Origin of the sequence: Halomonas sp. MS1, from assembly GCF_024182575.1 — a bacterium.
Lineage (GTDB): Bacteria > Pseudomonadota > Gammaproteobacteria > Pseudomonadales > Halomonadaceae > Vreelandella.
In genome coordinates this window covers 3,742,522-3,798,931 of record NZ_CP098926.1, presented here as the reverse complement: position 1 = coordinate 3,798,931, position 56,410 = coordinate 3,742,522, and the positions used below count along the sequence as shown (strand labels likewise).

Below are 56,410 nucleotides of genomic sequence, written 5' to 3'. Positions count from 1 at the left end.
GCCGAAGCGGCCGACGCCTTCCTGGATAACGAATCGGTCATCAAGAAGCTGAACACGCGCCGCATCGATCTCGGCATGATTCGCCCGGAAGAGTTGCCGGACGGCGTGACTTACCTGGGTTATCTCAACGACCCCGGCCTGGATCTCTACTCCTACGAAGAGTGGTACCTAGACCCGGCGGGCGATGAAAAGCCGATGATTCCCGCCGGTGGGCTGGTCATGGGCCCTACCACCAGCCGTTGCGGCATGCTGTACGGCGCAATTCAAGACATGGAAGCCATCGAAGGCGGCATGTTCGATGTAGCCCGCTACCCGAAAAGCTGGATTGAGAAAGACCCCAGCGTGCGCTGGCTGATGATGCAAGCTGCACCGCTGCCCGGCTTCCATGAGCCGGACGCTTTCGTTTACGCCAAGGTGGTGTAATCCGCGCTAACCGATAAACCCCGCCGTGGCGCGGGGCTTGTTCTAAAAGCAAAGGGGGGTATTCGCAATGTCCCAGCAATTTGTAGTGGTGTGCGGTCAAATCGAGGAAGGGAAAAAGGTGCTCGCCAAGCAGGGCTCACCCTTCACGCCTCGCAATAAGGAAGAGCAAGAGCGCCTGCTGGCCTCTGGCGTGATTGCACCGGTGATCGCGGCAGAGGAAGAGCTGTTTGATGATGACGGCGACGACGATCAAGGTGGCGATGATGAACAGCAGCAAACGCTCGCTCAGCCGGATGGCGATGCCTCGCCAGCTAAGCCCGCGCCCACAAAGCGGCCAAGAAAGTAATGAGCGCGTTTGATGAGGAAGTGATGGGCGATATGCCAGACATTTTCGCAGACGCCGGTGTCGCAGTTGACTACCAGGGGGCAGGGTTTGCAGCGAATGGTGTGCAAGCGATCAAAGATGATAGCCATGAGGTGTACGACCAAGATCAAGTGGCCATGCGCGTGACAACGATCAGCGTCCAGTGTGCCGACGTTCCCAGCTCCAAACAAGGTGACCAGATTGTGACGCCATCACGAACCTGGACAGTTCAACAGACCCTTGAAGATGACGGACACGTAAGGCGCCTCTGGGTGTCGTGAGGGGAGAGCGCTATGCCCAACGTACAGTTTGATGTGCGCGATCTGCAGGAATTGAAAAAGCAGTTCGACCCGAAAGACGTAGAAAAGGCACTGAAATGGGCGGTTAACGCCACGGCTCGCAAAACGGCCACCCGCATTAGCAAAGAGACCCGTCAACGCTACACCGTGAGCGCTGGCGATATTCGCAAGCGGATGTCCATTGAGCGTTATCGAGACAACATTGACCGCACGGTGCTGTATACAGGCCGCCGCTTACCGCTGGCGCAGTTCAAGCCGCGTGAGCGCTGGGTCTCGGTCAACCCGAAGCGCCGTGTAAAAAGCGGGCCGCGAAAGGGCAGCATGGTCCGCCGCCGTGGCGTTACGGTTCAGGTGCGTAAAGGCGAAGGCCGCAAGCTAGTTAAAGGCGGCTGGTTAGCAAAGAACCACATCTTTCGCCGCAAAACGCGCAGCGATAACCAAAGTATCCCAGAAATGCGCTTTGGCCCCTCAATCCCTGAAATGGTCGACAATCAGCAGGTAATGGACGCCGCGCAAAACCTAGTGCGCGAGGACCTACCCCAGCAGTTTAACGACCGCCTGAACTACATCCTCAATAAGAAGGCAGGGCTGGTATGACAGACCCCGACATCATTGCAGCGCTGATTCAGCGCATCACGGACGAATGCCCAGGGCTGGCGCTGGTCGATGAAGCCTGGTTCGCCGAACCGCTGGACAACTTCGACACACAAACGCCCGCCGTGCTGGTGTATCTCGCCAAGGATGACGCCAAGGCCGATTCCGATACGTTGCGCCCGGTGCAGCCGTTGCGCGTTACATATGGCCTCTGGCTGGTGTGTAAGCGCGACCAGTTCCGCCCGCAGCGTCAGGCCCTGCGTGAAGCGCTCATGGGGGCAATGTTCAATGAAGAGCACAACCCCATGCAGTACAGGGGCGGCGAAACCAACGACATTCGCGGCGAGCTGATCTGGTGGCGAGAGTTCTGGACGATCGACACCTGGCTGCGCTAACCACCCCAAACCCCACCACCCGCCTTGAGCGGGTTTTTTATTCCTGGAGGAAAGAAGCCATGGCCCGACAAGGCGGCAGTTACGTCATGCGTAACGGCAAAGCAGAGCTGGTTCATCGGACAAAACCCGGCGCGGCTGCCGAGAAACCAGCGGCAGCACCGGCATCTGAGTCTACCCAAGCCCCGGCTACGCCGGAGAAACCCCAGAAAACCGGCAAAGTGAAGGAGGCCGACAATGGCTAAGAAATGGCGGAAACGCTATGTCGTCGCGCAGATTGAAGACGTGTATGGCGTAGCACCGGTGGATATGTCCGGTGCCATCATTCTTGAAGTGGTGATGCTCGATGGAGGCAACCCCTACGCGGGCAACACCGTTGATCGTGAACGCATGCGCGATGGTCTCGGCTCGTTTGAACAGGTCAACACTGGCCCCTACGTGGAACGGCAGGTCCGTGTACCACTGGCAGGTCAGGGCACGGCAGGCACGGCACCGGCATACGGCATGCTGTTGCGCGCGTGCGGGCTTTCCGAAACCACGGACCCCACCTCGGTGACCTATCAGCCGGTGTCTGACGGCCATGAATCCGCCACTCTCTGGTGGGTAGAGGACGGTCAGACCCAGCGCATCACCGGCTCCCGTGGCACCCTGACAATCTCGAAGGATTCTGGTGCGCTACCGTACATCCAGTTCAATCTCACTGGCCTTTACGAAAAAACCGCTGCAGGCGCTGATGCATCGCTGGCCACTCAGGCAGTGCAGGCCAAAGAACTGCCGATCAACAAGCAGAACACCGTGGCCACCATCGACAGTCACGCTGCCTGTATGTCTTCACTCTCAATGGACCTCGGTAACCAGGTGGAACACCGCAACCTGATCAACTGCGAATCGGTACACATCACCGACCGCGCGGTAACAGGCTCCACCAACATCGAAGCGCCGGACATCGCCACAGTGGATTACTTCGCCAAGGTAGAAAGCCATAACGGCGTCACCCTGGTACCGATCAGCCTTACCCACGGTGCCACGCCGGGCAACATCGTCAAGATCGCCTCCCAGCGGTGCCAGCTCGCCAGCATTTCGCCCACGGACAACCAGGGCATCATGCACTACGACCTGAGCTTGCGCTTCGTGCCCACTGATGGCCAGGACGACGACTTCACGCTGACGTTCGAATAACTCTCAGCGTTCACCATCCACGCCTGCACCGATCACCGGTGCGGGCGTTTTATTAACTACCCATTAGCTTAGTAGCACCCATCACACAGGGATACCACCATGTTCGTACTCGCTAAAACCCCGACCGTTACCGTTGATGTACCCGTTCAAGTGCCAGGTGCCGACAAGCCCAGCACCATCAAAGCCACCTGGAAGCTTCATTCGTGGGACGACTACAGAGAAATCATGGAGCAGCAACAGAAGGGCGACAAAGGCGATGAAGATCTACTGGGCGATCTGGTCAAGCTGGACGGCATCAAAGACGAAGATGGTAATCTGGTCGAACACACCAAAGAGCTGGTCGAGCAGCTGATGCAGATCACCTATGTTCGACGCCCGCTGGTTCTCTCGTGGTTCGCTGCGCAAGAAGGTCGCACGCAGGCCGCCGCAAAAAACTAACCGGCGCGGGCCGGTTCTGGGCTGGTGACCGGGTAGAAGATGCCCGGGCGGCGGATGCGGCAGTGCTCGGCATTGCCGCCCCCGTAGATGACACGCCGACCACCTATGCCATCTGGCGCGAGCACTGGCCCGCGCTCGAACTGTTTCTGGCGCTACGCACCCAATGGCGCATCATCGCGGGCATAGCTGGGGCCCAACACCAAGGGCTGGATTACGCCGCCCTCTATGGACACCCGAAATATGCCCGGCTGGATTATGACGAGCAGGAGAAATTGCTGGCTCAGATTCAGCACATCGAAGCTGGCGCGGTATCTGCGTTGAACGAGCAAAACAATCACGCTAACCAAGAGGATGAAGAGCGCAAGCAGGCCACACAGTACATAGAGCAATGTGTAGAGCAGCAATACCAGTTGGTGCACCAACAGCGTATTAACGTGCAAGAGCTAATGAACGTGCAAGGCCTGCCCGCTGGATATGGGGATGGGGCGTTTGTGGCGTAGCAAGGGTGATTTTTACAAGGTTTAATCTGCTCAAGGGTAAACGCGGCTGTAGGTTAAATGACTATTCCTAAAGTGCTTTATACCCAACGCGGGCGATGGGTTGGCTAAAGTGCTGCAGGTAATGGATTTGGTTTATGGGGTGGCTTTGCTCATCCCGCTAAGATAGAGAAAAAAACAAACCCCCGCTCGAGGGGCAACTCGGCGAGGGTTCTGATCAATTCCCCATGAAACAGCATGGAGACGATGTATGGCTAATTATAGGCGCAGTGGCGGAAAAACGCGACTGCGCGTAGGAGGTCGCATGTCTGAGAAAGGCGCAGATCGAGCTGGAATGTTATTGGCTGTAGGCGGTCTATTATTGGGAGTAGCGGCGGTAATAGCTGCAGGTGCTGCGTTGGCACACGCTCTGTTGGAATTCGCCGTGAAGCTGCGGAGGAGCGTAAAGACTATTGCGGCTATTTGGGGCTATCAACCGCAGGTAGAAGTTCTACAGTTCAACAAACAGTTGATTAATTGGCACCTGACGCGTACGCTTAATAAATCATCTGAATGTCCTTGGCGAGCTCGTCAGGGTTTTTTATTGTCAGATAGATAAGAAATTTGGAGGTCACCATGTCTGCACTGTTGAAACAAGAACGCCTGATCATTCCTGCACGCAAGGAAGGTGAGCGCGTGAAGGCGCGCCCGTGCATTGGTGATCATGAAGAGCAGCTAGCCAAAGTGCGTGAAATGTCATTCTCTCGTTATGAGCAGGCTTATCGCAAACTCGCTAAGGTCTAATTTTGATGGAGGGATGTGGAGACACTAAGCACCTTGGCATTCGATACCTTCCAGTTTGCGACATCATAAGCATGAACAAGAGGATGCTTGAGCTTACGCCAGATGAGCATTTTGGCATCCTCAACCCTTCGGGCCTTGAAAGCGCCCAATGCAGACCCGCCCAGCACAGTTTTTACAGCCAAGATGATGACGTTTTCACGCTAGCGGCTGTTCTGGGCGAAGCTTTAGTTCAAAATCATTGTTTTAATAATGCAAATAAGCGCACTGCTGCTGGTTGTGTATATGATTTTCTTGCTTTGAATGGCTGGGAGCTTACTGCTCCAGAAGATGATTCGGTCACCATGTACCTAGGCATTGCCACAAAAGAATATTCGATGGAAGAGTTTTCGGACTGGCTCTATTATTGGGCAAGAGAGTTTGACACTTCTACATTGAACAACTAACCCCGCCACCGCGGGGTTTTTTGTGCCTACTGCACCGCATGCGGTGCATTTATACTTAGGAAATTAATTCACCAATAGTCACCGAGAGTGCTCTTAAAGGGGTTCTAGCGACCCGGGCGATCTGCCACGGGCATGCGAATCTTCTCCTACCGCACTACGCGGCACTCAAAATAGGAGAGGCAAACCATGCACTGTAAATGCAAACAGGCCAATCGGGCGGGATGTAACCGCCATAAAAACGGGTATCCTATATACCGTAGCTTGACGCCTGCGCCGAGTTGGGCCACCATTCCCTTGCCGCTGCAAAATCAGTGGCTCGGGTTTGGTCGCCCGAATAGAGTAAGGCGCAGCAAAGAGCGCTTATATCAGCGCTTTTTTTATGCCTGTTATGGCGGGCTGCGTGGGGACACCTTCGGGTGTGCCGGGCTCCTTGCTCTCCGGTCGACCAACCCTGCGCAGTCCGCCTCCATCTTTTTGGTCGGAGTGGTGGCGGATTCTCAATTAAGAGCGAGGGTCTAAGTCATGACAGCTACTACCACTACCCAGATTACTACCCATCCTGAAGACTTCATCAAGTCTGTTCAGGGTGCTTTGCGTACCACTTCGCTAAAGGTTGCATCCGCTTTTGGAAAGAACCATCGCGACGTGCTTCGCAAGATCGATAACCTTGATTGCAGCCTAGAATTTGCGTCAGCGCATTTTTGCGCTCACGAAGAAACCATTCAGGCAGGAGCCGTTAAGCGCCGATCCAAGGTGGTCGAAATGGATAAAGATGGCTTTATGTTTTTAGTGATGGGCTTCACTGGCCAGAAAGCCGCGCAAATTAAAGAAGCCTATATTAATGCCTTTAACTGGATGGCGCAGAAGCTAAGTCGCACCGCCACACCTGACGAGCGTGCAGGCCTACGCGCTGCAGTGACCATGCTCACTACAAAGCGTGGCTTAATGCACAGCGCTGCCTACTGCCTGGTGCACCACCGATTCAACGTCGACCACATCGACGAGCTAAGCCCCGAGCAATTACCCGAAGCGGTCGAGTACGTTCACCGCATGGCGCTAGAAGGCGACTACCTAGGCAAGCAAACACTGCCCGCGCCCGTAGCGGAAACCATCGACTACCCGCTAGCGCGGAAGTGGCAAGATTGGCAAGAACATCAACTAGTGGGCATGGATGCGGAGTATCACTCGGATATTCGTCGCCTGCTAAAGCAACTGGCTGAAGCCTCCCGCACTGGTACCACCATTCGGGTGAACAGCATCGCCAATGTGCAGGAAGAGCTTAAAGCGCTTACGCACCTCTGCTCTATGAACGGCATCAACAAACGCGGTGCTCAAGAAAAGCTGGCGCACTTAGAAAGCTTGGTAGCATCGCTGGCGAAAACGACCAACTGCATGCAGAGCACGCTGGCGCGGTAACCATCAAGTAACCTACAAGGCCCGCCACGCGGGCCGTTAAATGACTGGGCCAATGCTGCCCAGGCATAGCCCGTGGGTGGTAATAAAAATTAGAAAACATTCTGCTGCTCGTTTATGGTTTCTTGAGGGAACTATAAAAAGGGGAAGGAGATGGATTGGTCACTCTATGAGGATGAAGCGGGGTGTTTTAAGCCCAAAAGGCTATCGATAACCAAGGGGCCTATCAAGGTTAAAGATGAAACAGACCTTCAGGATATGCGGGCAGATCTGAAAGGTTTGCCCATGGAAAAGGCCAAGCAACATTTTGAGAAGTTTTTTAACGATGAATACACTTATGAGCTTGAGGTCGAACCGGTAGAAAGCGCGTTTAACCGAGCGCCAAAGGCGGTGCTTCGTGAGCTTTACTGTTTCAAAGGCCAATTTTCTGCGTTAGAAGAGCTGCTAGATATGCAGCCAGGTATCGACTCTATTCCGTTGCCGTTGTCTGAAGCTCAGACACACCAGGCATTAAAAGCGGATCTTATTAAGCGTTGTCTTCCCAGTAATCAGGAGGAATGGGAGTCCCTGCTTTTTCATAGCCATAAGGTCACTGAGCTAAAAGCATTGATGGCAGAAAATGGGCTAGAGCCAAAAGGCAGAAAGGCGGAACTAGCGAAAGACTTAGCCGCCTTTGCAGTTGAGCATCCTGAAAAGTTGCCACCCGGCTATGAGTTCGTACCAAGCGAAAAACTATTGCCCGCCTTAAAAACAGTTGTTTCTGGGATGATTTCTGAGTTAGCTGTCGCCATCCAAGGCCACCCTTATTACTACCAATACAACGCATGGCAAGAGCTAATGAGGGAATGGCCTGCTTATGAATGGCCTTGGCTAGCGGACATAGTAAAGAGTAACGGCGGTGCACCTGGTGCGGCGGCGATCAAAGAGATAAAACAGTCAGAAAAAGTAAGCAGTCATAGTTCGTATGACGACGATGAGTGGTCGGGGTACGGCAAATCAACTCCAACCCTAAAGGTTGAAATTACACCGCCGCCAATTAAGCCGACTGACACCCCTAAACCAGAAAAGCCAGTGCCCCTAGTCAATGCCCAGAGCCCTTCAAAAGGCGAGTCTGAATGGGCTTCAAGCGATTTTGAAAAGCCTGTTGAGGTGCGATTTAAGTACCAAGGGGAGAGAGACCAAAAGCCCAAAGATCGGCATGTTCAAATAGAGCGAGTATCGTCCAAAGGTGGCAGGATCGTCCTTAAAGGGATGTGCCTAGAGAGCATGGGCATGAAAATGTTTATGGTAGACCGCATGGTGGGCGAGATCGTCAGCCCCGTTACAGGTGAGCTACTTAACCCGCATGAATACATGAGATTAGACGATCTACGAAAAGCGATTGCCTTGTTAGCCCGTAAGCCAGAGAGCAAGCCCGTTGAGCCATCCGCTGATGAAGGAGGCGTAGAAACGACACGCTTGGTGAAGGAGGAGGAAGCCACAAGCAATATCGTTCCAGAAAAGCAAGGTATCATGCGTCGCATTCTCGACATGCTAGGTGTTAAGTGACAAACCTTAAATTGAGAATTTTTGGCTTAAGTAAAAGGATGATGGGATGAATAAAATGCCTGATAGAGAGCGCTGGATTGGCTGGGTTGCGCTGGCTTGGATACTGGCAGCGGTTGCCATTATTGGGGGAATAGCAGCCATTAGCATGGCGGGCTTTATTGAAGTGGCTCGCCCAAACAGCTTTGGCCGGATGGAAACGGCTAGAGAGCCAAACGTATTCATTTGGGCAATTGCGATTGGTCAGGCGGTGAGCGCCGCAATGCTCGCCGCGATCTTCAGCATGATCAATAGCATCTACCAAAACTCGTGCGATCAGATGGCGGGTGTTGATTTTGGTGAGCCCAAACCAGATCTGGGTCAATACTCTGACGCAGTTGAAGGAGAAGTCGAGCCCTCCAATACTGAAAGCGGTTATAAAGGGCTGAAGGTTATAAGTGTACATAGGGCCTCACCACTTTCGGGCTTGATAAAAGAAGGGTTTGTTCTAATCAGCATCAATAAAAAGCCAGTGCTGACAGAATTGAGTGCCGCAAAATCTGTAGTGAAGGGCAAGAACATCATAGAATTCTTGAATTCTGAAAGTGTTAGGCAAGCTTACGCTATCCAAATGGAGCCAGGTCCTTTGCATATAAAATTTGAAACGTAATAACTAAAGATCATAAAACCCGCTATGGCGGGTTTTTTAATGCCTGATAGTTAACCAGCCCGCCGCGAGCGGGCTTTTTTGTGCCCGTAATTTGAGGCGTACCACCCATGGCTAAGCAATACAAAACCGGCTTGATCATTACTGGCGATGCTAGTGGTGGTATTCGGGCCATTAAGGCTACGGATAACGAACTAGGTAAGTTAAACCAGGGGTTCGACCAGGGCTCGCGCCGTAGCCGACAGTTTAATCAGGATGTGAACGCCACTAGCCAAGGGCTAACCGTTCTCAAGCGCGCAGCGGCGCCGATTGCTGGCGCTATTGCTGGCATGTTTGCGGCCAATACCCTCCAAAATCAAATCGATTGGGGCGACCAATTACAGAAAACCAACCTGCGCATTGGGGCGAGTACCGAAGCCCTTAGCCAGTACAACTATGTGGCCAAGCTTTCCGGCGTTGAGTTTGGGCAGCTAACAACGGCATGGCAGCGCCAAACCCGTCGCATCGCGGAGGCAGCGACAGGCACGGGCGTCGCTTCGAAAGCGTTAGACCGCCTCGGGCTTAGCGCTAAAGACCTCAACCAGTTAGCGCCTGAAGAGCAGTTCGAGCGTATCGCTGCCGCCATGCAGAACGTGGAAAGCAGCAGTGAACGTGTGGCGCTGGCGCAAAAGCTGTGGGATAGCGAAGGCGTTAAGCTGGTGCAGATCGTCAACCAGGGCACCGATGCTATTGCCGCTATGCGCGCTGAAGCGGATGCGCTGGGCCTAACGATCTCTCAAGATACCGCCAATGCGATGGCCACCTATAACGACGAGGTGGATCGTCTCAAGTTTGCGGCGCAAGGGTTAAGCCAAACGCTGGCGGGTGAGCTAGTGCCGACGATGACGTCGGGGCTGCAAGCAACCAGTGCGTTTATTCAAGAAATTGGTGGCGCAGAGGTGATTCTAAACGCGCTAACAGATGTTGTAGGTATAACTGCCGCATTGCTGGCGGGGCGCTATACCGCCGCAGTTGCCGCTTCTACGCAGAAGATGATAGCGCGCGAGCTTTCGTTACGCGCCCAAATAAAAGCAGAAGTGGCAGCAACCGCCGCATCAACCCGCCGAACGGCAGCAGAGCGTCAGTCTGCAATGGCGCTGCTGAGTACGGCGCGAATTGAAGAGCAAGCCACCCGAGGCACGGCCGCACATGCCTTTGCATTACAGCAGCTATCTATCGCTCGTGTTCGTGCCGCCGAGGCAGCAGGTGCCCATACGGCGGCCACCAACATAGCCACGGCTGCAACGCAGCGTGGTACGGTTGCCGCGAGAGGGCTGGCGTCAGCATATGCGCTAGTGGGTGGGCCACTCGGATTGCTGGTAGGTGGTGCGGGCCTGCTCTACGTCTTCCGCGACGAGCTAAACCTTACCGGCCAGCGTGCTGGTTTAACTGAGGATCAAATACACGACCTTCGCGACGAAATGAAAGGCATGTCGCAAGATGATCTAAGCGGCTCGCTGTCGTCTCTGAATGCAGAGCTGGACACAGCCACTATCAAAGCCGCAACCGCACGCGAGGAACTGGCTAAGCTGCGTAGCGAGAGCCGTGGTAGTGGCGCGCTAGGCTTTGGTGGTGGTGAGCTGGGATCTGAAATATCAGGCATGCAGGCAGTAGCTGAGGCTCAAGAGCGCATCGCTGAGCTGAACGACAGGATCAACGTGGCTCGTGGCGAAACTGCTAGCCGTATTGAGCAGAATGCCAACGCTTTTGTCGTCTACGCGGATCGAATCGAGGAGGCTAACGAAGAGACACGACGCGCCGAAGAGTTAAATAAAACGCTGTCTACGTCAGCCGCCGACGCAGCCGACAAAACCACCACCCTAGCCAATGGCTACGAAGATCTACTCGACCGCATCCAGCCTAACCGCCGTGCAGCGCGCCAATATGCTAAAGATGTGGGCGTGCTTAACCTGGCGTTGGCAACTGGCCGCATGACCACCGTGCAGTACATGCGGGCTATGGGCATGCTGCAAGAGTCGTTTCAGGCTGCGCAGCGGGAGAGCGACGATCTAACCGTGGCCGTTACTGATGGCTCCGATGAAATGACGCGCGAGATGGAGCGCTTCGGTAATGCCGTGGATGACGTGTTCGTTGATGCGTTCAAGGGCGCGTTTGACAGCTTTGAAGACTTCGCTGATGGCCTAAAGAACGCCTTTGAAACGCTGATGGCTGAGCTGGCCTATGCGGCGGTTAAGAACGAGATCAAAATCCAGCTCGGCATGGGCACTAGCGGCATGATGCAGGGCGGCATTAGCCAGTTGTTGGGCGGTGGTTCCGGCGGCTTTGGCGGTATCGGCAACCTAATCAGCGGCGGCAAATCCCTGCTTGGCATGGGCGGCTCTAGCGCTGGCGGTTTGTATGCGGGCGCGGCAACACAATCAGCAGGCACCCTTTACGGCAGCGCGGCTACTGGCTCCGCTATTGGCACCGGTGCGGCTGGCGGAGGCTTCCTCTCAAGCGCCGCAAGCATGGCTGGCCCGATTGCTGCGATGTACGGGCTGGCGTCGATGGGCAACAGTCTATTCGAGGGTGCAGGCCTATACGACGCACTGGGCATTAAAACCGGTGGTCGCAGCTCTGAATTCTTGGGGCAGATTGCGCCTATTGGCGGAACGATCATCGGCTCGGCGCTGGATGCGCTGGGCATTGGTGGACGTTCGCGCGGGCCTAGCTTCGATTTAATGACGACCGACCGCGACCCCAACACCATTTTTGAAGACGTTCAGCACGGCGTCACTGCGACCGGCGCTTTCGGGAATGTTGGGTTTCACGGCGGCAACACCAACCGGCTCGAAGAGACTTTCGGCAGCTTCGATAACGCTACCCAATTCTTGGAAACGATTGCGGCCACCGATGACATGATCGCTGCTTTGGCTCCAGGCGACATTGAGGCGATGACGCATGCTATTCAGCAAATGCGGCTCAAATCGTCGGATGCTGCGGGCATTGCCGACCAGCTAGGTGATCGCACAAAAGCCGCATTCGGCGCGATGAGCGGCGACTTTGGCGCATTCGCTCGCACGCTAACAGGCAGCACCGAAGAGATTATTGCCCAGGCGCAGGCCACGCAGCAGGCGCACGCCCTTCTTACTGGTGCCTCCGAGCGCCTGGGGCTGCAATTTAATGTTACGGGCGGTTATGCGTACGAAGCAGCTCAAGATATAGCCCAGCTCGCAGGCGGCGTTGAAAATCTGGCAGCACTGCAGCAGTCGTACTACCAAAACTTCTTTAGTGAAGCAGAGCGTGCGGCGCATCTAACCGCCGACCTGACGAGCGCCCTGGGCAGCATGGGCTTGCAACTGCCAGAGACCCGCGAGGGCTTCCGCCAGCTTGTTGAAGCACAGGACCTAAGCACCGAGTCTGGACGCCAGGCATACGCTCAGCTACTCCAGCTTTCCGCCTCATTCTCTGAGCTAACGCCCGCTGTCGAAGCGGCTGGCGATGCTGCCAGCGGCACAGCCGACGCATTGCGCGAACGTGAGCAGTTAGAACGTCAACTGCTGACACTCCAAGGCAATACCGCTGAACTACGCCGCCGTGATCTTGATGCTCTCGACTCAAGTAACCGCAGTCTACAACAACGCATCTGGGCGCTTGAAGATGAGCAGGAGGCTCAACGGGAGGCGGAGCGTGCCCAGCAAGAGCGCATTCGAGCTATCGAGCAGGAAGCCAGCGCTTGGCAGCGCGCCCAGCAGCAACTTGCCAGCTTTGGCGTCAGCATCGACAGTTGGATCGATAACCTGCGTGGTACTGATGCGGGTCTTGGCACCCCAGGCGATCAGCTTGCGGCGGCATCAGCGGCATTCGATGAGCAATACGCTAAAGCCCTGAGCGGCGATCAGGCGGCGCTAGGCAGCATCACGCAGTATGCAGACAGATTTATCGAAGCCCAGAAAGGCTGGTCAGCCAGCGGCGAGCAGACGGTCAGCACCATCGACCGCGTGACTGGAATGCTCGAAAAACTGCCCGATCAACTCAGCCCTGAGCAATTCCTTGCTGAGGAGTTCCGGGGAATTATTGCCGAACAAACAGACGTGCTAGGCAATATATTTGAAAATGGTCTGAGCGATACAGTAGCGCAGCTTTCGAAGAATTTTGGCGAGATCGATGGCAATTTGGATGGTCTTCTGACATTCCGCGAGCTAAAAAACGCGCTGGGTGATAAGGCGACGGATGCGCAAATATCGCTATTGATTGCGGCGGTCGACACTAACGGCGACGGAATGATTAGCCAGCAAGAATTAACCAACTCGCGCATCAATAGCTTGTCGAGCGATATTGCAGCGGTGCTTGTTAATGAGTTCGACAGGGTCGACATTAGTGCTGATGGGTTGATTGATTACGACGAGTTCCGTAACGCGTTTGCTGGCATGGCAACTGACGAAGAGCTTAAGCGAATTTTCTCAAAGCTAGATGCGGATGGCAGCAGTTCTATCAGCATCGCCGAGGCTCAGCGTCAGCTGCTTAGCGCAATCCGTAGCGCTGACGCAAATACCGAGGGGAGCATTAAAAACGTCGAGGACTTCCTGTATAGGGCGGGCAGTCCTTCTTGGGGTCTGCGTGTATCAATGTCCCATCACCAGGATACTGATGCTGTTAAATCGTTTGGCTATCACACTGCTAAAGAAATGCGGAAAGAGTTTAGTCCAAGCGGCACAGGCATTGGTGTGTCTCTGGCAGCCCCCCAAAATGGCGACGGCGCACGCTCGATTGCGAATGCCTTTAAGCAGGTTCTGGGCGCAAATTCGGTCAACGGATCGCACGCAGATGGCTTGGCGCGCGTCCCGTTTGACGGCTACATAGCAGAGTTGCACAAAGATGAGACCGTGTTGACCGCCGATCAATCCGACGCGCTCCGTGGATTAGCAATCGGCCCATCAATGTCGACGGCTAGCATGTCCGCGCCTGCAATTAGCATGTCAGCTCCTCCCCTTCCTCAGTTCCCGCTACTTAATCAGAGCGATCAGGCTCAAGTAAATCAGGACTTACTGAATGAGGTTAAAAAGCTACGTGAAGAGCTTAACCGAGCGCTGAACGACGTTAAAACCAACACCGGCAACACTGCGGATGCGGTGGCTACGGCGGCAGTGCGCGCTGAGCAGCAACGGTCAGAGCAGACGGACGAGCTGAGAGACGTAGCGCGTAACAGTCGCGTTAAGGGGCGCTACCCATGACAGACGCGCAGTATGAAAACTGGCTGGCAAACCTGTCAGCCAATCGCATTTTGCTTGCCGAGCTGCACCACGCGGGAGGCATTGAGTACGTGGCCACCGGCGGCTTTGTCTCACGTCCGACTGATGCAAACCCTAATCGCCCTTATATCGACATACTCAGCAAAGCGATTGATATATCGACGCGCATTGATGGGTTGGCGGGTTTCGGTCGTCTAGAGCTGTTCGACAACGGCGAGATAACAGATTGGGCAAACCGTGCCTGGCATGGCCACCCAATTATTTTGCGCTTGGGCGCCCCTGACTGGCCGCTTGATGATTTTCGTGTGCTTGCCAGAGGTAGAAATGCTGGGCTAAAGGAAGGTCGTCGCGGCGTGATCGTGTTCGATATGGAGGACGAAAGCAGCATTTTCGATCAGCAGATTGATACGGGCGAGCTACCCGATGCAGGTGGTCCTGTGCCACTTGCGCTGGGCAGCGTGTACAACGCCCATGCGTATCTGCTGAGCACCGCCCCTTATGCCTTTAAAGCCTCTTATCTGCCCGTAGCAGCGCTAAACCCTAAGGATAACGGCAACCCGATAGCGCACGTTAACGACCTCGCCAACGGTGCGTTTGAGCTATCAAACGGTCTGATTGGCACGCTAACTGTAGACATTGAGGAGCAACACAACACTCCGGCAGAGGTTTGCCAATGGGTCGCAGACTACTACAGCGTGCCGCTGGGGGATGTGGATCTACCGAGCTACACCGTCGGGCTGTATTACAACGGCGATGTGACCGGGCGGCAAATCCTTGATGAGCTGTGTGAGGGCTTGGGCGCGTACTGGTATCGCAACGCGCTGGGCGAGCTAGTGGTGCAGCAGCATCAAGAAGCGGTGACGGCTGATTTGATGCTAGTCAGTGACGAAATCGAGTACGACAAAATACGCCTGACCGAAACACAGCCACCTTGGCGGGCGTTAACGCTTCGCTACCGCCGCAACTACTCAACGCTAAGCACCGTTGCGGGTGCGATTGAAGAAAACGACCCCAGCGAAGCCGCGCGCCTGCGTAACGAGTGGCGGGAAAGCCGTGCGTCGCAGAGCGTGAGCTACTACCCGCTAGCAGAGCAAGCAGAACGCGCCGAGCGTAACAGCGTGATTCAGAACGAGACTGACGCCAACACCGAACGTGACCGGCTGTTAGCGCTACGTGGCGTGCGTCGGGATGTGTGGAGCATTGAAGCACTCACCCCGCCAGTCCAGGCGGGCATGGCCATTGCCGTTGATCACCCCAGGCTAATGGGCCGCATCGGCCGCGTCACAAACGTTAGCCGATCACCGACGCGGGGCACAACTAACCTGGAGCTTTGGCTATGAATGAAAACCTGCGCATTATTTTTGACAATGTGCATGACGCCGCAACTCTCACCGCAACATCCGAAGCCTCGCCCCTCCTCCCGATTGAAAACACGCAACGCTCAGGCCGTAGTTATGTCTGGCGTTCGCTTGATACTACTCAGCAGGTGATAACAGGGAGCCTGGACGGACCGCTTTCAATTAACGGCGCGGTTATTTATCAACACAACCTAACCAACTTGGCAAAAGTGCGTGTTGAGTATTTGCGGCGCGGCGATGTTGTTTATGACTCAGGTGAGCTGATAGCTGCAGAGTTGATCCCGCTCGGCGAATGGGTAGCAGGTATCGACCCTTGGGGAGGCAGTCAGGTTAACAGTCTGCCAAACGTGCAGTTGTCGGTCTGGTCGCCAAGCTTCTTTGTTGACAGCTACCGCATAACGATTGATGACCCTGCAAATCCTGATGGATTTATACAAGTACAGCGCATTGCGGTTGGCGACTATTTCTCGCCCAAGTTTAACGCTGCTTATGAGCCAGTTCTTGATTGGGTGGATACATCTGAACATCGAAAAACTGAAGGTGGGTCATTAAACACTGTCGGGGGAAGTTTAAGCCGACGATTAACAATTGACCTTAACTTTTTAGACTCCTCTGATCGTTCGAAGTTAACGCTAAAAGCTCTAAAAAGCGGAAAAACCTCAGATGTATTTATCAGCCTTTACCCAGCTAAAGGCGGGATAGATGAAGCTGAGCATGAGTTTTTAGCGCGTCGCGAAAACAACTATTCCCATCGCCACAAATTTTTCAATAACTGGAAAAACCAACTCGTCTTTATAGAGGTGTAACAATGCCAACGCCAAGCATACCTGATTGGGAATCAATGAATTTCGCCGAGGGTGACACCGTAGAGGCGATTGAAAAGCAGAATGCTCAGAATGAGGCCTTGCAAACATTCAGCACTCAGCTAGTCAATTATGTTGAGGAAAGCGCCGAAGCACTGCTGACGTCTGGCGGCAAGATTTTTCCGACAGTTGCTGAAGGGTTGGTGGCGGCTGAGAATGACGGTTATTTTTACGCCGAAAACCCAGACCCCAATATTTCAAAAACGCTTTATCAGCGAATCTCTGCAAGCGAAAGCCGCAAGGTGGCCGACGACCCCAGTGCAGAATTCGTTGAATCCATTGCATTAAATGATGCTATTAGCATTAACAGCGGTAAAAACTACCCACTGAAGGCGATTATCAGGGATGGCGTTTTATCGGAAGCGGGCAGCAGAAACTATAATGAGTTCCTGATAGATGCGAAAGTGTACGGCCCTTCAAAGAGTATCGAAGGATACTATTTTAGAATAGGTTACTTTCAAAACGATGTATCTGTTGGTGTAACTCAAGATAAAGGCGTAATGATTCAAAGGCTGCCAATAGCTACTTACTCTACGAACTCCGATCCAGAAATAATACACCACTACGCTGACTCCCCTATTGATTTTGTCAGAGGGTCAGGCGTCCAAACAGTTGTTATTCGCCCCGATAGAACGCTAGAGCCTATTGAGATTTATCTAACTATCGATACTGATAAAGTTTATCCGGCTGGGCAGTTTATAGACTCAAGAGAGCCTGGAAGTCCATCAGGTTCATGGATTATTGACACGTCGTGCTATGTATCTAATGACGCTGTTGCTTATGACTCGCTCACAGTTAATCGCGGAAAACCCTACCCGCTTGCGAAGCGCAATATCGGCGGCGTCGTTTCGGGTGAAAATAGCGATTGGTCAAAATTAATCCTTGACGCTTATGTTGTTGGTGCAGAGCGTGGGAAGCTATACCAAATCAGCTATTACCAGAACGGCGGTGTAATTGGGTCTGCAGGTTACGGGTGGGTGATCCGAGAGCGAGATGCCGCAGATCTTGATACCGATACCGGTGATGGTATTCGAATCGAAAATCGGGATAACCCGGATGAGGTCATTGATAGAAATGGCGGCATACAAACGATAAGTATTGTTCCTGCGCTACGCCCTGGCATTGAAATAAAAATCACGGTTGATGCCGACCAGCTCCCGCCTGATGGCGTCGCAATAACATCAAACGATAATACGCGAGACGGCTGGAGCTGGGTGATAGACCCTAGTCGCTATGCGTATAGAAACGATATAGTTTTGCCGTCACTTAGCAATTCGAATGTGACGTGGAACAAAGCTGGAAGCGATCTAGCTGTATCGTATTTTTCAAATGGTCATTACTACAGGATCACATTCGGCCTCAACGGGTTTAACAATCTGCCTAATTTTAAAAAGGTCGAAATTTCTACAGATGCATTTAACTGGACAAACCTCGTTGACTCACCAACAGACTGGTTACCACCCATACAGGTGCAAGCCGTTAATAATGGCGATGGCGGCAGCAAGATCTATACGGGCGGCAACCATGGCTCTTCCGGCAGCGCGGGCGGGAGTCAAACGGCAAGAAACGTGCACTATTCAATTTCGCCGGACAACTACCTGCTGACTAGTGATGGTTCCGGCTATGCTAATGCGATCATTGTAACTGTTGTAAATGAGGTGATGGCGTACAACACGATTACTACAGAACGCTATGTAATGAGGGAGTCGTACAAATTAGTATTCAGCGTCGGCGGAGTCAGTGTTACGGCAAAGCGTCAGTTTTACGAGGACGTTATACTAGGTAACGATAACGGCCTGCAGGCAACAACTAGCGCGTATGAAAATGTTGGCACGTATATGATATATGGGGGGCAGCAGGGTCGTGCCGTCTTTGATGCCAACCGTGTTGGAGCCGGTGCCGCGTCATCTTATCCAGATGCATGGGCAACTGTTTTCCTAGAGCCCGGCGCGGGCCAGTTTGTGGTCTGGATGGATCGCGAGTTTGGAGCAGGGGCTGGCACGCTAAACCCCAGCACTTACGTGCGGTTTGGGTCGGGCACTAACTGGAAAATCTACAACAACGTTGCTGGCTTTGATGACTTCCCTCTTAGTGCTGGGGATGAGTACAGCTGGCGAGGAGGATACGGCTGGTCTATGCCTAGCTCAATAGCTGACATTGACTCGATGTTCACTTACAGAAATGGAGGAGAAATATTTGCAGCATATGCAGTTGATAATGAGGACTGGTGGTCTATTTAAGCCTCTGGTCTGATATAGCGAAAGCCTGCCGCCTTGAGCGGTTTTTTTGTGCCTGAATATTGGCTCAGCTATACGGCAAATCGCGGACGTTCATTCCGATCTGTCCGCCTCTCGATAAACGCCAGACGCCTTCGGTCATCAAATCTCGGCGCGTCATCACATAGGCAATGCTGCCCGGCTGGGTTGTGTCGCCTATGGGGTGCGCGCCGATGCAGCGGCCTGAATAGAGCCTGCTTTTGTGAATGATGTGGAAATCGATCAAGTCATTCGGCAATCGGTATTTACCCAGGCGCTTCCAGCCTCGGCGCTCCAAGCTCTTACGCCACAGTGTGGCTTGGTACCGCGCGTCCATCACATCGCTTCTGCTGGATTCCAGCGAATGCGGACATGCTCGGCGCTATCGTCAAGCGGCACCATAGTGACATTCTCAATGGTCCCAAGATCCGATAGCAGGCGCGACCAATCCTCTGCCGCGTCATCGGGCTGGCGCTGGATCTCGGTGCAGCTCTCTGACTGAGCCGCAGGAGAATTGATCTTCCGTTTTACGCGCTCGACTAATGCCGCGTAGGTTTTCTCTGACATCATCGCCTCCCTGTTACTGGTTATGCGTACAGTTATTGTGGCGAGTATAGACAACGCAGGAGAGGGGCGTCTACTGGATGGGTGCGGGGGAGTGGTCGCAATTTGGTCGCAGACTGAGTGCGACCAATGTGCTGTATGTAAGTATAGCAAATATGTAAGGTGCTGATTTATCAATAAAGCCTTGTGCAAGCGCGGCCTTTAATAATCGACGCAGCGGATTCAAAATCCGCTGCATCTATATAATTTTTCTGTGACGAGTAATTTGGACCATCCGGCTCCAATGGTACTTGATCGATTCCAACTCATTGCTCTTCGGATCTCTTTCTCTATCGACTGGTTGCCCGCATAAATCTCTTCCAGAAGGTGCATACCGTTTTCTTATTTCCTTAATGCTTTCATGATGCTGCTTAAATCTAGCCCATTCTGTTTCTCTGGCTACGTTCTTATATTTCTGTAAAGCTTCATTGAGAGAGCCCTCATCGAAGGGGGTTTTCTCGCCATAGTCTGGCTTGTTGGCATCTAGCCATTTCCATATAGGGTATCTAGCATCATTCCTTTCCTTTCTTAAGTCTCTGCCGAGGGCAAACCAGTTGCCTATGAACGCGCCGATAAGCCCGGCCAGAATGCCCAGTATCCATTCAGTCAAAACGAAATCCTCTCAATGCAAGCTTGCTGTTTGGTTGCTGACTGGCTGTAGCCAATATAAAGAATGTAAACAAAATAAGGTAGAGAGTCGGCAGTTTAGGTGGGAGAACTGCAGTGCAGGCACGGCCGTGGTTGAGGCTGATTTGCACTCATAATCCCTTGCGCGGAAGCAATAGCCTATCCATTTTCTAACTGAAAACTAGCATGTAACCTGTTGATATTTATAGAGCGAATTGGCTGTATTGGCTGGCGCTTAAACGAGTGGGTATCTATTTATAATCAATGGCTTACTTTGATAGCCGCGTGAAAATGGGGTTGCAAAGGTCGCAGGTTCGAATCCTGTCACTCCGACCAAACAGATAAAACGGTCACTTAGCTATTACAGCGGTGGCCGTTTTTTTGTTTAAAGCTTAATTCTGGATTAGCAATCATTAGCATAAGTTGCGGAGCTTTCTGACACACTATGGATTATCTAACCAAGCAGATCTTATAGGCCTAGCCTGCTAATAGACGCTGCGCGAGATAGCCTGTTGCAAAAGCAAGCCCGGCCGCGGCGGCACCCATGGAAAGAGTACGCAGGCCTGAGCGCCAAGCTGGTAGGCCGTAGACGGCGCTCTTGAGCATGCCAATAGCAAGGAATACGCCGCAAGCCAGCCCTAGACTAGCTAGAAACTGCGTTGTGGTTGCTATATTTGGTATTGTATACGGAAGTAACGGTAGAGCGCCCACGATCAAAAAAGCACTAAAGGTGACTAACGCTGCTCGAAGAGGGTTAAGTCCAACAGATGAAAGCCCATGCTCTTCTTGTAACATGGTAGTCACCCATCTATCTGGTTCACGACATAGCGTTTCCACTACTTGTTCAAGTAGTTCTCCTTCGAAACCTTTGGCGTGAAAAAGTTGGCGAATCTCTTCGCGTTCGCCCTCAGGCACTAGGTCAATATGTTGCCGTTCGATACGCTCAGTACTGGCGATCTGAGCAAGCTGTGCCTGCCCGGCTTCGTAATTGCTGACTGCCATGCTGAAGCCGTCAGCGAGTAAGTTGGCGAAACCGAGTACAAGTGCCACCTGTGGTGAAAAACCTGCGCCAAATGCCCCTGATACAACCGCAAAAGTCGTCACGCAACCATCGATACCGCCGAGCACAGCATCGGGAAGTGTTGATGCTTTTACTGGAGTCGCTAGCCGTTTGCGCACTGCATCAGGATGATGGTCACTAAGTAGACTTTCACGACTTGGGGTTGGCATATCGAGGCCTCGTACTTTCCTGGGGTAAGAGGGCCGTTGAATCATTGCTACAACCCTCAGGTTAGCCTAGCCGCAGCTTACAGCTCACTCCATATCCGCTCGCGTATGTCTTCACTGAGTTCTGATACTTTGCGCATGCGATTGAACGTTGCTTGTGTCATATCTTCTGCAGTGTTGTGGTAGCAAATTGCCATTGATGAGAGGGTTTGAGGTCCTTCAAAGCCGAGCATGCAGCAGGTTAGCTTGCTGTAGATAGGAGTCACCGCTGAAATAAAATCCAGTTCATGACGAAGTGCCCCATTGGCGGCTGCTAGCCAGATACGTTGTAGCTTGGCGATCGAATGCGTGGTTTCCACCCAAGGCTGATACCAAAGCGCCAGCATAGACTCGCTGCTGATGGACTTTGCTGTCAGATTGGGAAACAGTAACGTTGTCATTGTATTGGTCCCTCGTAGACAGATAGGAATAGTATAGCCACCATTAATAGAGTGATTGTAGTTAATGGCTGTTTATTTGATGCGGGTCATATTTCATGGCTATGATGATTTTTTGTTTTTTAGTTAATTTTTTTTTAAAATATTATACGAGTATTTGAATGGTGTAATATTGATCTTTGCTTACTTCATTGGTTGGTCGCAATATAATAAAAACACCAACTTTCACCGCTAGTGACAGCCCCTCATATCTATAGAAAATATTCATTATGATGTTTTAATCGGCGTACTCAGTCTTGATTTTGAAGCTTTATTTGCGTTGCATCATTTCCTTGTTAGTTTATAAATATTAGCAGTGTTGCGGTGCAGCAACCTGCGGTAAGCTGACCGTATAGTTAACAAGGGAGCTTATGGATGGAAAACCCTCAAACACCAGTGAAGCCTTCTCGAAAGTGGCATTGTGCCTCGATAGATCAAGCGCTGGCGTGGCAGGCCGCTACCGTCGATGGCCTATCCACCGCAGAGGCTCAGGCGCGTTTAGAGCGCTACGGGCCGAATCGTCTTCAGCAGGTTCAGGGACGTCCTTGGTATCGGCGTTTATTGGATCAGCTCAATAATATTTTAATTCTTATACTGCTGGTTGCTGCCATTGCCAGTTTCCTGCTTGGGCATGTCATCGATGCGGCAGCCATTGTGGGGGTAGTGGCCGTGATTGCGCTGATTGGTTTTATCCAGGAAGGAAAAGCTGAACAGGCGCTTGATAGCATCCGCAATATGCTTTCTCCTCAGGCTAATGTCATACGTGACGGGAAGCGCACTACCATTCCTGCCGAAGCGTTAGTACCTGGGGACATCGTGCTGGTGGAAAGTGGTGATCGGATACCTGCGGACGTGCGACTGATTGAAGCGCGGCGTTTTCGCACCGACGAGGCGGCTTTAACTGGAGAGTCGGTGCCTGTAGAGAAGCAGTCGCACCCAGTGAGTGCAGATGTGGATCTTGCGGAGCGAAGCAGTATGGCGTTTGCCAGTACGATTGTGGTGCAAGGTAATGCCCGTGGTTTGGTCGTTGAGACGGGGCGCTACACTGAAATCGGCAAAATTTCCGAACTTCTGCGTGGTGTGGAAAAAATTAAAACGCCGTTGCTTCAGCAGCTTGATCGTGCGGGCAGGGTGCTGGCAATTTTTATTTTAGGTGCCGCCGCTATTACCGCGTTGTTAGGCACGCTTCTTCATGACCAGCCCGCTGCGGATATGTTTATGGCTGCTGTCGGTCTAGCGGTGGCCGCGATTCCCGAAGGTCTACCCGCCATTGTCACCATCGGGCTCGCGCTTGGCGTGCAAAGCATGGCGAAGCGTAACGCCATTATTCGACGACTTCCTGCAGTAGAAACGTTAGGCTCCATCTCGACTATTTTTTCCGATAAAACGGGCACATTGACGCGCAATGAAATGACGGCTCAAGCGGTATGGCTGGGTGACGAGCAGTTTCTCGTCGAGGGTATCGGTTTCACGCCCAAGGGGGCTTTTTATCGACTGCGTGTCAGCGGTGAACAAGACACAGAATGTGTCGATATGGACAGTGCCCAACCGTTAAGCGATTTTTTATGTGCTGGCGTATTGTGTAACGACACTGAGCTGCAACAGCAGGCGGGACAGTATCAGATTTATGGTGACCCAACAGAGGGCGCGTTAGTGGTTGCCGGTGAAAAAGCAGGTATAAAAACGTCAGAGGTGCGCCAGCAGTTTCCGCGGGTAGATGCGATTCCTTTCGAGTCAGACTTTAAGTATATGGCCACTCTGCATGCAGAAGCTGATGGCCAGCGTATCATCGTAAAGGGAGCGCCTGATCGTTTGATAGAAATGTGCGACAGCGTTGCTACTACAAAAGGCACTGTCGCTATTGATCGTAATGAGTGGGAAAACCGTATTCACGAGCTTTCTTCGCGAGGTTTACGCGTTCTGGCCATTGCGGATAAACCTGCTGCTATTGATGAGCTAGACCATCACCATATAGAAGGCGGGTTGCGCTTACTGGGAATTATTGGCTTGCTGGACCCACCAAGAGAAGAGGCAATCGAGGCGGTTAAGCGTTGCCAACAAGCGGGTATTCGTCCCGTTATGATTACCGGTGATCATGCTTCGACAGCGCTGGCTATTGCTAAACAACTGGGTTTTGCACAAACCCAGAAAGCGCTTACCGGGCGAGAAATTGAAGCGATGTCCGATCAAGCGTTAGAAGACACTATTTTAGAGATTGATGTCTTTGCTCGAGCATCTCCAGAACATAAGCTGCGCTTAGTAAAAGCGATGCAGGCACGGGGTGGGGTTTGCTCCATGACTGGGGATGGCGTTAATGATGGGCCAGCCTTAAAGCGTGCTGATGTCGGCGTTGCTATGGGCGTGCAGGGGACTGAGGCAGCGAAAGATGCTTCTGAAATGGTATTGGCGGACGATAACTTCGCAACCATTGTCAGTGCTATTGAAGAAGGCCGCAAAGTCTACGATAACATCCGTAAAACGATCACCTTTATTCTGCCGACCAATGTTGCTCAGGGCTTGGCGATTATGCTTGCCGTGCTATCAGGCTCGGTGCTGCCGGTAACGCCGTTACAGGCATTATGGGTAAATATGGTGGTAGCGATTACGCTAGGCTTGGCATTAGCGTTTGAGAGCGGGGAGAAAGACTTAATGGCACGCCAGCCCAGAGACCCTAAAGCACCGCTGCTTGATCTATTTTTATTGTGGCGAGTGATTTTTGTGTCTGTGCTGCTGCTCGTCGGCGTCTTCGGCATGTTCTCCTGGATACTCAACCAAGGGGGCAGTGAAGCGTTAGCGCGGGCAGGGGCGGTCAATATGCTGGTCACTGGCAGTGCCGCTTATTTAATCAATAGCCGCTTTTTAATTAATAGTACGCTGTCGTTTGCCGGTATTTTTGGCAGTCGGCCGGTATGGATCGCTATTATGATGGTGATGTTGCTGCAAATGGCGTTTACCTATTTACCCTTTATGCAGCTTATCTTTGGTAGCGAAGGGTTAAGCATTACGCATTGGCTAGCTATCATTTTAAGTAGCGGAATGATTTATCTGTTAATTGAAGCTGAGAAGGTGGGCTGGCGCATGCTCAAGGCTAAATAGAAACTGAGCATGGGCTAATTGTAATGCCCTGTTTATAAAAGATCAGCGCCACCTAGGGGGATAACAAATCATAGGTGGCGCTAAGGTAATTTCCCTGTGCGCCATTTCTGTCTAGTGGTAAGGCTTGGTTTAAAACACAGCATCCACAATAATTTTGACTGCAATACCTGCCAGCAACAGCATAATGAGATTATCAAACCAGCGGTGCGGTAGGCGTTTGCCGAGCTGTGCGCCGATGGGCATGGCGGCGAGAATTACGAATAGTGCTATAAAGCTGTAAAGCGTACGTTCCAGTGTGAGTATTTCCGCACTCAGCAGCGCGGGTATTTGCACGCAGGTGATAGCAACAAAAAACACAGAGATGGAGCCGATGAATACGCGGCGCTCCAATTGCATTGCGTTTAGAAACGTCACAGATGCGGGTGCTGACATGCCCGCCGCGCCTTGCAGAACGCCAGCGAGCAAACCGACAGGCAGCACGATGCGGTTGGCAGTCGCGAAAGGAAGGGCGATCGTTCGCCTAGCTATTTTGATGATCAAATAGAGCACGATCGACGCGGCCACCCCAAGCGATAAAAGAGTGGGTGATAACACGACTAAGCCCCATGTGCCCAGCACAATGCCTAGCCCGCCAGAAAGAGAGAAGGCGGCGAGAAAACGCAGCGGTAACAAATGGTGCCGATATTGCCATACTTGTAAAATGTTGCTGAACAAATTGGGGGCTATTAACACGGCAATAGCCAGCTTCACGTCGTAGAGCATGGTGAGTACAGGGACTACGATGACTGGCACGCCAGACCCGATGGCACCTTTGATGATACCTGCTGCAATCAGCGTTAAAAGAGCAATAATCACGGGGAATTTCCTAATGTATCAGGCGCAGCGCGACTGGGTTGCGCCTGATAAAGGCTGTGCTTGCTAAATTAGTTACTTGAGAACATAGCAGGGTGTATATGCTTGTCCATCAAGTTTCATACGTCCTTGGGCGACAAATGAGGTTAATAGCTCGTCTAAGCGCTGCATGAGTTCTGGTTCAGCAGTTAACTCAAAAGGTCCATGGGCTTCAATTGCTCGAATCCCTGGCTCTTTAACGTTACCCGCCACAATGCCAGAAAAAGCACGCCGCAAGTTGGCCGCTAGTTCATGGGTAGGCTGCTGACGATGAAGCGCTAGACCACGCATAGCTTCGTGGGTGGGCTCGAAGGGCGCCTGAAAGTCACGTGCAATGGTAAGACGCCAGTTGTAGTAAAAAGCGTCCTGATGCGTGCGACGGAAGTCTGCAATCTCGTCAATTTCTTCACGCATTTTACGTGCGACGGCCACAGGGTTGCCGGTAATAATCGTGTAGTAGCGGCGGATATCCTCGCCCAGCGTATAAACTAAGAATTCATCGATTTTCTGGAAGTACTCGGCGGAATCAGCTGGACCAGTAAACACGAGTGGGTAGGGAATATCGTGATTGCTTGGATGCAGCAGAATTCCCAGTAGGTAAAGAATTTCTTCTGCAGTACCCACCCCTCCGGGGAAAACAATAATACCGTGCCCTAAACGCACGAATGCTTCGAGCCGTTTTTCGATGTCTGGCATGACAACTAGCTCATTAACGATAGGGTTGGGCGCTTCGGCTGCAATGATGCCTGGCTCAGAAATACCTAAATAGCGGCCATCTTTACGACGCTGTTTGGCATGGGCAACGTTAGCTCCTTTCATGGGGCCTTTCATGGCGCCAGGGCCGCAGCCGGTACAGATGTCTAGATCTCGCAAGCCAAGGTGATAACCAACGTCCTTGGTATATTCATACTCTTCTCTGGAAATCGAGTGGCCACCCCAGCACACCACCAAGCTTGGGTCGCGTCCTGGCTTCAGCGTGCCCGCCTTGCGCAGGATATGAAACACGGCGTTAGTTGTGCCTTCACCCGTGGTTAAATCAAACCGCTTGTGGTGTTGGATTTCGTTGTAAACATAAACAATGTCGCGAAGAATGGATGATAAATGTTCGCGTATACCACGAATCATTCGTCCGTCGACAAAGGCTTCGGCGGGCGCATTGGTTAGCTTAAGACGGATGCCTCGGTCTTGCTGTAAGACTTCAATATCAAAGTCTTTGTAGGCTTCCATAATGGCCAAACTATCATCCGTTGGGCTGCCGCAGTTAAGCACCGCGAGTGCACAGCGGCGTAGCAGATCATGCAAGCCACTTTTAGAGGTGCTTTTTAAACGGTTGACCTCATGCTGGGAAAGCACTTCGAGGCTGCCTTCCGGGGAAATAATGCTGGAAATGGTGGCGCGCGGCACTGGGAGTTGCGTCATTAGTCTGGCTGTCCCTAATCATATTGTTAACGAAACCACATACTATCATGGCCTTTACTAACTGAATTCAAGCAATAAGGGTAGTGATGGTCCTTAGCGTCCGTTTAAGAGTCGGATTGTGCTACTCTGTGCTCTCGTTAAGAGCACACGGTGGCTAGTCAAGATGGCGCTTTATTATGTTTAATGCCCAGTATTTTCGGACGTTTATAACGTTAGTGGAAACGGGGAGTTTCACACGAACTGCGCGCCGTTTGGAGATGACGCAGCCTGGCGTCAGCCAGCATATCCGCAAGTTAGAAAGCTATTTAGATAAACCGCTGATAGAGAGAAAGGGCAGAAGTTTTACGCTAACGGAGTCTGGACGAAGGGCTTATGATTATGCGTTGAAGCTATTTGCCGAGCATGAGCAGTTTCGCCATGGTTTAGATGACGACTCGCTGGATAGCGGTGAATGCCGGATTGCATCCCCAGGAAGTGTTGGGTTGATGTTTTATCCTTTTATTCTTGGCCAGCAGCAGATGCACCCCAACTTAACGGTCAATTACAGTTTTGCTTTTAATCACGAAATCGTTAATGACCTGCTTGAAGGCCGCTACGATATTGGCATCGTGACTGAGCAGGTCAACCATACCGAACTGACCTGCACGGTATGGCACAAAGAGCCATTATGTTTAGTCGTGCCTGCTGATTTTGCTGGCAGCACGCTAACCGACCTGATGGGCATTGGTTTTCTTAATTACTACGACGGCATTAATCACGCCAATGCACTGCTGCGCGCCAATTATCCAGACGAATTTCGTTCAATGACGCATTTTCGGCATCAGGGGTTTACTAACGAAGTGAGCATGGTGCTGGATGCGGTCGCGCGAGGGCTAGGTTTTACCGTTGTCTCACGCTTGGTGTTAGAAACCTCTCCTTGGCAACGCCAAGTAAAAGCGTTGGCGTTACCTCAAGGGATTAATGAAGTGCTTTATCTGCTGCGCCGGCGAGATTCGGTCTTGCCGAAACGTTATGAAAAGTTACTGGAGGGGTTTCATCACCAACGCCTGCAAGAAAAAACGCCCCTGGTGCCCGAATAACGAGCGCCAAGGGCGTTTAAGAGACAGGGATGTCTTGTCGTTTAATAGTGTATGCGTTGAGTATTAACGACGGTATTCGTCAATGCTGGGGCAAGTGCAGATAAGTTGCCGATCACCGAATACGTTATCAACGCGGTTAACCGCAGGCCAATACTTTGACGCAGCAACAGCCTCTGTTGGGAAGGCGCCCAGTTTACGGTCATAAGGGCGTTGCCACTCGCTATCCATCAAATCTGCTTGGGTATGAGGGGCATTCACCAACGGGTTATTATCCAGCGGCCAATCACCCTTTTCGACGCGCGCAATCTCTTCTCGAATCGCGATCATGGCATCACAGAAGCGATCAATTTCGTAGAGTGACTCAGACTCTGTAGGCTCGATCATCAGTGTGCCTGGCACTGGGAACGACATGGTCGGCGCATGGAAGCCGTAGTCCATCAGACGCTTGGCAATATCTTCTTCACTGATACCGGAAGCACTCTTGAGCGGACGAATATCGATGATGCACTCGTGGGCGACATTGCCGTTCTGGCCACGGTAGAGAATCGGATAAGCACTCTCTAATCGCTTGGCAATATAATTGGCATTAAGAATAGCCAGCTCTGTTGCTTCGCGAAGCCCACGTGCGCCCATCATCTTAATGTAAGCCCAGGAAATTGGCAGAATTGACGCGCTGCCAAATGCTGCAGCGGAAACCGCACTGTTTTCTGGGTTAACACCATTAATAGGCGTAACCACGTGATTGGAAACAAAGGGAGCAAGGTGAGCTTTGACACCAATCGGGCCCATGCCCGGGCCACCGCCACCGTGGGGTATACAAAATGTTTTGTGCAGATTGAGGTGCGAGACATCGCCGCCGAAGTCACCGGGCCGCGTCAACCCCACCTGAGCATTCATGTTGGCACCATCCACATACACTTGGCCGCCATGCTGATGTACTACCTCGCAAACCTTGCGAACATGGGACTCAAATACACCGTGAGTAGAGGGATACGTGATCATTACGGCAGATAGGCGATCACTGTGTTGCTCGGCTTTGCGCGTTAGATCATCCAGGTCAATGTTGCCGTTGGCGTCACACTCAACTACGACAACGTCCATGCTCAGCATGGCGGCCGACGCTGGGTTAGTGCCGTGGGCGGAGCTGGGGATTAAGCACACATCACGATGAGCTTCACCTTGTGCTGCCTGATAGCGACGAATGGCCAGCAGACCCGCATATTCACCCTGGGCACCCGAGTTGGGTTGCATGGAGATATGGTCATACCCCGTCACTTCCACTAAGAAGGCGGCTAGCTCATCAATCATTTGATGATAGCCCGCCACTTGGTCGCGAGGGGCGAACGGGTGGAGGTGCGCAAACGCAGGCCAGGAGATCGGAATCATTTCACTGGTAGCGTTTAGCTTCATCGTGCACGAACCCAGCGGGATCATGGCATGAGCCAAGGAAAGGTCTTTATTCTCGAGACGCTTCAAATAACGCAGCATCTCGGTTTCGCTGCGATAACGGGTAAACGTGGGGTGTTCCAAAAAGCTGCTTTCACGCCGATACAGCGCAGGAATGCCGCTGAGCTCGTCACTAATGACCTGTCCATCAAGCGCTGCGACGGACAAGCCGTGCTCATCGCCTAACAGCACATCAAACAGCGTCGCGACGTCGTGAGCCGTTGTCGTTTCATCCAGGCTAATGCCCACATCGCCATTGGCGAAGTAATGAAGGTTGATATCATGCGTCATGGCGCGGCCATGAATTTTACCCGCATCTATTTGAGTCAGGCGGAGCGTATCAAACCAGCTGTCGTTCGCTAACGTGACCCCACCTTGCTTAAGGCCTTCCGCTAATAAAGTAGTGAGGCGATGCACGCGGCCTGCAATTTTGCGAAGACCTTCTGCACCATGGTAGGTGGCGTAGAAGCCAGCAATATTTGCTAGTAGTGCCTGAGCAGTACAAATATTGGAGGTCGCTTTCTCGCGGCGGATATGCTGCTCGCGGGTTTGCATGGCCATGCGCAATGCAGTGTTACCGCGGCTATCTTTGGAGACACCAATAATGCGGCCAGGAATCGAGCGCTTTAGCTTATCGGATGTGGCGAAGAAAGCCGCATGCGGTCCACCAAAGCCCATGGGGACACCAAAACGCTGGGAGTTACCGACAACGATATCAGCGCCCATTGCACCTGGTTCTTTAAGCAACACGAGGCTCAATAGATCCGTGGCGACGCACGTCATGATGCCGCGTTCTTTGGCGGCGCTTAGTAGTGGAGAAAGGTCCGTGATGTTGCCACTGGCGGAAGGGTATTGCACCAGGGCACCAAACACATCGTGTTCTGCCAGCGTTTCAGCGGGGCCACTGATTAGCTCAAAGCCAAAAAACTCCGCGCGAGTTTTAATAACGTCTAACGTTTGCGGAAATAGATCATCGGCAACAAAGAAGGTTGTTGACTTACTTTTCTTGTTGCTGCGCTTGCATAGTGCCATCGCTTCCGCTGCAGCCGTCGCTTCGTCCAGCAATGAAGCATTAGCAAGCTCCATGCCGGTTAAATCCATAATGACCTGCTGAAAGTTAAGCAGGCCCTCTAGTCGGCCTTGAGAGATCTCAGGCTGATAAGGCGTATAAGCGGTGTACCAGCCCGGATTTTCCAGCACATTGCGCTGAATGACCGCTGGCATGTGGGTGCCGTAGTAACCTTGGCCGATGTAGCTCTTAGCCACACGATTTTGGCGCGCCAGCTGGCTTAAGTAGTCTAGCGCTTCTGCTTCGCTGCGTGGGTCGTCCAGGGCTAACTCACGGCCAAGGCGGATATCGCTTGGCACGGTTTGCTCAATAAGATCTTCCATGCGCTGCAAATTGAGCGCTTTTAACATAGTGTCGACATCAGCGGGGCTAGGCCCATTGTGGCGTTTGATAAAAGCATCATGGTCGGCCAGTTCGGCCAAACGGCGTGTTTCAAATGGCATGGGAGGGTTCCGAACGTAATGAGAAAACCGCGCAGGGTGAAACTAGAAAGCCTGCTTTACGCAGGCTTTCCGACTAATTAATCGTCTGAACTAAGTGTTGCCTGGTAAGCATCTGCGTCTAGCAACCCGTCAAGGGCTGTGTCTGTCAGGCGCACCTTCATGATCCAACCACCTTCATAAGGCGCTTCATTGACGGTCTCCGGCGAATCTTCAAGCGCCTCATTCACTTCGATAACTTCACCGTTAACCGGCGAGTAAAGGTCAGAAGCCGCCTTAACAGACTCGATAACGCCGAACTCTTGGCCTTTGTTGAGTGCCTGACCGACTTCTGGCAGTTCAACGAAAACAACGTCACCCAGCGCTTCTTGGGCATGATCAGTAATGCCGATAGTGACGGTACCGTCTTGGTGGTCAAGTACCCATTCGTGGCTTGCGGCATAACGAAGATTGGCAGGAAGATTGCTCATGATGATTCCCTTTATGAAACAGTTGTCTGGACAGGAGCATACTAACGCCTGTCGTTCGCCTTGGCGACTATTGGCCAGTTCTAAGCCAGGCGATCTGTGCCCTATGTTAACGTGTTTCCGATCGGAAACAAATTTCTTCAACGCCCCATGGTGGCAAAAAAACCACGTCGTGTTTCCTGATGCTTTATATCTGCTAGTTTTTTTGAAAACAGATGCTTTCTCTACTGAGTTGCGACATCACAATGGGTGCGCACTAGGAAAATGGTGCAAAACATGCCAATTATGCGTTTTTTCAAAGCGTGAGACGCGCTATGGTGGAAACGTTTGATAACCTCAGTAGCATAAAACAAGGCAGCTTGACTGCCCGGTGCCCATAATAAACGAGCTAACGAACAGGGTAAGGAGAAACACGTGGAAATACTAACCAACCTCCTAGGGGCAATTAACGGTGTCGTTTGGGGCCCGATAATGTTGGTCCTACTGCTAGGCGTAGGGATTTACTTACAGATTGGCTTGAAGCTGATGCCGATTAGAAAGCTCGGTGTGGGTTTCAAGCTCATGTGGAAGGGCCGCGACACTAAGCCTAGCAAAGCAGATGCTGACCAGGTGTCTGCTGACCAAGACGGTGAGATTTCACCTTTTGATGCACTGATGACGGCGCTATCCGCGACGATTGGCACAGGTAATATCGCGGGTGTGGCAACGGCTATTGCGCTTGGTGGCCCAGGCGCGGTGTTCTGGATGTGGATCACTGCGTTAGTGGGGATGGCCACTAAATTTTCCGAAGCAGTTCTTGCTGTGCGTTATCGTGAAACCGATAGCACTGGCTACCACGTCGGTGGCCCGATGTTCTATATAAAGAATGGCCTCGGTAAGAAATGGCTCTGGCTGGGTGGGCTATTCTCATTCTTTGGTGCGGTAGCGGCTTTTGGGATCGGTAATACCGTACAGTCAAACTCTGTAGCGGATGCAATGGACTCTACCTTTGGTGTTCCGCATTGGCTAACCGGCGTAATTATCATGGTGCTGGCGGGGGCTGTTATCCTCGGCGGCATTAAGCGCATTGCAAAAGTAGCCGGTAAACTAGTGCCCATCATGGGGATTGCTTACGTGATTGCCGGGCTGTTGGTCTTGATCGTGAATGCAAGCCAAATTGGTGAAGCGTTTGGTTTGATTTTCTATTACGCCTTTAATCCGATGGCAGCAGCGGGTGGCTTTGCCGGTGCGGCAGTCATGGCTGCTATCCGGTTTGGTGTAGCACGCGGTATTTTCTCTAACGAAGCAGGTTTAGGTAGTGCACCCATTGCACACGCAGCAGCGCAGACCAAAAACCCGGTTCGCCAAGGCCTCATCGCCATGCTGGGCACCTTTATCGATACGATTGTCGTTTGTACCATTACGGCACTGGTTATTTTGACCTCCACAGTATGGATTGATGGTGAGGCGGGTGCATCACTGACGGCGCTTTCGTTCGATGCTGCCTTGCCCGGTTTTGGTAACCAGATTGTTGCGATTGCCCTGGCTGTGTTTGCCTTCACCACGATTCTTGGCTGGTCTTTCTACGGCGAGAAGTGCTGTCAGTTCCTGTTCGGTACACGTTCGATTATGCTGTATCGCGTGCTGTTCGTTCTGGCAATCCCGCTGGGTGCTATCGCGCAGCTTGGTTTTATTTGGCTGATGGCTGATACCTTTAACGCTATGATGGCCATTCCGAACTTGATCGCGTTGGCGCTACTTTCGCCAGTGGTATTCAAACTTACCCGTGATTACTTTGCAGGCAAAGACGTGCTGCCAGGTGAAGCGCTGGATCATGATAAGTAAGCCCTATTCAACGTAATATGGGCCGATAAGATGTAATAGAGCCGGGAAGCCAGTCATGGCTTCCCGTTTCTCTTTCTCGACCGAGGAAATCCCATGACCGACCTTAAACAGACGCCACTTCATGAATTGCATCTTTCGCTAGGAGCCAAAATGGTTCCCTTTGCGGGTTATGACATGCCGGTGCAATACCCATTGGGTGTCAAAAAAGAGCATGAGCACACGCGTCAACAATGTGGGCTGTTTGATGTTTCTCACATGGGCCAAATAGCGGTTTCTGGCGACAATGTTGCTGAGGCGCTTGAGTCACTCATCCCAGCAGACCTAGTGGGGTTAAGCAAAGGTGAGCAGCGCTATGGACTATTAACCGGGACTGATGGCGGTATTATCGATGATCTAATGGCCGTCAATGCAGGTGATCATTTTTATCTGGTCGTCAATGCTGCTTGCAAAGAGCAGGATATTGCCCATCTGCGCACCAATCTTTCTGCTACACATCACATAGAGGTACTCGACCGTGGGCTACTGGCTCTGCAAGGCCCGCAAGCCCGCGATGTCATGGAACGTCTGTGCCCCCAAGCGTGTGAGTTAACGTTTATGCAGCATGGCCGCTTCACGATGGCGGGGCAGGAAGTCTGGATTAGTCGTAGCGGTTACACCGGTGAAGATGGCTTTGAAATATCAGTGGCTTCTGATGCATGCCAGGCATTGGCAGAGCAGCTGTTAGCTGAACCCGAAGTTGAAGCAATTGGCTTGGGTGCGCGCGACTCGCTTCGCCTAGAAGCAGGGCTGTGTTTGTACGGGCACGATATGGATATGACAACGACGCCTGTAGAAGCTGGGCTTATTTGGGCGATTGGTAAGCCTCGCCGACAGGCTGGGGAGCGTCCGGCAGGTTTCCCAGGGGCGGAGCTTATTCTGCACCAAGTAGCCGCGAAAGATCACACGCGTAAGCGGGTAGGGCTAGTGGCAGAAGGGCGTGCACCAGTAAGAGAGGGCGCGCTTTTAGTTGATGCAAAGGGCAATGAAATTGGTGTTGTGACTTCCGGTGGCTTTGGGCCAAGTGTTGGTAAGCCAATTGCCATGGGGTACGTGGGGCGTGAATGGGAAGCGCCGGAGACCACAGTTTATGCGTTGGTGAGAGGTAAACAGCTGCCGATGGTGGTGACACCAACTCCGTTTGTGAAGCCAGGCTATTATCGCGGCTAACACCGCCACTGTTCATGAAAAAAGCCCCTGAAATTCAGGGGCTTTTTTTACTTCATCTTAATACTTGTCGGGGGTCGATAGGTTTTCCGCCTTGGCGCAGGTCAAAAAGCAGGTCGTAGCGCTGTGAGGCACTGCTTTGGCCGACATCACAAAGTGGGTCGCCTGTACTCACTTGCTGGCCGACACGGACTAAAATGCGTTCGCACAGTGCGTAGACGGTTTGTAAGTTATCCGCATGATGAATAATGACAACTTCGCCAAGCTGGCGCATTCCATCAGCAAAACGCACTTCACCTGGCGCGACTGCTTGGGCTTTGGCACCGGCTTGGGTGGCCAGTAGCATAGGTTGAAGCGTACCACGGCTATCGGCACCAAAACGGCGCACAATCCGATAGTCCTCTAAGGGCCAAGGCCAACGACGTGCAGATGCAGGCAAGCTTGCGCTTGGCGTCGGTGCTGGCTGGCTAGTGCTGGAACTGCTGGCGCTGCTTGAGGTGGTGCTGCTACTCAGCGGTACACTGACAATTTGGCCAACTCTGAGCGCTGTGGGAGAGGTGCCAGGATTGGCACTCTGCATACGCCCTGATGTGGTGCCAAAATGGCGCGCGATACTTGAATAGGTATCGCCAGGCCGAATCTGGTAGCGATAGGGCCCGCCAGAGGGCGCTCGCTCTTGCTGGGTAGGTATTAATAGACGTTGTCCAACGTTTAAGCGTTGAGCATTTGTTCCAGGGTTGAAGCGTTCAAGACGTTCCAGTGGAACGTTTGCCCGGTTGGCAAGTTTTCCCAGCGTATCGCCACGCTGTACCGCTACCCATTCACCATTTATTTGACCGGCAGTGCTACTGGGCACAGGGTTGTTTTGATCATTTGAAGAGGGAGAACCAGCACATCCCGCTAACAACGTTGCTAGCAAACAGGCCGCTAACCATCGAGCTAGTCGTGATTGGTTTGCTTGGCTAGCAAGGCGTCTTTTTCCTGCCAGAGTGAATTGATCCATGCGTGGAACCGTTCCTTGTGCTGCTGTTCTTCGTGATAGTTGGCTTCGTTCATCCATTGGGGAATAGCGAGTTGCCTTGCGTTAAGTGTGATGCAAGCCTCTTTTCCGCATAGAAAACCCCAGAAAGTTGGCGTTGGGTTTTCATAGCTGATGGTGACATCCAAAATGCCATCCAGTTTGTCACCAAGCAGGCTAAGCACCTGAGAGACACCGCCAGCCTTGGGTCTCAGTAAGTGCCGAAATGGGCTTTGCTGTTTTTCCCGTTTTGCTACGGTAAAGCGTGTCCCCTCGACAAAATTAAATATTGCAATGGGGGCATTTCTAGCTTGCCGACAAACGCGCTCAGTTGACTCACGGTCGATAGTGGCGAGTTTAGGGTTTTTGGCAAGTTGCTCTCGACTGAAGCGCCGCATAAAAGGGAATTCTAACGCCCAAAATGCCAGTCCGACGATAGGAATCCAAATTAACTGATGTTTCAAAAAGAACCGGGGCATTGGAATGCGGCGATGCAATGCCATAAAAAGAATGAAGATATCTGTCCAACTGCGGTGGTTTGAAATAACCAGCCACCATTGATGTGGGCTGAGTGAATCCGGAATGCTGATGTTTACATCAGGCTTGATCCACCGGCGCATCCACCACAGATTTGCGCCAATCCAATTGAGCGCAACGCGGCACAGACCATCAAGAATTCTCTGTTTTTGATGTCGTCCTGGGGTTATGACTTTTAACAGCGTTAACAAAATGAGTGGCACGCCCCAAAACAGTGTCGTTAGCGTCAGCAGCAACAGGCTGACGACTCCTTTGGCAGTAGACATACCACAGTTCCTTTTACGTATGATGACACCAGTGGTGCAATTTTAGCGCTAGGTGACCAATTTATAGGCAACCCCGCGTAAATGCTAAAGGATCACGCCCACGCTGCCCAGTATATTACCAAACCTTAGCATGCTTAATGGATGTGCTAGGGCATCAGTGTCGGTGTGTTGATACCTTCGATTAGCACTTTGCTCAGAGCCTGTGCCGCGACAGATAACTCATGATGCGTCAGTATCCCCACTCGGCAGGCAATGCCTGGTGAGGTTAAGGGAACGCAACGAGCGCCGAGTTGGTGCATTTGCTGAATACACATTGAAGGCACGGCACTTACGCCTAAGCCATCGGCCACCATTCTACCAACGGTTGAGAGCTGATGGCTTTCAAAAGCGACCGGTAAGTCAATGTGTTGTTTGGCAAGTCCTTGCTCTAACAATCTACGCACCATTGATGGGCGTTGAAGGGTAATAAAATCCTGTTGTAACAAGGTGGCCCAGCTCAGTGTGTTGGCCTGGGCCAATCCTGATTGGGGGGGGACGACAGCGATAAATTGATCTTCAAAGAGTGGCGTAAACGTTAAGCTGCCGGTTCCTTCGGGTAAAAAGGCAATGCCGATTTCCACTTGGCGAGAGCGCACCATGTCGATGACTTCTTCGTTGATAACATCATGGACAGTAATATTGATCTTAGGATATTGCCGACGGAAGGTAACCAGGGCGCTGGGCAGTAAATTACACGCAAAAGAGGGCATGGCTGCTACGCTTAAACGGCCAAGCTGGAGAGTGAAGCGTTGGCGCAGTCGCTCTTCAGTATTATCCCACTGAGCAAGCAAATGCTTCGCCAGTGGGATAAGGGTTTCACCCTCAGGTGTGAGTCGGACGCTACGGGTACTGCGTATCAACAGCTTTCCCCCCAGCGAATCTTCAAGCCCTTTGATGGCCAAGCTGAGCGCTGGCTGAGACAGGTGCAGGCGCTCACAGGCTTGGGTAAAGCTCAGAGTTTGGGCTACCGCCAGAAAAGCGCGAAGTTGCTTAACGGTCATACGGACCCTTTAATAAGTTTTTTATATAAATTGATAAGAAAAACAAACTTAACAAATATATCATCTGGTACAACACTGGCTATACAGATCCAACCGCATCATAACGACGCGTGCAACGTACCACCGATAATAATGCGAGGCATAACAATGGCAGGATTTGACAAGCGTGTATCTTCCTATGAGGAAGCGATGGAAGGTATCGAAAGTGGCATGACCGTTATTGCTGGCGGTTTTGGCCTTTGCGGCATTCCTGAAAATTTGATCGCTGAGATTAAACGTCGGGCTGTCACTGACCTCACGGTAGTATCTAACAATTGCGGTGTTGATGGTTTCGGGCTAGGTGTGCTGCTCGAAGATCGTCAGATTCGTAAAATTCTCGCTTCTTATGTTGGCGAGAACGCAATGTTTGAACAGCAAATGCTTAACGACGAAATTGAAGTTGTGCTAACACCCCAAGGCACGCTGGCCGAGAAAATGCGCGCCGGTGGTGCGGGTATCCCCGCATTCTATACCGCCACAGGTTACGGAACACCTATTGGTGAAGGTAAAGAGGTGCGTGAATTTAACGGCCGCCACTATATTTTAGAAGAAGCCATTACCGGTGATTTCGCGATTGTTAAAGGCTGGAAAGCAGATCGCTACGGCAACGTCATGTATCGGCATACGGCACAGAACTTCAATCCCATGGCAGCCACTGCTGGAAAAATAACGGTTGTAGAAGTTGAGGAAATTGTTGAACCAGGTGAATTGGAGCCAAGCCAGATCCATACCCCCGGTATCTATGTGGATCGCATTATTCAAGGCTCATTCGAGAAGCGCATCGAAAAACGCACGGTACGTAGCTGATCGCTCTCTGGTTTAGACATTTTCACTCAATAAGAGGTATACACCATGGCTTTAACACGTGAGCAAATGGCACAGCGCGTTGCGCGTGAACTTGAAGACGGCTTTTACGTCAATTTAGGTATCGGCATACCTACGCTGGTTGCCAACTATGTGCCTGACGGCATTGATGTCATGCTGCAGTCCGAAAATGGACTGCTAGGTATGGGGCGTTTTCCCACTGAGGAAGAAGTTGATGCTGATATGATCAACGCCGGTAAGCAGACAGTCACCGCTCGTCCTGGGGCTGCTATTTTCTCTTCAGCAGAATCATTCGCGATGATTCGTGGCGGTCACGTGGATCTGACCGTGCTGGGGGCTTTTGAAGTGGACCAAGAGGGAAATATTGCGTCATGGATGGTGCCAGGCAAGCTCATCAAAGGGATGGGCGGCGCGATGGATTTGGTTGCTGGCGCAGAAAACATTATCTGTACCATGACGCACGCCTCGAAACACGGTGAGTCCAAGTTACTGGAAAAGTGCACGCTTCCTCTAACAGGGGCAGGTTGCATCAATCGCGTATTGACCGACCTGGCTTATTTGGAAATTAAAGACGGTGCTTTTATTCTCAAAGAGCGTGCCCCGGGTGTCAGTGTTGAAGAAATTATTGAAAAAACAGCTGGCAAGCTGATTGTGCCCGATCACGTTCCTGAAATGACGTTTGACGCTGAATAAACTCTTAGCAGGCGTGAGCTAATCAGCTCACGCCATTTCACAGCGGGTGTGGAAAGGTAGCAGGATTTCAGCAATACGCTCATGGTCGTCACCGACATGTTTTTGCACGAGTGCTAGTCCCCCCAGACAAAGACGATGCTCATCGCCTGAGCTGAAAACGATTTTTTGTGGCATTGCAGGATAAAATCGATGCTCAAGTAACGGTGACACGGAAAATACGCCGTTTTGTTGCCCCTCAAAACTGGGCATGCCGCATGCTTCAAGCTGACTATGCAAGGTGTCTAGGGGCTCGCCAATCGTTGAGCAGTCGAAACCTGCGTGGTGCAGTCTAGGGCCCATGATCGCTAGCCAGGCAGCGAGGGGATGTGCCTGTTGTAGCTGCTGATAGAGCGCCCAAGAGGGCATTGGCCATGGGCGTCCTCGGCTTAGTAAATTTTGCCCTTGGCAATCGGCTGGATGGCTTTGTAGCACGAGCTGCGTTAATGCTTCGCGGGGTGCTTTTGAAAGCGTACCCAGCTGCAACTCTGCTAATACCAGCCAACTGCTATTGTCATTAGGTGCAAGTAAATGCACCAAAAGGCCTTTATCTGCCATAGCGTAATGGCCAACTGATCGGTAGCCCATATGTGCAAGGCTGGTGTTGAGCTCGCTAGCAGCAAAGGGACCATGATTTAGCGTCACCAAGGTCAAATACTCGGCTGACGTACTTAGTGGCCACAATCTTAGTCCGCCAAGGTCTGGGTGTGTATGTATGTAGTCCAGCCAAAGCTGTTGAACAAACTCCTCTCGCTGCATTGGGATACCCTCGCCGCCTAATCGAACGTCACATGAACTGTCATATAAGCTGTGATACTTCAGTATAGGCAAGCGAAGATTTGGTTGTTCAACGGGTGTAAACGTCAGTTTTAACGCCTGGGTTAAGAAGCCAACAGCTGCTGTTGGCGCACAAAATGGTCGAACTCAGTAAAACCGCCGATGTGCTGTTGGTCAACAAACACTTGGGGGACGGTATGAATAGGCTTGCCAGCTGTTTTTGCAATATCTTCCTTGGTAACGCCTTCTGAAGGCATATCAACGTAGCGGTAGCCTTCTATCTTTCCGTTACTCTCTAAATGCTCTGCGAGATGCTTTGCGCGTACGCAGAAGGGGCATGACATGCGGCCAAAAATTACCACAAACATCGTAGAAACTCCTTTAGGATAAAGATCTATTAAAAATGGGTTGCCTATTGTGGCGCAGCTCATGCAGTTTGGCTAATAGCGCTACACTACACGCTTCATTAAGCCGTGTTATGGGCGAATGTTTAATCATCGGAAGAGCGTATGCAAACCTTAGCTGCCCAAGAATACGCACGCTTAGCTGAATTAGCGTTGCATTATCGAAATGCGCATCTGCGCTCAATGAAGCAGGCGGATCATTATAACCCTCGTCTTGGAGTTGATGCGCTGTGCTTCCAGCCTTGGGAAGAGGAGCATGCGTCGCTACTGGTCGGTGCATTAATAACACCTTGTGCGATGTGGCTAGTTGCTGTGCCACGTCTGGATCAGCATGCCCCTCTGGGGAATGTATTGCGCCTCAACCTTCCTTCTGGCCACTATTCGCTTTCATGTGAACCGTTGCCCAACGGCAGTGAGCTTTATAAGCGCATCATTCTGGAGGATCTAAGTGATCTGGAAAGTATGCAGGAAGCTGCGCGACTGGCCCAGCGAATGATGATGCAGTTAATGGTGTCTGATAAATCTTCTCCAGAGGTTGGTTAGGCAGAAACGTCTACCTCTATCTACACTGTTGTTTTTACATTTTTACTCTGAATAATCTCAGCAAAAGGAACGTTTATGTCCTCTGAAAAAGCTGTCACACCCCGTGTTGCTGTGGTCACTGGCACTAGCAGCGGTATTGGTGAAGCGGTGGTGAAACATTTCTGTGAGCAGGGTTTTCAAGTGTTAGCAGTAGACTTTAACCCGGCTGGAAAAGAAGTGGCTGACGCGGCTGGCGCAGCGTTTTATCAGGGGGATTTAACCGACCCCGACGCGTGCCGTGGCGCGATTGCTGACGCGGTTAAACGCTTTGGTGGCGTCGATATTTTGGTTAATAATGCAGGTATTCAGCACGTCGCTTCTATTGAGACGTTCCCCGAAGAGAAGTGGCGTCAAATCATCGATTTAATGCTGACGGCGCCGTTTTTGCTTACCCAGGCAGCATGGCCACATATGCGTAAAAAAGGCTGGGGGCGTGTGATTAATATTGCGTCTGTGCATGCACAGGTGGCTTCACCAGGCAAAGCCGCTTATATCAGTGCCAAGCACGGCATGATCGGACTAACGAAAACCGCCGCTTTAGAAGGTGGTGAGCAGGGGATTACCGCCAATACTATTTGCCCCGCCTATGTGAAAACACCGCTGGTAGATAATCAGATCGCCGACCAAGCCAAGCTACATGGGATGGATGAGCAAGAGGTGATTGAAAAAATCATGCTGAAAAACGCAGCGGTTAAGCGCTTGATTGAGCCTTCCGAGGTTGCTCAGCTAGTTGCTTACTTAGCCTCCGATGCGGCAGGCGCTGTAACGGGTGCCAGTTGGAACATTGATCTAGGATGGACCGCCCAATAACATCAAGTTGACACCCACTCTTTGCGGCGTTGTTGCGCAAAGAGTGGGCGAATTACCGACGTACCGGGCGCTTCTGTAATTTGCGTTGTAATGTGCGCCGATGCATACCGAGTGCCCTAGCCGTGGCTGAAATGTTGCCATCATGCTCTTGCAACACCTTTTGAATGTGCTCCCACGTTATACGGTTGATAGAGGGAGGGTTGTCGGCTAGTTCAATATTCGGATCACCATCCTGATGGTCAAAAGCGGCAATAACATCGTCGGCATCCGCTGGTTTGCATAGATAGTTAACAGCGCCAAGTTTGATGGCTTCTACCGCTGTGGCGATGCTGGAATACCCCGTTAATACCACAATGCGGCAATTCGGTGCGCTTGCCAGCATGTCGGGCAGTAGCTTAAGCCCGGAACTATGCTCAAGTTTTAGATCGAGTGTTGCCATCGTTGGCATGAACTGCGTGATCAGCGCCATTGCTTGATCAGCATCGTGGGCAACTTGCACCTCAAAACCACGACGCGAAAGCGCTCTGCTTAGCACGTGACAAAACATTTCATCATCGTCGACGATTAGAAGGCGTTGGTCTTGCGTCTGCATGATGTCCTCGATTTTCTGGCGAATGCTCTGCGTCGCTGTTACTTATCAGGGGCGGAACAAAGCGGCAGCGTCACTTCCGTTAACGTACCGCCTTCAGGATGATTGTACAGGCTTACTCCACCACCGAAACGATTAATGGTGGCATGGGTTAAAAACAGCCCAATCCCCATGCCTTTGCTTTTGGTGGAAATAAACGTGTCGCCTAGCTGGTCAGCAATCGACATGGCGATGCCGGGTCCATGGTCGCGTATATCAATAACAACGCTTTCATCTTGCCAATCCAGTCGAATAGCAATTTGTTCTGGATTAGCGTCGGCGGCGTTATTCAGCAAATTGGTTAGCGCTTGATCTAATGTGGCATCGACGGCCAACCAGGGGCGGCCGCGTTTCTCGGCAACATCAAAAAAGTGGCTAACATCTGGCCTGATAACGAGCCAGCGTTGCACAACGGCGGCTAACCACAGTTCAGCATCCAGTATCTCTGGTTCTGCCATGCGCCGACGATCAGCCGTCGCAACAAGGTGTTGTAAGCGCGATTTGCACACGTCTACTTGCTGGCGAAGAATGGCTATATCTTGTTGCAAGGGGGAGTCATTAGGCGCGTCCTGGTACATTTCATTGAGCAGCACGGCCATGGTTGAAAGCGGCGTGCCAAGCTCATGAGCCGTGCCAGCGGCTTGAGTAGCAACGGCTAACACCTGTTCATTGCGCAGTGCCGCTTCTCGCGTGCGAGATAGTGCTTTATCTCGATTACGCAGTGCATGGGCCATTTTGTAGATAAAGAACGTGACCAGTCCGGCTGATAAGCCAAAATTAAGCCACATACCCAATACGTGAAGGCTTAGTGGGCCGTCGCTGTTAATGTGGCCCAGCTGAGGTATCGGGTGATAAAAGAACATCAGGTAGGTGTAACCTGCCATTGAACACGCGGCGATGATCCAAGCATGCCGCCAGGGAAGGGTTGCGGCGGCGATAGTGACAGGCACTAAATAGTAAGTAATAAAGGGGTTTGTTGAGCCGCCTGAAAAATAAAATAGCAGCGTTAAGCCTGCAATATCGGCCAATAAGTGGGCAAGATATTCGAAATGATTAACCGCTTTGGGTCTGCCTAAGCGCCACCATGTGACGATATTCAGTATCCCCATGGCAATCACAACACTGACGACTGCAGTCACTGGCAAGTCGAAAGCGAGTAGCTCAATACCAACAATAATGGCCAGTAAAAAGCCGGTCCAGGTGATACCTCTGACGATCGTTAATCGAACGAGGTTACGGTTTGGCGTCGAAAGCGGGAGAGGCAGGGGGGTAGGCATAGCGTGCTTATTTGCTCGATGCTTTCACGTTGTGAATAACATATTTAATAAATAACGTCATAACGAACGTCAGCCATCCCGCTGAGGCAAGCAAGTTGAATAGCAGCATTTTAGGAGGTAGCCAGGCACTGCCCAGAACGGCTTCTAACATGATATGGAAAAACATAGCGAGCAAGAGTGGTAGTGCTAGCGTATGAATCCACATGTCAGTACGGCGCTTACGTACATGGTAGCGTTTCAACAAGTAACGCATTGGACGGTGCGCCCAGCCGAACAGCACGAGAGCACCAACAACGAATAGGACAGCCAGCGTCGGTTCGGTACTCCCAAAATACATTGAAAAGGATATCGACCAGGCAAGACCAAGCCAAAGTAATCCTTCAATACTGGCGATAATGTCCGCATAGCGACGCACATTCTGCATAAAAAACTGAATCCTTGACCTTACAAAGTGTCGCCATGATACGACACTTGGGAACGGCTGTGGGATGGATAGGGGAGATTTATCCATTACCCGTATTGGGTATACTGTTCTGACCCTTTGACTAAATTCATTTCTGCACAGGACTTGCCGTGGACGCTATTACGTTGACTCGCCCCGATGATTGGCATCTTCATTTACGTGATGATGAGGCGCTAAGCGCTGTGGTAGGTCATACCGCCGCCCAAATGGGGCGTGCGATTATAATGCCTAATTTAAAGCCGCCGATAACCACTACCGCGCAAGCACTAGCATATCGGCAGAGAATTTTAGCTGCGTTACCCGAAGGGAGTGCATTTGAACCTTTGATGACGCTCTATTTAACAGACACGACGCCCCCTGAAGAAATTGAGCGTGCTGCTGAAAGTGGTGTCGTGAAAGCCGTGAAGCTCTATCCCGCGGGCGCTACCACTAACTCTGCATCGGGCGTCACCGACATTGCCCACTGCGATGACACGATTGCGATGCTAGCAAACGTTGGTATGCCGCTGTTGGTGCATGGTGAAGTGACCGATCATGACATTGATATTTTCGATCGAGAAGCGGTGTTTATTGAGCAGGTTATGAAACCGCTTTTGGCGAGACACCCTAAGCTTAAGGTAGTGTTTGAGCATATTACGACCCAGCAGGCTGCCGAGTTTGTTGCTGCTGCGCCTGATAATATTGCGGCCACGATCACAGCCCATCATCTGCTGTTTAACCGCAACAAAATGCTGGCAGGTGGTATTCGTCCGCATTATTACTGCTTGCCCATTCTAAAGCGTGAGCAGCATCGCCAGGCGTTGTTGAAAGCGGCGACCAGTGGTAGTCCTAAATTCTTCTTGGGCACCGATAGTGCGCCGCATGCCCAGGGTGACAAAGAGTCTAGCTGCGGCTGTGCAGGGGCATATACGGCGCCTGCTGCCATTGAGCTCTATGCAGCAGCCTTCGAAGAAATGGGTGCCTTAGACAAGTTAGAAGCGTTTGCCAGCCTCAATGGACCGCGCTTTTATGGATTACCGGCTAATGCTGATAGCGTGACGTTGGAGCGTCGTTCATGGAGTCTGCCGGCGCATTATCCCTATGCGGCTGGTCAGCATATTATTCCGCTAATGGCGGGCGAGAGCTTGGCATGGAAGCTGAAAGCGTAGCTTGTATAGCTAGATAGCAAATCAAAAAAACGGAGCCGACTGGCTCCGTTTTCTTAACGCTTTAAGCACGCTTTCTTGACGTCTATTGCTTGATCTTACCAAGTTCGATCAGCATCTGATCCACCATCCGTGATGAATGGTCTGCCGCGATGTCTAAAAATTGCTCGAATGACAGGTGGTTGTCACCGCTGCCGGGGATATCAGACAGCGCGCGAATGACCACAAATGGGCAGCCATAAAGATGGCATGTTTGAGCAATAGCGGCGCCTTCCATCTCGACGGCTAGCATGGTTGGAAACTGTTCACGGGTAGTCGCGACACGAACAGGGTCGGCCATAAAGGCATCGCCTGTGGCGATGAGCCCTTCACGTACATTGACTTCACCTAATGCGGCAATGGCGTTGCGGGCAAGATCACGAAGTTGTTTGTCTGCTTGGTAGGCTGCCGGCATGCCAGGTACCTGACCAAGCTCATAGCCAAAGACCACTGCGTCAACGTCATGATGGCGAACTTCATCCGAAATAATCACATCACCAATAGCAAGATCGCTCGCAAAGCCGCCTGCGGAACCGGTGTTAATGATCGCATCAGGCTGGTGCCGCTCAAGTAAAATCGCGGTGCCTACCGCCGCATTGACCTTGCCTATCCCCGACTGCAGCACAATAATTTCCAAGCCGTGACGTGTGCCCGTATAAAACACGAAGCCAGCATGCTCGTAGCGTTCAGCGCCTTCTAGCTGTCCTGCCAGTATGTCCACTTCCTGCGCCATCGCGCCGATGATTCCAATACGTTGCACTCGTGATTACTCCTTAAGAAATCGTTAACGGCAGTGGTGTGCGTAACACTACTGCTCCAGGCCTTTGTCGTGCCGTTCAGCGGCTTCTAGCGTGTTTTCAAGTAGCGTGGCAACGGTCATCGGCCCAACGCCGCCAGGCACGGGTGTAATGAAGCTGGCGCGTTCTGCTGCGGCTTTAAAATCAACGTCACCAGTGAGCGTGCCGTCGTCTTGGCGATTAATGCCAACATCAATCACGATGGCGCCTGGTTTGATCCATTCCCCTTTGACAATACCGGGTTTGCCGACAGCGACAACAACTAAGTCAGCACGGCGCACATGAGACTCAAGCTGTAGCGTGAAGCGGTGGCATACCGTGGTGGTGCAACCTGCCAGCATCAACTCCAACGCCATTGGCCGACCGACAATGTTGGACGCGCCGACTACAGTGGCATCTAACCCTCGTACGGAAATGCCGCTATGGGCAAGCATGGTCATAATACCTTTAGGTGTGCAGGGCCTGAGCGAGGGCATACGTTGCGCCAGACGACCAATATTGTATGGGTGAAAGCCGTCGACATCCTTGTCTGGGCGAATGCGCTCAAGAATAGGGCGAGAGTCTAAATGCTCTGGCAATGGCAGTTGAACAAGAATGCCGTCAACCGTTGCATCGTTGTTTAACTGATCGACCAGTGCTTCAAGTTCATGCTGCTGCGTATCAGCGGGTAGCGCATGTTGGAAAGAGTGGATGCCTGCCTGCTCACAGGCGCGGTGTTTGTTGCTGACATAAACATGGGAGGCTGGGTCTTCCCCGACCACAACAACAGCTAGTCCAGGTGCCCGAGCGCCAGCTTGCTGGCGCGCGCTGATTTTCTCGGCAACTTGCTGGCGGACATTAGCGGCGATGGCCTTGCCATCGATAAGTTGGGCGGTCATGTAATAGAATCCCTGTGAAGGTTAGAAACGAAGCTGAGTGACTATGTCTAGGCCGTGGCGTTTAAAGTATGGGAGGGCCGCGCGTGAGCATCGTCCCCGAACCTCTGTTGAACACCGATACTTAAACCTCGCTATCTATAACTCAGCACCTAGAATTGTGTGGCTGAGCGCAGGAGGTCACTGGCTTTCGAGAAGGGCTGATTTTCGCATGCTAGGGCGACAAGGCAAAGCCTCTAACGAATCAATCACTTTAGGTGTTGACTTTAAACTCAGAAATAGTAATATATGCCTCGCTTGAGACGGGACATGCAGCAGCGTCTAAGGTAAGAAATCGGGATGTAGCGCAGTCTGGTAGCGCGCCTGCTTTGGGAGCAGGATGTCGGGGGTTCGAATCCCTCCATCCCGACCACATACCTAGCGCGGAAGGTGGTAATTTGCTTTTCCGAACATTGGTTGTGGTCAAGTGCTCATCAGTATTCAGTCTCTTAGAATGCTTTATGTGCGCCCATAGCTCAACCGGATAGAGCAACGGCCTTCTAAGCCGTAGGTTGCGGGTTCGAGTCCTGCTGGGCGTGCCATTAAGGCTTTTTGGTGGACGCATTCGGTAAGACATGTAAGTCAGTACTTCATCAATGGTGGATGTAGCTCAGTGGTAGAGCCCCGGATTGTGGCTCCGGTGGTCGTGGGTTCGATCCCCATCATCCACCCCATTTGATGACTCGTATTAATTATATGCAATTCTAGTTTTAGGTTGTGGTGGATGTAGCTCAGTGGTAGAGCCCCGGATTGTGGCTCCGGTGGTCGTGGGTTCGATCCCCATCATCCACCCCATTAACCTTGATGTTATCCTTAAAAAAATCCTCTCGCGTTATTATTACTTTTCCCCTTTATTAATTATTTTGTTTGAAACCAAGCTGACCTATGTTCGGCTTTTTTGCGTTTTGGTCGCTCGTGTTTTAAGCCTCTTTCACCTTATTTGGCTACGCAATGCCTTTCCTGGGTTTTGCCTTTGATTCATTTCCTGCCCGAAAAATGTCTCTCTACCTGAAATTGCTGCGAAATTTTCCTAGGCTTATTATCGCGATGCCGCCTTAGTAGGGGGCAGGCCTGTGCTTGATGAACCGCTTAAAAAGGTCTTTAGTAAGAAGCGCTGGTGCATTTTGATGGCTTTGGCGATACGTGCAGTGAAGTCATCTATATTATTTTTTAATGCGATATTTGTTGCTGCTTTTTGGTCTTAAAACAGTTTTTTAAGCTATGTTAATGCTGTTTAGATAGTGATATTTTTTAACGAGTTGTTCGTTGAAAATAATCATTTGAACTGTAGGCAGTATTTTCTTTTACGGAGTGCAACGCAATGGCGCGTCAAACGGTGGTGTTAGGGGCAGGTATGGTCGGTGTCAGCATTGCATGGCACTTGCAGCAGCGTGGTCATCAAGTAACGCTGGTTGATCGCCGCCAACCTGGTCGTGAAACCTCTTTCGGCAATGCTGGCATTATCCAGCGCGAAGCGGTTCGTCCTTATGCTTTCCCGCGGGATATGAAAACCATCCTGAGCGTGCTGCCAAACAAGCGTGTTGATATTCGTTATCGGCCTGCCGGCATGATTAATGCTGCTTCGCCGCTGTTGAGCTACTGGCATAACTCTTCCAGCCGACACTATAAAAAAATAGTGCCTGAGTATGCGTCATTGATACAGCTCTGCTTGAAGACTCACGGCCCCATGATTGAAGCGGCAAAGGCTGATCATTTGGTTCGCCGGGAAGGCTGGTTGGAAATTTATCGCACGCCCGGAGAGCTAGCAAAACGTGTAAAAGAAGCACAGGACGCCCGTGACAATTTTGGTGTTCAGTTTGACGTTTTGGACCGCGCTGCATTAGAGGCTAAAGAGCCAGATTTAGGTAGCGATATTATTGGTGCTATTCACTGGCTTGACCCTTGGACAGTTGCCGACCCAGGTGGGCTGGTTGCCGCTTATGCCGATGCTTTTGTCCAGCAGGGTGGACGTATCTTGCAAACTGATATTGAGGGGTTGAAGCAACAAGGAGAGCGCTGGCAAGTCGATACGGCTGCTGAGTGCTTAGAAGCAGATGAGGTTGTCGTTGCGCTAGGGCCATGGGCAGGTAGCTGGCTGAAAGGCTTAGGCTATCATTTCCCGACCTTTGTTAAGCGTGGCTATCACATGCACTACGCCACACAGCCTTCTAAAAAGCTTCATTACTGGTTAATGGATGCGGAGGTGGGTTACTTGCTTGCGCCTATGAATGCAGGCGTTCGGTTAACCACCGGGGCTGAGCTTGACCGGCTTGAGTCGCCAGCAGATGAGCAGCAGTTAGCTGCTGCAGAAAAAGTTGCGCGCACGATATTCCCCCTCGCTGAGCGTCGCGACGCCTCTGCTTGGAAAGGCGCACGACCATGTTTGCCTGACATGAAGCCTGTTATAGGGCCGGCTCCCAAGCATCGTGGCCTGTGGTTAGCTTTTGGACATGGGCATCAGGGATTTACCCTAGGTCCTGCTACCGGGCAATTGCTGGCGGATATGATAGAAGGTAAGCCGACTGAGATTGATATGGCGCCTTTCAGGGCTGACCGTTTCTAAATCAGTGGGTAGCTGTTGGCTTTGTACTGTTGGCTTAGTACTGCTGACTAAGTACTTAATGGGAGAGGTGCTTGGTAGTAAAGCATGATGTTTGCTATCTTGATGCAACATATCGCAATCGTGAGGTGGAAGATGGATGTTGCCGTAAGCAACGCAGTGAGCACCGCACTCTATATGAATCAAGCACAATCTGCTGAACAAGCACAGATGCAGCTTTTTAAGCAGGCTCTTGATATGCAAGCACAGCAAGTGTCGGAAGTGCTTGCCTCTGCTAACATGGGCGCTCAGCCAAGCCTTGCCCAAGAGGGCAGCGTTGGGACTCAGGTCAATACTTACGCCTAGCCAAGTAAACGTCAGTACTAAAAAAGCGCCGACATGTTCGGCGCTTTTTTTTAAATTTCCCTTAACTACTTTCCTAGTGGATGCCGTAACTCTTCTTGAGATTGAGCTAAAAAGCATTCCTGGTCGGCAAACGCGATGTACCGTTGTTTATCTGCTATAGCATATCAATAGTACTGCATTGATGTGCTATGGTAGATCAAACTTGTGTTGTTTCGCGTTTTTTGATATGTTTTTACATATATTTTATGGTTAATGATATGTTAAAGAAGATCAAGCATGAGTTACGCAACAGAGCAAATACTGGAGAGCCTTCGAGAGGCTCGCGCACGTAAGGGGTTTAGCCAGAGAGAGCTGAGCGCTCGATCGGGTGTGCCTCAAAGCCATATCTCGAAAATCGAGTCTGGAGGCGTTGACCTAAGGGTTTCCAGCTTGATTGCACTTGCGCGTGTACTCGACCTGGAGTTATTTGTCGCGCCTAAAAAATCTGTGCCAGCGATAAAGTCGATCATTCGAAGTAGCAAAGGTAATCAGGATGAGGGTGAAGAGGTGTCACCCGCATACCATTTAGATGGTGACAGCGATGATTAACAATGTGTCCACTCTAAACGTTTTGCTCTACGGCGAGCCTATCGCAACGATCACCAACGTCGGCAATGACAGAACGCTATTTGCCTTTACGGATGCTTACGCGAGTGATGCATCTCGGCCTGTGTTAGGGCTTGGCTTTAAAGATTCACTTGGTGGTTTGCTCACTAACTTCAAACCTACCCAAACCAAATTAACGCCTTTTTTCTCCAATCTACTGCCAGAAGAAACGATGCGTAACTACCTGGCAGAGCGTGCTGGCGTGAACCCAGCGCGGGAGTTTTTCCTATTGTGGGTGTTAGGGCAGGACTTAGCGGGAGCGATCACTGTTGAAACTGCCGATGGTGAAACGCTGCCGCCTAGTGTGCATCAAGAAATAGAAGATGGAACCAAATGTGAAGCAGCGATGCGCTTCTCATTAGCGGGTGTGCAGTTGAAATTTTCAGCAGTACAACATGCCAATAGAGGCTTGACGATTCCAGCTACGGGTAGAGGTGGCTCATGGATTGTGAAATTGCCATCACCTCGCTTTGAAGGCGTGCCGGAAAATGAATATTCGATGATGGAATTGGCACGAATGTTAGGAATGGATGTGCCAGAAATTCAGCTGCTACCCATTAACCAGATTGCCAACATTCCGGAAGGAATCGAAAAGTATGGCGGCTCGTTTAAAAATGCTCAGGCCTTTGTGATCAAGCGTTTTGACCGTGCTGATGGGCAAGCAGTACATATTGAAGATTTTGCGCAAGTCTTTGGCGTGTATCCTCAAGATAAATACAAAAAGGCTAGTATGCGTAATATCGCGCAGGTTATCGGCATAGAAGGTCAAGAGGAAGACATTGCTGAATTTACTCGCAGGTTGGTATTCAATACGTTAATTGGCAATGCAGATATGCATTTGAAAAATTGGTCTGTGATTTACAAAGACAAGCGCTCTGCATCAATTGCACCGGCATATGACTTTGTCTCGACCATTCCCTACATTGCTGATGATAGTGCCGCGTTAAAGGTTAGCCGCAGCAAAAAGTTCAGTGAGTTCAATCTGGATGAACTATCGCATTTAGCGGCCAAAGCCATGTTGCCAGAAAAGTTGGTGTTGGATACGGCCAAGCAAACCGTAGCTGGTTTCCATGAAGTATGGGCGAAAGAAAAAGCCCATTTGCCGCTCACCAAATCTATGATTGAAGCAATTGAGAAACACTTGCTAGGCATACCACTGCGCTGACTCAATGAACATAGCACCAAACCCCTCATAACGTTACAATCTGCCCCATTCTGAACATCTCAGCGTCGGTGACCTTTAGGTTAAGTGCATAGCTGAGTACAAATCTCTGTAGAGGTAAGATGAAAGATACACAGTTAGCTCGTGAGGCGGAACTTAGAAGGACGTTCGCTATCATTTCGCACCCCGACGCTGGTAAAACCACCATCACCGAAAAAATGCTGTTATTTGGGAATGCTATTCAGTTAGCGGGCTCTGTTAAGAGCAAGCGTAATGATCGCCATGCCACATCAGACTGGATGAAGATGGAGCAAGAGCGCGGGATCTCGGTCACGACGTCGGTGATGCAGTTCCCTTATGGTGGGCGTATCGTGAACTTGCTGGATACGCCGGGGCACGAAGACTTTTCTGAAGATACTTACCGTACATTAACCGCGGTGGATTCCGCGTTAATGGTGATTGATGGTGCAAAAGGTGTTGAGGATCGTACCATTAAGCTGATGGAAGTCTGCCGTTTGCGCACCACGCCTATATTAACGTTCATCAACAAGATGGACCGCGATATCCGCGACCCCATCGAGGTCATGGACGAGGTCGAGACAGTACTCAACATCCAGTGTGCGCCGATGACATGGCCGATTGGCATGGGACGGCACTTTAAGGGTGTGTATCACCTCTATAACGATGTCATTCATCTGTATACCCAGGGGCAAGGCAGCCGTATTCCAGATGACAAGCGAATTGAGGGTTTAGATAACCCGGAAGTTGACGCTGTACTTGGCGAAGAGCAGGCCGAAGAGTTGCGCATGGAAGTCGAATTGGTGCGCGGTGCTTCCCATGAGTTTGATCTTGATGCCTATCGCCGTGGTGAGCTGTCGCCCGTGTACTTTGGTACCGCAATGGGTAACTTCGGCGTACGAGAGATGATGGATGGGTTTGTTGAGTACGCGCCTCCGCCCCAGCCACGCGAGACAGATATCCGTGAAGTAACCGCTCAAGATGATCGCTTTACGGGGTTTGTGTTTAAAATTCAGGCGAATATGGATCCGAACCATCGTGACCGTATTGCTTTTTTGCGTGTCTGTTCCGGTAAGTACGAAAAGAATATGAAGATGCGCCACGTGCGGATAGGCAAGGATGTGAAAATTGCCGACGCCCTAACGTTTATGGCGTCAGACCGTTCTCAGGTAGAGGAAGCCTGGCCAGGCGATATTATCGGCTTACACAACCACGGCACGATTCAGATTGGTGATACCTTCACCGTTGGTGAAGATATGCGCTTTACCGGCATTCCTCACTTTGCGCCAGAGTTGTTCAAGCGTGTTCGTTTAAAAGACCCGTTAAAAATGAAAGCGCTACAAAAAGGGCTCCAGCAGCTCTCTGAAGAGGGCGCTACGCAGGTCTTTATGCCGATGGATAACAACGACCTGATTCTTGGTGCTGTCGGTACGCTGCAGTTTGACGTTGTTGCCCACCGCTTAAAGGAAGAGTACAAAGTTGACTGTCTATATGAAGGGGTCAATGTACAAACCGCACGCTGGGTCTATTGCGAAGACGCCAAGATGCTGGAAGAGTTTAAGCGTAAAGCGAGCTCCAACCTTGCTATCGATGGTGGCGGCTACCTGACGTATATCGCACCAACGCGGGTCAACCTGCAGATGACCCAAGAGCGCTGGCCGGATATTCGTTTCCAGCCCACTCGCGAGCACTGATCGAGTCTTCCTTACTATGTTGACTGCCTTGCTATGTTGATTGATGCCCACTGCCACCTGGATTTCGAGGCATTTGACGATGATCGCGATGCGGTCATCGAAAATGCCAAGGCGGTGGGCGTCGAACACTTTGTTGTGCCATCAACGACGCGCTCCCTATGGCCAAATGTGTTGACGCTTGGCGCGCGTAAGGAGGTAAGTAGCTGTGTTGGCCTTCACCCTTACTTCATTGATCAACACGTTAACCACGATTTAGTCGCCTTGGAGCAACTTTTAGCTGAGCAGAAAGTTGAAACCGAAAAACGCGTTGTGGCAATAGGTGAGTGTGGTATCGATGGCCGCTTTACGGAGTCATTAGATAAACAGTGGGCCTATTTCGATGCGCAGCTCGGTCTAGCAAAGCAGTTCGCTTTACCTGTTGTGGTGCACTGCGTAAAAGCCAATGATCAGGTAGGCAAACGCCTACGCCAGCTGGCGCTTCCCCGCGGTGGGCTTATCCATGCGTTCTCAGGTTCTTATGAGCAGGCCGCTAAGTTTCTCGATCTAGGCTATACCCTGGGATTGGGAGGGGCGATTACCTACGAGCGCGCGCAACGACTTCGTAGCGTGGTGTCACGCTTACCTGACGATGGCTTTGTGTTAGAAACTGACAGCCCCGATATGCCGCTTAGCGGCTATCAGGGGCAACGTAATGAGCCATGCAGGGTGGCAAAGGTAGCTGACGTGGTGGCAGCACTCCGGCATCAGCCATTTGAAACAATAGCGGCACTGAGCAGTGCAAATGCTATTCGCTTATTTCAACTCCCATATTTCAATTCCTACTAGGCGGTTAGGCTGCTGGCCAGCTGTTCAGGATCCAGGCGCTCAACGGTATAGGGCAGGTCGCAGAGCGTGACCGGATGCCCTTGCCAATAAAGGGGGGAGAGCGCTTCAATCGCTTTAGTATTCGCAACGGCGAGCATCTCAATTTGCTGCTTGTCGCTAAGTGCACTGCTAACGATTTCACCTACGGTTTTATCCTGCTCATCCACTAGCGTGTCACCGACCTGGGGTAAGCTGTTAACACTGGCAGTAACGCGCACTAAGCGTTTTTTTACTTGGCCCCGGAAGTGCGCCCGTGCGACGACTTCTTGTCCTGTATAGCAACCTTTCTTAAAGCTAATTCCCCCCAGCGCTTCCCAGTTCAGCATTTGTGGGAGGAAGTGATCTTGCTGTGGGGCTGTTAACCACGCCAAACCACTGCGGATATCTGCTAATTGCCACGTGTTAAGCGCATCTTCATCATCATTTATTGCAATGGCGTTCTGTTCAGCAGAATTTTCTATACTGATTAACCAACGTCCGTGACCTGGCTGGCATAGGGCTGTTGCTTGGGCATTGCTGTGATGGGTATAAGGTTGATCAGGAAGCGCTAAACCAAACGCCTGAGCAACCTCGTTGGCACTTTCGCTGGCGCCTACGATAAGCATCGATGACTGAGCCTGCAATTCGACGCGATAAAAAGCGGCAAATTTGGCTAAATGACTGGCGAGCATATCGATCAATGAGGTGCTCAACAGTAGCCTATAATGGTCGTTGCTGATTTTTAGTAATTGAGCATTGGCCAGCATTCTTCCCTTTGGTGTGCAAAAGCAGGTAAGAGGCGCAAAAAAACCATTGGCTAAACTAACTTGTGCGCTTGTTTGCCCTTGCAGGAATTTCTCAGCATCTGCACCTTTGACATCTAAGGCGGCGAGGTGAGGCAAACGGACGCAGCCATTCATCTTGAGTAACGAAGAGACAGTCGCCATATAGACTCCATAAGGGAAGATAGGGTAAACGTAACGTAATCGCATTTGTATCAAAGGTGCGGGCACTGCGGGTAGATTGCAAGGGCTCTGGCGCGTGCTAGACTTCTTTGGCCGTATCAGTTTTGCATAGTTTTCAATAGCGTACTCACTTCAATTCAGCGTAGAAAAGGGCAAGGAATGGCATATCAATCATTAACCTTCCAAGGTGTCACAACAGTCGATCAGGTGAATAAGATTACCACGGCGCTGATGATGCTGGATGGCGTCGATAGTGCTGAGGTAGGGCGCCACGGAGCAGAAGTAGAAGGGCGAGCTAAGCGTGAAGCGCTTATAAAAGCGGTCGAGAAGTTAAACCTCGGTATAAAGGTTTCCTGATGCATAAGCCAATCACGATTATTAGTGAGCGTAACCATACATTTCGTCAGCGTATTGAAGTCGATGGTTTGGAAGACCTCTATGGTGACGTACCGCCGGTAGTCGGAGGAGACGGTAGTGCACCAGACCCGCATGATTACTTTGATATTGCCCTAGGTACCTGCAAAGCGATTACCGTGCAAATGTATGCCAGGCGCAAAGAGTGGCCGCTGGAAGGCATCACCGTTAAAGTGCAGCGCGATGATAGTGAGGAAAGAAAAGGCGTCTATAAGTTAGCCGTGACGATGACTTTCCACGGTATTGATGATCCTGAACAGCGGGCAAAGCTAGAAGACATTAGCCACCGCTGCCCGATACAGCGGTTGATGACTCAGGCGACGGTTGAAATTTCCACGTTTACCGAGTAGTTCACTTTCCCTCTTAAGGAGTAATGATGAGCAAGGAATTCCGGCTGCAGTCCAAATTCAAGCCTGCTGGTGATCAGCCCGCCGCGATACGCAGCCTGATTAGTGGGCTTGAGTCGGGGCTTGCCCATCAGACCTTATTAGGGGTGACTGGCTCGGGTAAAACGTTCACGATGGCAAATGTTGTGCAGCAGCAGCAGCGCCCAACGATTGTAATGGCGCCCAATAAAACGCTCGCTGCCCAGCTATATGGTGAGTTCAAATCGTTTTTTCCGGATAACGCTGTCGAGTATTTTGTCTCTTACTACGATTATTATCAGCCGGAAGCCTATGTCCCTTCTTCAGATACCTTTATTGAGAAAGATGCCTCCATAAATGACCATATCGAGCAAATGCGCTTATCTGCTACGAAAGCGCTGCTCGAGCGCCGTGATGCGCTTATCGTTGTCTCGGTATCGGCAATCTATGGTCTCGGTGATCCGGATCAGTATCTTAAGATGCGATTGCACTTCACCCGTGGTGAGCTAATTGATCAGC

General features: G+C 51.5%; 57 protein-coding genes and 4 tRNA genes (2 of these 61 running past the window's edge). 41 read left to right on the top strand and 20 right to left on the bottom strand.

The window, feature by feature from the left end; translation table 11 throughout:
- The 19 genes from NF683_RS17545 to NF683_RS17455 all read left to right on the top strand — a co-directional run.
- Nucleotides 1-423: the final stretch of a major capsid protein gene (locus NF683_RS17545; RefSeq protein WP_253920551.1), read on the top strand. Its footprint begins 609 nt before the window's first position; only the last 423 of its 1,032 coding nucleotides appear in the window; its start codon lies beyond the left edge, outside the window; its stop codon occupies nt 421-423.
- A gap of 67 nt (nt 424-490) precedes the next feature.
- Entirely contained in the window at nt 491-769 is a 279-nt protein-coding gene (locus tag NF683_RS17540; protein WP_253920550.1) for a hypothetical protein, read from the top strand.
- Nucleotides 769-1,068 carry a head-tail joining protein gene (locus tag NF683_RS17535; RefSeq protein WP_253920548.1) on the top strand — a complete coding sequence of 100 codons (300 nt, stop codon included), beginning with the start codon at nt 769-771 and terminating at the stop codon, nt 1,066-1,068. The genes NF683_RS17540 and NF683_RS17535 overlap by 1 nt, the downstream gene beginning before the upstream one ends.
- A gap of 12 nt (nt 1,069-1,080) precedes the next feature.
- The gene (locus NF683_RS17530) at nt 1,081-1,683 is read left to right on the top strand and encodes a phage tail protein (protein ID WP_253920547.1); all 603 of its coding nucleotides are present in this window, start codon (nt 1,081-1,083) and stop codon (nt 1,681-1,683) included.
- Nucleotides 1,680-2,075, top strand: coding sequence for a phage tail terminator protein (locus NF683_RS17525; RefSeq protein WP_253920546.1), 396 nt, complete (start codon nt 1,680-1,682; stop codon nt 2,073-2,075). The genes NF683_RS17530 and NF683_RS17525 overlap by 4 nt, the downstream gene beginning before the upstream one ends.
- A gap of 59 nt (nt 2,076-2,134) precedes the next feature.
- Nucleotides 2,135-2,317, top strand: coding sequence for a hypothetical protein (locus NF683_RS17520; RefSeq protein WP_249018063.1), 183 nt, complete (start codon nt 2,135-2,137; stop codon nt 2,315-2,317).
- Nucleotides 2,310-3,251, top strand: a complete 942-nt coding sequence (locus NF683_RS17515; protein ID WP_253920545.1) for a phage tail tube protein — start codon at nt 2,310-2,312, stop codon at nt 3,249-3,251. The genes NF683_RS17520 and NF683_RS17515 overlap by 8 nt, the downstream gene beginning before the upstream one ends.
- 99 nt (nt 3,252-3,350) lie before the next feature.
- The gene (locus tag NF683_RS17510) at nt 3,351-3,689 is read left to right on the top strand and encodes a hypothetical protein (RefSeq protein WP_253920544.1); all 339 of its coding nucleotides are present in this window, start codon (nt 3,351-3,353) and stop codon (nt 3,687-3,689) included.
- Complete coding sequence (locus tag NF683_RS17505) at nt 3,641-4,189, top strand: DUF1799 domain-containing protein (protein WP_253920543.1); 549 nt, start codon at nt 3,641-3,643, stop codon at nt 4,187-4,189. Before NF683_RS17510 ends, NF683_RS17505 begins: the two co-directional genes overlap by 49 nt.
- 301 nt (nt 4,190-4,490) lie before the next feature.
- A complete protein-coding gene (locus tag NF683_RS17500) occupies nt 4,491-4,784 on the top strand; it encodes a hypothetical protein (RefSeq protein WP_253920542.1) in 294 nt (97 codons plus the stop codon).
- Nucleotides 4,785-4,801: 17 nt separating this feature from the next.
- Nucleotides 4,802-4,969 (top strand): hypothetical protein, encoded by a 168-nt coding sequence (locus NF683_RS17495; protein ID WP_253920541.1) that lies wholly within the window; start codon nt 4,802-4,804, stop codon nt 4,967-4,969.
- Nucleotides 4,970-4,974: 5 nt separating this feature from the next.
- A complete protein-coding gene (locus tag NF683_RS17490) occupies nt 4,975-5,412 on the top strand; it encodes a type II toxin-antitoxin system death-on-curing family toxin (protein ID WP_275050921.1) in 438 nt (145 codons plus the stop codon).
- Between the two features lie 522 nt (nt 5,413-5,934).
- On the top strand, nt 5,935-6,828 hold the full coding sequence (locus tag NF683_RS17485; RefSeq protein WP_253920538.1) for a Rha family transcriptional regulator: 894 nt from the start codon (nt 5,935-5,937) through the stop codon (nt 6,826-6,828).
- A gap of 150 nt (nt 6,829-6,978) precedes the next feature.
- A complete protein-coding gene (locus NF683_RS17480; protein ID WP_253920537.1) occupies nt 6,979-8,373 on the top strand; it encodes a hypothetical protein in 1,395 nt (464 codons plus the stop codon).
- Between the two features lie 46 nt (nt 8,374-8,419).
- Nucleotides 8,420-9,019 carry a hypothetical protein gene (locus NF683_RS17475; RefSeq protein WP_253920536.1) on the top strand — a complete coding sequence of 200 codons (600 nt, stop codon included), beginning with the start codon at nt 8,420-8,422 and terminating at the stop codon, nt 9,017-9,019.
- 107 nt (nt 9,020-9,126) lie between these two features.
- Nucleotides 9,127-14,229 carry an EF-hand domain-containing protein gene (locus tag NF683_RS17470; protein WP_253920535.1) on the top strand — a complete coding sequence of 1,701 codons (5,103 nt, stop codon included), beginning with the start codon at nt 9,127-9,129 and terminating at the stop codon, nt 14,227-14,229.
- Nucleotides 14,226-15,587 carry a hypothetical protein gene (locus NF683_RS17465; protein WP_253920534.1) on the top strand — a complete coding sequence of 454 codons (1,362 nt, stop codon included), beginning with the start codon at nt 14,226-14,228 and terminating at the stop codon, nt 15,585-15,587. Before NF683_RS17470 ends, NF683_RS17465 begins: the two co-directional genes overlap by 4 nt.
- The gene (locus NF683_RS17460; RefSeq protein WP_253920533.1) at nt 15,584-16,411 is read left to right on the top strand and encodes a hypothetical protein; all 828 of its coding nucleotides are present in this window, start codon (nt 15,584-15,586) and stop codon (nt 16,409-16,411) included. Before NF683_RS17465 ends, NF683_RS17460 begins: the two co-directional genes overlap by 4 nt.
- A gap of 2 nt (nt 16,412-16,413) precedes the next feature.
- On the top strand, nt 16,414-18,708 hold the full coding sequence (locus NF683_RS17455) for a hypothetical protein (RefSeq protein WP_253920532.1): 2,295 nt from the start codon (nt 16,414-16,416) through the stop codon (nt 18,706-18,708).
- 64 nt (nt 18,709-18,772) lie between these two features.
- Here NF683_RS17455 and NF683_RS17450 read toward each other — a convergent pair whose 3' ends face one another.
- The 5 genes from NF683_RS17450 to NF683_RS17430 form a co-directional block, all read right to left on the bottom strand.
- A complete protein-coding gene (locus tag NF683_RS17450) occupies nt 18,773-19,060 on the bottom strand; it encodes a hypothetical protein (protein ID WP_253920531.1) in 288 nt (95 codons plus the stop codon).
- Nucleotides 19,060-19,290 (bottom strand): DUF1654 domain-containing protein, encoded by a 231-nt coding sequence (locus NF683_RS17445; RefSeq protein ID WP_253920530.1) that lies wholly within the window; start codon nt 19,288-19,290, stop codon nt 19,060-19,062. The genes NF683_RS17450 and NF683_RS17445 overlap by 1 nt, the downstream gene beginning before the upstream one ends.
- A 235-nt stretch (nt 19,291-19,525) precedes the next feature.
- Nucleotides 19,526-19,936, bottom strand: coding sequence for a hypothetical protein (locus NF683_RS17440; RefSeq protein ID WP_253920529.1), 411 nt, complete (start codon nt 19,934-19,936; stop codon nt 19,526-19,528).
- A 494-nt stretch (nt 19,937-20,430) separates the two neighbouring features.
- Nucleotides 20,431-21,183, bottom strand: a complete 753-nt coding sequence (locus NF683_RS17435; protein ID WP_089038433.1) for a VIT1/CCC1 transporter family protein — start codon at nt 21,181-21,183, stop codon at nt 20,431-20,433.
- 77 nt (nt 21,184-21,260) lie between these two features.
- Complete coding sequence (locus NF683_RS17430) at nt 21,261-21,620, bottom strand: hypothetical protein (protein ID WP_089038432.1); 360 nt, start codon at nt 21,618-21,620, stop codon at nt 21,261-21,263.
- Nucleotides 21,621-22,031: 411 nt separating this feature from the next.
- Between NF683_RS17430 and NF683_RS17425 the strand changes: the two genes are divergently transcribed.
- Nucleotides 22,032-24,752: an HAD-IC family P-type ATPase gene (locus NF683_RS17425; protein ID WP_089038431.1), complete on the top strand. Its 2,721-nt coding sequence runs from the start codon at nt 22,032-22,034 to the stop codon at nt 24,750-24,752.
- 129 nt (nt 24,753-24,881) lie between these two features.
- Here the strand turns inward: NF683_RS17425 and NF683_RS17420 are convergent, their stop codons facing one another.
- Nucleotides 24,882-25,607, bottom strand: a complete 726-nt coding sequence (locus NF683_RS17420) for a sulfite exporter TauE/SafE family protein (protein ID WP_089038430.1) — start codon at nt 25,605-25,607, stop codon at nt 24,882-24,884.
- 72 nt (nt 25,608-25,679) lie between these two features.
- Nucleotides 25,680-27,062 (bottom strand): nucleotide 5'-monophosphate nucleosidase PpnN, encoded by a 1,383-nt coding sequence (gene ppnN / locus NF683_RS17415; protein ID WP_089038429.1) that lies wholly within the window; start codon nt 27,060-27,062, stop codon nt 25,680-25,682.
- 176 nt (nt 27,063-27,238) lie between these two features.
- Here ppnN and NF683_RS17410 point away from each other — a divergent pair, with 176 nt between their 5' ends.
- On the top strand, nt 27,239-28,141 hold the full coding sequence (locus tag NF683_RS17410; RefSeq protein WP_038484441.1) for a LysR family transcriptional regulator: 903 nt from the start codon (nt 27,239-27,241) through the stop codon (nt 28,139-28,141).
- 63 nt (nt 28,142-28,204) lie between these two features.
- Here the strand turns inward: NF683_RS17410 and gcvP are convergent, their stop codons facing one another.
- A complete protein-coding gene (gene gcvP / locus NF683_RS17405; protein ID WP_253920527.1) occupies nt 28,205-31,099 on the bottom strand; it encodes an aminomethyl-transferring glycine dehydrogenase in 2,895 nt (964 codons plus the stop codon).
- Nucleotides 31,100-31,176: 77 nt separating this feature from the next.
- Entirely contained in the window at nt 31,177-31,566 is a 390-nt protein-coding gene (gcvH, locus tag NF683_RS17400) for a glycine cleavage system protein GcvH (protein WP_089038427.1), read from the bottom strand.
- 411 nt (nt 31,567-31,977) lie between these two features.
- Between gcvH and NF683_RS17395 the strand changes: the two genes are divergently transcribed.
- Together NF683_RS17395 and gcvT are read left to right on the top strand one after the other, a co-directional pair.
- Nucleotides 31,978-33,387: an alanine/glycine:cation symporter family protein gene (locus tag NF683_RS17395; RefSeq protein WP_253920526.1), complete on the top strand. Its 1,410-nt coding sequence runs from the start codon at nt 31,978-31,980 to the stop codon at nt 33,385-33,387.
- Nucleotides 33,388-33,480: 93 nt separating this feature from the next.
- On the top strand, nt 33,481-34,593 hold the full coding sequence (gcvT, locus tag NF683_RS17390; protein WP_089038425.1) for a glycine cleavage system aminomethyltransferase GcvT: 1,113 nt from the start codon (nt 33,481-33,483) through the stop codon (nt 34,591-34,593).
- A 52-nt stretch (nt 34,594-34,645) separates the two neighbouring features.
- Here the strand turns inward: gcvT and NF683_RS17385 are convergent, their stop codons facing one another.
- The 3 genes from NF683_RS17385 to NF683_RS17375 all read right to left on the bottom strand — a co-directional run bounded on the left by NF683_RS17385 (nt 34,646) and on the right by NF683_RS17375 (nt 37,451).
- Nucleotides 34,646-35,593 (bottom strand): LysM peptidoglycan-binding domain-containing protein, encoded by a 948-nt coding sequence (locus NF683_RS17385; RefSeq protein ID WP_226912377.1) that lies wholly within the window; start codon nt 35,591-35,593, stop codon nt 34,646-34,648.
- Complete coding sequence (locus tag NF683_RS17380) at nt 35,530-36,411, bottom strand: acyltransferase (RefSeq protein WP_193060361.1); 882 nt, start codon at nt 36,409-36,411, stop codon at nt 35,530-35,532. Before NF683_RS17380 ends, NF683_RS17385 begins: the two co-directional genes overlap by 64 nt.
- 146 nt (nt 36,412-36,557) lie before the next feature.
- Nucleotides 36,558-37,451 (bottom strand): LysR family transcriptional regulator, encoded by an 894-nt coding sequence (locus NF683_RS17375; protein WP_089038422.1) that lies wholly within the window; start codon nt 37,449-37,451, stop codon nt 36,558-36,560.
- A 147-nt stretch (nt 37,452-37,598) separates the two neighbouring features.
- On the opposite strand from NF683_RS17375, the gene NF683_RS17370 reads away from it, so the two are divergent.
- The gene (locus NF683_RS17370; RefSeq protein WP_009724478.1) at nt 37,599-38,297 is read left to right on the top strand and encodes a CoA transferase subunit A; all 699 of its coding nucleotides are present in this window, start codon (nt 37,599-37,601) and stop codon (nt 38,295-38,297) included.
- Nucleotides 38,298-38,342: 45 nt separating this feature from the next.
- Nucleotides 38,343-39,008 carry a CoA transferase subunit B gene (locus NF683_RS17365; protein WP_038484421.1) on the top strand — a complete coding sequence of 222 codons (666 nt, stop codon included), beginning with the start codon at nt 38,343-38,345 and terminating at the stop codon, nt 39,006-39,008.
- Between the two features lie 27 nt (nt 39,009-39,035).
- On the opposite strand, the gene NF683_RS17360 is transcribed toward NF683_RS17365, so the two are convergent.
- Together NF683_RS17360 and NF683_RS17355 are read right to left on the bottom strand one after the other, a co-directional pair.
- Nucleotides 39,036-39,803, bottom strand: a complete 768-nt coding sequence (locus NF683_RS17360; RefSeq protein WP_089038421.1) for a VOC family protein — start codon at nt 39,801-39,803, stop codon at nt 39,036-39,038.
- Nucleotides 39,804-39,925: 122 nt separating this feature from the next.
- Entirely contained in the window at nt 39,926-40,189 is a 264-nt protein-coding gene (locus tag NF683_RS17355) for a GrxA family glutaredoxin (RefSeq protein WP_038484415.1), read from the bottom strand.
- A 141-nt stretch (nt 40,190-40,330) separates the two neighbouring features.
- On the opposite strand from NF683_RS17355, the gene hybE reads away from it, so the two are divergent.
- Both hybE and NF683_RS17345 read left to right on the top strand, forming a co-directional pair.
- A complete protein-coding gene (gene hybE / locus NF683_RS17350) occupies nt 40,331-40,768 on the top strand; it encodes a [NiFe]-hydrogenase assembly chaperone HybE (protein WP_253920525.1) in 438 nt (145 codons plus the stop codon).
- 75 nt (nt 40,769-40,843) lie between these two features.
- Nucleotides 40,844-41,617, top strand: coding sequence for a 3-hydroxybutyrate dehydrogenase (locus NF683_RS17345; RefSeq protein ID WP_038484408.1), 774 nt, complete (start codon nt 40,844-40,846; stop codon nt 41,615-41,617).
- Nucleotides 41,618-41,669: 52 nt separating this feature from the next.
- On the opposite strand, the gene NF683_RS17340 is transcribed toward NF683_RS17345, so the two are convergent.
- Genes NF683_RS17340 through NF683_RS17330 form a run of 3 tightly spaced genes read right to left on the bottom strand, consistent with a single transcriptional unit; the run spans nt 41,670 to nt 43,946 of the window.
- Nucleotides 41,670-42,209 carry a response regulator transcription factor gene (locus NF683_RS17340; RefSeq protein ID WP_089038419.1) on the bottom strand — a complete coding sequence of 180 codons (540 nt, stop codon included), beginning with the start codon at nt 42,207-42,209 and terminating at the stop codon, nt 41,670-41,672.
- Between the two features lie 38 nt (nt 42,210-42,247).
- Complete coding sequence (locus NF683_RS17335) at nt 42,248-43,522, bottom strand: ATP-binding protein (RefSeq protein ID WP_089038418.1); 1,275 nt, start codon at nt 43,520-43,522, stop codon at nt 42,248-42,250.
- Nucleotides 43,523-43,529: 7 nt separating this feature from the next.
- On the bottom strand, nt 43,530-43,946 hold the full coding sequence (locus NF683_RS17330) for a hypothetical protein (protein ID WP_083004445.1): 417 nt from the start codon (nt 43,944-43,946) through the stop codon (nt 43,530-43,532).
- Between the two features lie 149 nt (nt 43,947-44,095).
- Between NF683_RS17330 and pyrC the strand changes: the two genes are divergently transcribed.
- Nucleotides 44,096-45,133, top strand: a complete 1,038-nt coding sequence (gene pyrC, locus NF683_RS17325; protein WP_089038417.1) for a dihydroorotase — start codon at nt 44,096-44,098, stop codon at nt 45,131-45,133.
- 82 nt (nt 45,134-45,215) lie between these two features.
- Here pyrC and mtnN read toward each other — a convergent pair whose 3' ends face one another.
- Together mtnN and folD are read right to left on the bottom strand one after the other, a co-directional pair.
- Nucleotides 45,216-45,929: a 5'-methylthioadenosine/S-adenosylhomocysteine nucleosidase gene (gene mtnN / locus NF683_RS17320; RefSeq protein ID WP_089038416.1), complete on the bottom strand. Its 714-nt coding sequence runs from the start codon at nt 45,927-45,929 to the stop codon at nt 45,216-45,218.
- A gap of 48 nt (nt 45,930-45,977) precedes the next feature.
- On the bottom strand, nt 45,978-46,844 hold the full coding sequence (folD, locus tag NF683_RS17315; RefSeq protein WP_089038415.1) for a bifunctional methylenetetrahydrofolate dehydrogenase/methenyltetrahydrofolate cyclohydrolase FolD: 867 nt from the start codon (nt 46,842-46,844) through the stop codon (nt 45,978-45,980).
- A 332-nt stretch (nt 46,845-47,176) separates the two neighbouring features.
- Here folD and NF683_RS17310 point away from each other — a divergent pair.
- The 10 genes from NF683_RS17310 to NF683_RS17265 all read left to right on the top strand — a co-directional run bounded on the left by NF683_RS17310 (nt 47,177) and on the right by NF683_RS17265 (nt 54,129).
- A tRNA-Pro gene (locus NF683_RS17310) sits at nt 47,177-47,253 on the top strand.
- 92 nt (nt 47,254-47,345) lie between these two features.
- Nucleotides 47,346-47,422 (top strand) — tRNA-Arg (locus NF683_RS17305).
- Nucleotides 47,423-47,479: 57 nt separating this feature from the next.
- A tRNA-His gene (locus NF683_RS17300) sits at nt 47,480-47,554 on the top strand.
- A 46-nt stretch (nt 47,555-47,600) separates the two neighbouring features.
- A tRNA-His gene (locus tag NF683_RS17295) sits at nt 47,601-47,675 on the top strand.
- 526 nt (nt 47,676-48,201) lie between these two features.
- A complete protein-coding gene (locus NF683_RS17290) occupies nt 48,202-49,443 on the top strand; it encodes an NAD(P)/FAD-dependent oxidoreductase (protein WP_089038413.1) in 1,242 nt (413 codons plus the stop codon).
- A 132-nt stretch (nt 49,444-49,575) separates the two neighbouring features.
- Complete coding sequence (locus NF683_RS17285; protein WP_089040872.1) at nt 49,576-49,785, top strand: putative motility protein; 210 nt, start codon at nt 49,576-49,578, stop codon at nt 49,783-49,785.
- 276 nt (nt 49,786-50,061) lie between these two features.
- A complete protein-coding gene (locus tag NF683_RS17280) occupies nt 50,062-50,373 on the top strand; it encodes a helix-turn-helix domain-containing protein (protein ID WP_089038412.1) in 312 nt (103 codons plus the stop codon).
- Entirely contained in the window at nt 50,366-51,595 is a 1,230-nt protein-coding gene (locus NF683_RS17275) for a type II toxin-antitoxin system HipA family toxin (protein ID WP_089038411.1), read from the top strand. Before NF683_RS17280 ends, NF683_RS17275 begins: the two co-directional genes overlap by 8 nt.
- Nucleotides 51,596-51,714: 119 nt before the next feature.
- Nucleotides 51,715-53,304: a peptide chain release factor 3 gene (locus NF683_RS17270; protein WP_089038410.1), complete on the top strand. Its 1,590-nt coding sequence runs from the start codon at nt 51,715-51,717 to the stop codon at nt 53,302-53,304.
- 33 nt (nt 53,305-53,337) lie between these two features.
- The gene (locus NF683_RS17265; protein WP_253920524.1) at nt 53,338-54,129 is read left to right on the top strand and encodes a TatD family hydrolase; all 792 of its coding nucleotides are present in this window, start codon (nt 53,338-53,340) and stop codon (nt 54,127-54,129) included.
- Here NF683_RS17265 and ygfZ read toward each other — a convergent pair.
- Complete coding sequence (ygfZ, locus tag NF683_RS17260) at nt 54,126-55,094, bottom strand: CAF17-like 4Fe-4S cluster assembly/insertion protein YgfZ (protein WP_253920523.1); 969 nt, start codon at nt 55,092-55,094, stop codon at nt 54,126-54,128. The genes NF683_RS17265 and ygfZ overlap by 4 nt on opposite strands.
- Nucleotides 55,095-55,271: 177 nt before the next feature.
- Between ygfZ and NF683_RS17255 the strand changes: the two genes are divergently transcribed.
- The 3 genes in view from NF683_RS17255 to uvrB are tightly spaced (at most 26 nt apart) and all read left to right on the top strand, a layout consistent with a single transcriptional unit that may run on beyond the window.
- A complete protein-coding gene (locus tag NF683_RS17255; protein WP_038484371.1) occupies nt 55,272-55,469 on the top strand; it encodes a hypothetical protein in 198 nt (65 codons plus the stop codon).
- Nucleotides 55,469-55,876 carry an OsmC family protein gene (locus NF683_RS17250; protein WP_038484368.1) on the top strand — a complete coding sequence of 136 codons (408 nt, stop codon included), beginning with the start codon at nt 55,469-55,471 and terminating at the stop codon, nt 55,874-55,876. The genes NF683_RS17255 and NF683_RS17250 overlap by 1 nt, the downstream gene beginning before the upstream one ends.
- 26 nt (nt 55,877-55,902) lie before the next feature.
- Nucleotides 55,903-56,410, top strand: the 5' portion of a protein-coding gene (uvrB, locus tag NF683_RS17245; RefSeq protein WP_253920522.1) for an excinuclease ABC subunit UvrB. Its footprint extends 1,517 nt past the window's final position; only the first 508 of its 2,025 coding nucleotides appear in the window; its start codon is at nt 55,903-55,905; its stop codon lies beyond the right edge, outside the window.

Bases quoted from the DNA above. Each gene is read 5' to 3' on its own strand.
- NF683_RS17540 (WP_253920550.1), top strand. From the start codon at position 491: ATGTCCCAGCAATTTGTAGTGGTGTGCGGTCAAATCGAGGAAGGGAAA.
- NF683_RS17535 (WP_253920548.1), top strand. From the start codon at position 769: ATGAGCGCGTTTGATGAGGAAGTGATGGGCGATATGCCAGACATTTTC.
- NF683_RS17530 (WP_253920547.1), top strand. From the start codon at position 1,081: ATGCCCAACGTACAGTTTGATGTGCGCGATCTGCAGGAATTGAAAAAG.
- NF683_RS17525 (WP_253920546.1), top strand. From the start codon at position 1,680: ATGACAGACCCCGACATCATTGCAGCGCTGATTCAGCGCATCACGGAC.
- NF683_RS17520 (WP_249018063.1), top strand. From the start codon at position 2,135: ATGGCCCGACAAGGCGGCAGTTACGTCATGCGTAACGGCAAAGCAGAG.
- NF683_RS17515 (WP_253920545.1), top strand. From the start codon at position 2,310: ATGGCTAAGAAATGGCGGAAACGCTATGTCGTCGCGCAGATTGAAGAC.
- NF683_RS17510 (WP_253920544.1), top strand. From the start codon at position 3,351: ATGTTCGTACTCGCTAAAACCCCGACCGTTACCGTTGATGTACCCGTT.
- NF683_RS17500 (WP_253920542.1), top strand. From the start codon at position 4,491: ATGTCTGAGAAAGGCGCAGATCGAGCTGGAATGTTATTGGCTGTAGGC.
- NF683_RS17495 (WP_253920541.1), top strand. From the start codon at position 4,802: ATGTCTGCACTGTTGAAACAAGAACGCCTGATCATTCCTGCACGCAAG.
- NF683_RS17490 (WP_275050921.1), top strand. From the start codon at position 4,975: ATGGAGGGATGTGGAGACACTAAGCACCTTGGCATTCGATACCTTCCA.
- NF683_RS17485 (WP_253920538.1), top strand. From the start codon at position 5,935: ATGACAGCTACTACCACTACCCAGATTACTACCCATCCTGAAGACTTC.
- NF683_RS17480 (WP_253920537.1), top strand. From the start codon at position 6,979: ATGGATTGGTCACTCTATGAGGATGAAGCGGGGTGTTTTAAGCCCAAA.
- NF683_RS17475 (WP_253920536.1), top strand. From the start codon at position 8,420: ATGAATAAAATGCCTGATAGAGAGCGCTGGATTGGCTGGGTTGCGCTG.
- NF683_RS17470 (WP_253920535.1), top strand. From the start codon at position 9,127: ATGGCTAAGCAATACAAAACCGGCTTGATCATTACTGGCGATGCTAGT.
- NF683_RS17465 (WP_253920534.1), top strand. From the start codon at position 14,226: ATGACAGACGCGCAGTATGAAAACTGGCTGGCAAACCTGTCAGCCAAT.
- NF683_RS17460 (WP_253920533.1), top strand. From the start codon at position 15,584: ATGAATGAAAACCTGCGCATTATTTTTGACAATGTGCATGACGCCGCA.
- NF683_RS17455 (WP_253920532.1), top strand. From the start codon at position 16,414: ATGCCAACGCCAAGCATACCTGATTGGGAATCAATGAATTTCGCCGAG.
- NF683_RS17450 (WP_253920531.1), bottom strand. From the start codon at position 19,060: ATGGACGCGCGGTACCAAGCCACACTGTGGCGTAAGAGCTTGGAGCGC.
- NF683_RS17445 (WP_253920530.1), bottom strand. From the start codon at position 19,290: ATGTCAGAGAAAACCTACGCGGCATTAGTCGAGCGCGTAAAACGGAAG.
- NF683_RS17435 (WP_089038433.1), bottom strand. From the start codon at position 21,183: ATGCCAACCCCAAGTCGTGAAAGTCTACTTAGTGACCATCATCCTGAT.
- NF683_RS17430 (WP_089038432.1), bottom strand. From the start codon at position 21,620: ATGACAACGTTACTGTTTCCCAATCTGACAGCAAAGTCCATCAGCAGC.
- NF683_RS17425 (WP_089038431.1), top strand. From the start codon at position 22,032: ATGGAAAACCCTCAAACACCAGTGAAGCCTTCTCGAAAGTGGCATTGT.
- ppnN (WP_089038429.1), bottom strand. From the start codon at position 27,062: ATGACGCAACTCCCAGTGCCGCGCGCCACCATTTCCAGCATTATTTCC.
- NF683_RS17410 (WP_038484441.1), top strand. From the start codon at position 27,239: ATGTTTAATGCCCAGTATTTTCGGACGTTTATAACGTTAGTGGAAACG.
- gcvP (WP_253920527.1), bottom strand. From the start codon at position 31,099: ATGCCATTTGAAACACGCCGTTTGGCCGAACTGGCCGACCATGATGCT.
- gcvH (WP_089038427.1), bottom strand. From the start codon at position 31,566: ATGAGCAATCTTCCTGCCAATCTTCGTTATGCCGCAAGCCACGAATGG.
- gcvT (WP_089038425.1), top strand. From the start codon at position 33,481: ATGACCGACCTTAAACAGACGCCACTTCATGAATTGCATCTTTCGCTA.
- NF683_RS17385 (WP_226912377.1), bottom strand. From the start codon at position 35,593: ATGGATCAATTCACTCTGGCAGGAAAAAGACGCCTTGCTAGCCAAGCA.
- NF683_RS17380 (WP_193060361.1), bottom strand. From the start codon at position 36,411: ATGTCTACTGCCAAAGGAGTCGTCAGCCTGTTGCTGCTGACGCTAACG.
- NF683_RS17375 (WP_089038422.1), bottom strand. From the start codon at position 37,451: ATGACCGTTAAGCAACTTCGCGCTTTTCTGGCGGTAGCCCAAACTCTG.
- NF683_RS17370 (WP_009724478.1), top strand. From the start codon at position 37,599: ATGGCAGGATTTGACAAGCGTGTATCTTCCTATGAGGAAGCGATGGAA.
- NF683_RS17365 (WP_038484421.1), top strand. From the start codon at position 38,343: ATGGCTTTAACACGTGAGCAAATGGCACAGCGCGTTGCGCGTGAACTT.
- NF683_RS17360 (WP_089038421.1), bottom strand. From the start codon at position 39,803: ATGCAGCGAGAGGAGTTTGTTCAACAGCTTTGGCTGGACTACATACAT.
- NF683_RS17355 (WP_038484415.1), bottom strand. From the start codon at position 40,189: ATGTTTGTGGTAATTTTTGGCCGCATGTCATGCCCCTTCTGCGTACGC.
- hybE (WP_253920525.1), top strand. From the start codon at position 40,331: ATGCAAACCTTAGCTGCCCAAGAATACGCACGCTTAGCTGAATTAGCG.
- NF683_RS17345 (WP_038484408.1), top strand. From the start codon at position 40,844: ATGTCCTCTGAAAAAGCTGTCACACCCCGTGTTGCTGTGGTCACTGGC.
- NF683_RS17340 (WP_089038419.1), bottom strand. From the start codon at position 42,209: ATGCAGACGCAAGACCAACGCCTTCTAATCGTCGACGATGATGAAATG.
- NF683_RS17335 (WP_089038418.1), bottom strand. From the start codon at position 43,522: ATGCCTACCCCCCTGCCTCTCCCGCTTTCGACGCCAAACCGTAACCTC.
- NF683_RS17330 (WP_083004445.1), bottom strand. From the start codon at position 43,946: ATGCAGAATGTGCGTCGCTATGCGGACATTATCGCCAGTATTGAAGGA.
- folD (WP_089038415.1), bottom strand. From the start codon at position 46,844: ATGACCGCCCAACTTATCGATGGCAAGGCCATCGCCGCTAATGTCCGC.
- NF683_RS17290 (WP_089038413.1), top strand. From the start codon at position 48,202: ATGGCGCGTCAAACGGTGGTGTTAGGGGCAGGTATGGTCGGTGTCAGC.
- NF683_RS17285 (WP_089040872.1), top strand. From the start codon at position 49,576: ATGGATGTTGCCGTAAGCAACGCAGTGAGCACCGCACTCTATATGAAT.
- NF683_RS17280 (WP_089038412.1), top strand. From the start codon at position 50,062: ATGAGTTACGCAACAGAGCAAATACTGGAGAGCCTTCGAGAGGCTCGC.
- NF683_RS17275 (WP_089038411.1), top strand. From the start codon at position 50,366: ATGATTAACAATGTGTCCACTCTAAACGTTTTGCTCTACGGCGAGCCT.
- NF683_RS17270 (WP_089038410.1), top strand. From the start codon at position 51,715: ATGAAAGATACACAGTTAGCTCGTGAGGCGGAACTTAGAAGGACGTTC.
- NF683_RS17265 (WP_253920524.1), top strand. From the start codon at position 53,338: ATGTTGATTGATGCCCACTGCCACCTGGATTTCGAGGCATTTGACGAT.
- ygfZ (WP_253920523.1), bottom strand. From the start codon at position 55,094: ATGGCGACTGTCTCTTCGTTACTCAAGATGAATGGCTGCGTCCGTTTG.
- NF683_RS17255 (WP_038484371.1), top strand. From the start codon at position 55,272: ATGGCATATCAATCATTAACCTTCCAAGGTGTCACAACAGTCGATCAG.
- NF683_RS17250 (WP_038484368.1), top strand. From the start codon at position 55,469: ATGCATAAGCCAATCACGATTATTAGTGAGCGTAACCATACATTTCGT.